This window comes from Aquimarina intermedia, from assembly GCF_008124785.1.
Classification (GTDB): domain Bacteria; phylum Bacteroidota; class Bacteroidia; order Flavobacteriales; family Flavobacteriaceae; genus Aquimarina; species Aquimarina intermedia.
In genome coordinates, this window is record NZ_VNHU01000002.1 from 461372 (window position 1) to 519042 (window position 57671).

Here is a 57671-nt window from a genome sequence, read left to right on the forward strand (position 1 = left end):
TACCCCAGAGATTTGCCTCTTCAAACATATCATAAAAAACTCTAATATTTCTCTTCTGTAATTCGGATGCAACTTTTTCTACGTACTTGCGATCTTCTCCCGCAAACGATAGTGCAATATCATATATATAATCATCCTTCCTCATCACTCCACACATTTAAAATTACGTCTGAGATTTTAAGAATTTTCCTACCTGGATTTGTAGTCCAATCTTACTAATACAAAAATACTTTGTTTATTTGGAAATATTCCATTTTTACTGGGAATTATTCCAACAAAAGTTTTACTTTTAAACCGTAATTATAGCAGTATGAAAGCACACGAAAGACTAAAGGGAAGGGGCGCTCAAGCCCCTATTGACAACCATTTTGAAAGTTTGAGTCATGAGTTGAGATCAGATTTTTTGAATTATTGTTTTGCTAACGACGAATCTGCTATATCCAACAAGACTAGCTGTATTGATACATTTCCTAAGACAATTATCAACAAAGTAAATAGTCCTGATCTAGGATTGACATTCTCTCTAAACCCTTACCAAGGCTGTGAACATGGGTGCGTATATTGTTATGCGCGTAATTCACATGAATATTGGGGATACAATGCAGGACTGGATTTTGAAAGTAAAATTCTGATCAAAAAAAATGCACCAGAATTATTGGAAGCGAAGCTAAAAAGTACCTCCTGGAAAGCAGCTCCCATTGTCCTATCGGGAAATACGGATTGCTACCAACCCATTGAAAAGGAATATCAAATCACTCGAAAGTTGCTAGAAATTTTTTGGAAATACCGTCACCCGGTAAGCATCATCACTAAAAATTCATTGATTCTAAGAGATTTAGATCTATTGAATGCTTTACATCAGTATCAGCTTATATCGGTTCATTTGTCTATCACTACGCTTGAAGAAGACACCAAAAATATTTTGGAACCACGTACGGCAAGTATTAAAAAGCGTTTACAAACATTATCTACGTTGACAGATAATAATATTCCCACACACATTATGATGGCACCTATTATACCATCAATAAATAGCCACGAAATACTTCCACTTTGTAAAAAGGTATCAGAACTGGGAGCAGACACTATTAATTACACAATCGTTCGATTGAACGGAGCGATTGGTCAGATATTCACAACTTGGCTAGAAAAAACGTTACCCGATCGGAAGGATAAGATTCTGAATCAAATTAAAGAATGTCATAATGGCGCGTTGAATGATAGTGTTTACGGGAGACGAATGAAGGGTGATGGCCAGGTGGCAGATCAAATAGCACAACTTTTTACTATCGCAAGAACACGATATTTCAAAAATAAGAAAAAATCGGCTTTGAACACCTCGATGCATCAGTCCTTCAAAAATGGACAACTTACGTTATTTTGAATTTAAACAACACCATTCCATTCATCATAGAATTGTTTTAGATATCCTTCCATATAAATGTGACGATTATGAGCTAAACGGCTTCCCGTTTCTGTGTTCATTCTATCCTTGAGCAGTAATAGTTTCTCGTAAAAATGGTTAATCGTCGGAGCCTTAGAATTTTTATATTCTTCCTTACTCATATTCAAATTAGGTGCGATTTTAGGGTCATATAAACCTCTGTTTTTGAATCCCCCGTAATTAAAACATCGCGCAATGCCGATAGCACCTATGGCATCTAATCGATCTGCATCCTGTACCACGTCCAATTCTGGTGACTTAAATTGCTGTTCTATGTTACCTCCTTTAAAAGAGATGTTATTAATGATCTTTACAACGTGATCAATTACTTCGGGAGCTACTTCTAAGGCAGTCAAAAATTCTTTTGCCTTTTGCGGGCCCACGGTTTCATCACCGTTATGGAATTTTGAATCTGCAATATCGTGCAACAATGCACCCAACGCCACGATAAAAGGATCTACATTTTCATCTTTAGCAATCAGTAGTGCATTTTTATAAACACGCTTAATATGAAACCAATCATGACCTCCCTCTGCTCCTTTCAATGTTTCTTTGACAAAAGCAACGGTCTGCTCGATTACCTCGGAATGTAACATAATCGAATTATTTCACCAGTGCCGGTTTGACCCATTTAAATTCAAATTCTTCTTCAGGAATAACCAAGCGTTCGCTTATTCTTTGCATTCTTGCAGGCAATCGCATTACATAATCTCTGGCTTTTTCAGCCTCATCTGTAAGACCCCCAAGCTTATCAATTTCCCACTTATCGATAAGACGTTGCATAATATCTATATAATCTTGTGAGGTATACACCCCAAGACGTTGCGCTGCATTTGAGAATTCTTCAAAGGCAGTACCAATTGCATTTCCGGATTCTCTTAGGAAAACAGCCGGCATCACAATTTTGTGCCTCATCATATCACTAAAAGCAACCATCATCTGACTTGGATCCACCTCAAAAATTTGTTTGACAAATTCGCTATACGCATTATAATGACGCATCTCATCTCCTGCAATAATTTTACACATTTTTGCCAACGACTTGTTAGAGTACTGTTTTGCCATTTTTGCCACACGGCTGTGTGAAATATTTGTGGCAAGTTCCTGAAAACTAGTATATACAAAGTTCTTGTATGGATCACGATCCGTACCAATATCAAAACCATCATTGATTAAATGTTGCGTAGTACGCTCTACTTCAATCATATTTACGCGCCCTGATAAGTAGAGATATTTGTTAAGTGTATCGCCATGACGATTTTCTTCACTTGTCCAATATCGAACCCATTTAGACCAGCCGTTTCCGGTTGAACCTTCATGCTGATTAACTCCTTCTACATCCATCAACCAAGACTCATAGGTTGGCAAAGCTTCTTCGGTGATGGTATCTCCTACAAGAACCACCCAGAAATCATAAGGCAATTCTTTAGCTAGCTCTCGTAACTCTCTGACTTCTTCAAAAAAAGTATCTTCATTCTGAGAGTTTGGTAAAAAATCTGTTGGTTGCCATACGGTATCAACAGGAATCAAGAACTTATCAATAAACGTTCCGATTTTCTTTTCAAGAAGTTGCATAACTTCTAATCTAATATTATCTATAGCCATAACGCAATTTTTTTAATAATGAACTGCAGCTTTTACCCTGCTTTCTGTTAGTTCAATCACATCTGTTACCGATGATGTTCCCACCTCAATAGGTTCTTGAACTTCTAATGTTAAATGGATCCCTATTCCCATTGGAAAATTTCCATATTCTAATAATTTCCAGCTGTTATTGATTGTAACAGGAACGACTAAGGCATCTGGGGCATTTTTTAAAAGAATTTTAAGGCCTGTATGGGCAAAATCTTTTGGCTTTCCAGTTCTACTCCGTGTTCCTTCAGGAAAAATAACGGCAGCAAAGTTGTTTTCTGATATAAACTTACCAAATTTTGACAAGGCAGGAAGTGATTGCTTCGGATTTTTGCGATCTATTAACACATTTCCCCCCTTCCTGAGATTATAGGAAATACTTGGAATCCCTTTTCCTAATTCAATTTTAGAAATAAATTTAGGCTTATATTTCCTCAAATACCAAGATAATAAAGGAATATCAAACATACTTTGATGGTTTGATACGATAATCAACGAACGGTTTTTTGGTAAAGTGTGCCCGTTTTTATAGGACACGCGCACCACTAACAAATGAAGACATCGCAACAAAAACAGGTTCATCAAATTCACTGAGCCTCGATGCATTTTTGGCCCACCAACTGTGTAACTAAACCATTGTATAGGATGAAATACAACCAGCGTTAATCCAAAAAACAAATAAAAAATTACAGAAAGCGGATATGAAATAATCCTCTTAACTACTCCCATAAGTAACTTTAAAAATAATGAAAATAATATAATCTAATTCCTTGCAAGGTCTTACATTATTTTTAGACGACCAATTCTTTTATAAAAATAAAAACCACTTGCTGACACAAGTGGTTTCTTAATACTTTTAGCACCTAAGCTTAACAATGCTCGTTATAAGCATCTTTTAAGTTTTCGGCGATCATCTCTGCAGGTCTGCCTTCAATATGATGACGTTCTAACATGTGAACCAATTCACCATCTTTAAAAAGTGCCATAGATGGAGACGATGGAGGAAACGGCACCATAAATCCACGTGCTTTATCAGTTGCTTCTTTATCAACACCTGCAAAAACAGTCACTAGGTTATCAGGTTTTTTAGCGTTTCCTAAAGAGGCTTTTGCTCCTGGTCTTGCATTGGCGGCAGCACATCCACAAACCGAATTCACCACTACTAAGGTAGTCCCCTCTTTTGCTATAGCTTGCTCTACAGCATCTGCTGTATGTAGTTCCTCAAAACCAATTTGGGTCAAATCTTCACGCATTGGTTTAACTAAATCTGCTGGATACATATCTTATTTTTTTCGATTAATTTTTTTTGTAAAGGTACAAATTATGTACCATAGTTTAATCACTGCCATGTAGTCGCAAAACTCTTTAAGATATTACATCGCAATCTAAAAACTATTAACCTCAATTTTAGATTCGAAGTACGTTAGTGAGTAATATTCTAATAATATCATTTATCTTTACCGCCTTAAAAATAAAAGCATGATCAAATGGTTTGCCGCCGTTGTTGGCTATATACTTTTTAGATTTCCGGGAGCTATTCTTGGATTTTTAGTTGGAAGTTTTATTGAAGCAGCAATGGGTAAGAATAAAATTAGTTTCACCAAAACATTCACTCAAGAACAACAGGTAAGCCCCGGGGATTTTGAACTGAATTTGCTTTCGCTGTCATCGATTGTCATTAAAGCAGATGGCTCTATTAATCAAACCGAGTTGGACTATGTTAGACAATACTTTGTTAGTGCTTATGGAAAAGATCGTGCTAATGCGACATTTAAAACTTTTAATGAGGTAATAAAGAACAGAGAAATTTCGGCACAGCGCATTTGCTCCTTTTTAATTCCCAGAACACGGTACGCTTCAAGATTGCAAATTCTTCACTTTTTGTTTGGTATTGCTAATGCAGATGGACGTGTAAGTGAAGCAGAGGCTAACGAAATTCAAAGTATTGCTGGTTTTTTACGTGTAGGTTTCAGTGATTTTGAAAGTATTAAAGCCATGTTTTTCAAAACTGCAGATCATGCATATACTATCCTTGAAATTGAAAAATCCGCAACCGATGCCGAGGTAAAAAAAGCTTTTAGAACCATGGCAAAGAAATATCATCCGGACAAAGTGCAGCATATGGACGAAGTGCACATCAAGGGAGCTGAAGCCAAATTTAGGGCGGTTCAAAAAGCATATGAAGATATCCAGAAAGAGCGAGGAATGTAAATTTCTAAAATAGCTGGTTGGCCCTTCTTATCATTGCTTTTATAAATAACAATGGCGGCATACTACCCATAATCTTCAATTCCTGAAATATGCTAGTTTTCTCATCAAGAAATTGAAGAATACGTGTTGCTTTATTTGCTTTAAACAGTTTGGTAAATAATAATGCGCCTTTGTCATTATGCCTTGCTAATACATCCAAGAGTAACAAGTCATACCACCAAAACCTGTTTTTTTTATCAAATTTAGTTAAGTCCTGCGTATGTTTTAAGAACGATACCAGCGCACTCACTTTTCTCGAGCTGTTTTTAAAAGTAAATCCAGTACTTGCCTTTGTCCACCCACCGGCCGTACCTACGTGAAGTACATTCTTAGTGTTTTTATCCGAAAACGGATAAGAAGTCATGGGGATGCTTCCTTGTTCTATCTCTATAATTTCATATGTTGTTATCCCTTTTTTACTTAAATATTTAGCTATTGCCTCTTCATAAGCGGCCTTAGAGAGCAACTTCTCTGAAAACAAAGTATATTCAAAAAGTGCCAGCGTGGTACTTATAGGTAATACATACATAAAACGCGTATTACCCTGTTGTGTGACCGAGAAATCCATAAACGTGGCAACTTGATCGTCAAAGCTAGGCTTGTCAACCTTTATATACCAACCTATAAAATGTTGTTGAAGAACCGGATATTTGTGCTGCTTTTTATATTTAAAATCAGGCAAAATACTTGTAAAAACTTTCTGTGCCTGATATATTACGTTGTTCGTTTTAACTACTACATTTTTTTCTTGGTCTTTAATTGCAAGAATTACTCCGTTTGTGATTTCAATATTCGAGGCAACTTTTAATTTTTCATAGATATAAGCGTAAAAACTTTTACTTCTAATAAATTTATAAGTATACGGTGCTATTGCCAAAGATTGTGTAAAATTTTTGCCCGCTACCAAAATTGTGTTCCATTCTTTGGTCACTACTTCATCCCACATACCCCTTCCTTGTTCCCAAAAACACCAGGTACGATCATTAGTCTGCTTTTTTTCCTTATCCAACAACAAGATTCGTTTATCTTTAAAAAAAGCATCAGTAGCCATAGCATAGGCAAGCATTAACCCTGATGCTCCCGTGCCGGCAATGATATAGTCGTAAGATTTCATAGAAATAGAAAAGTAAGAAAAAATATGGCCATTGCCACATAGGTATGAATAGCTATCGTATAGGAATATGAGCGAATTATTCTCTGAAAGAATATATGAGCTAACAATGCCACACCAAACCAGCCAATGTAATTTTGTAAAGGCACCACTCCATTTCTAAATTCCCAGAAATCAAATCGTGGAGCGGATTGTTCTATCACCAGATCCAACACTACCATAAGCGAAGCTCCTATAAGCGAAGCCGGAATTAGTTTTTGTGTCATTTTTCTGGCTATGGCAGCAGTGCAATACGTAAGCGTTGCCCAATTCACGCCAATAATCCATGGAACGCCATATAATTTGGCCCCCAAATTATTTCCATACGCATAATCCCCAAAAATTAATCCGAAATTCACGCCTAATAACTCAGAGATCATTCCCAACCCAAAAGGAATTAGCATCGTGAGAAGCAATAGCGACATTTCTTTATGATTAATAATTAGCAACAAAAGGTTAAGGGATAAAGTGAGAGGAGTTAATGTTAAAAACCAGGTTTCGTATCCTAAAACAATACCAAGAATCCCCGTAATATTGAAAAGCCATACAAAGAATATCGAAATTATAAGTTTGTACGAAATCAGAGGTTCTATTAGCATCAAGGGCGAAGGTTTATTAAGCAATCTTTATCTATAAATATATAGCTTACAATTTATAATCTTTTTTGATAATATCCGTAGCAATTTTGGCGGACAAGAGACATAAGGGTATACCGCCTCCCGGATGCACACTCCCCCCACAAAAATAAAGATGCTTTACTTTTTTTGAAAAATTTGGATGTCTTATAAATGCTGCGAATTTATCGTTGCTTGCAGCTCCATACAAGGATCCCTGATATGACTGTGTGGTGCTTTCGATAGTAGCAGGATTGAGAATTGCTTCGTGTTCTATGAGAGACTTCATATCAACTTTAAGAATTCTATTTAATTTTGAAATTATATTCTCTTTGGTTTCTGCTACAATTTCATCCCAATCCTGACCTGTATCTCCCGGTGCGTTCACCATGACAAACCAGTTTTCTGAACCCGGCGGAGCATCAGCAGTTTCATGTTTTGAGGTAATGTTAACGTAAACCGTTGGGTCGTTAGAAATTGCATTATTCTCAAAGATAGCTTCAAATTCTTTTTTATAATCTTTTGCAAAAAAGATATTGTGCAAATCCAACTCCGGAAACTGTTTCTTTATTCCCCAATAAAAAATTAAAGCAGAACTGGAACGTTCCTGTTGCAATATTTTTTCTGGAGCTTTGTGTTTTTGTAATAATTTTCTATACGTCGGGACAATATCCATATTAGAAATTATTATATCCGCATTCACAGCTTGATTGTCAACTATAATACCGTATGCTTTGTTTTTTTGTGTCAGAATTTCTTCAACGAAAGCTGAAAAATGAAATTTAACGCCCAAATCGACAGCTAAATCATATAGGGATTGGGTTATTGCATGCATACCACCTTTCGGAAAAAATGTTCCAAAATGTTGTTCCAAATGAGGAATCATAGACATAATGCCAGGAGTTTTATAAGGAGAGGAACCGTTGTAGGTGGCAAAACGATTAAATAATTGAATCAATTTAGGATCCTTAAAACTTCTTTCATTATAGTCATTTAACGTCGTATTTACATTAAGTTTTTGCAATTGAAGTATTGACTTTAATGTGTCCATCGATAAATAAGTGGACACTTTATGTAAGGATTTTTCCAAAAAAAGGGATGCTGTAAGGTTATATTTTAACTGACTCCGCTGAAAATAACGTATCACGCTGGCAGTTTCATCTTTAAAAACCAGAGATGCTTCTTTTGCAAATTTTTCCTTATCAGCAAAAGCGGTGAATTTAACCCCATCATTATAAAAGTAATTACAAACTACATCTTTCTTCAGGTATAAAAAGTGTTCTTCAGCCTTTTTCCCCGAAAGTTCAAATAGCTCTTCTACAAACTGAGGCATCGTAAATAAAGATGGTCCACAATCAAAACGATACCCACCCAAGCTCATTTGCGACAATTTACCTCCGGGATAGGTGTTTTGCTCATATACCTCAACGGCTATCCCTAAAGATCGTAATCTAATGGCGCTAGCGATACCTGCGATACCCGCTCCGATTATAATGGCTTTCTTTTTCTGCATACCTTATCCGAAAAAATCCTATAAGTTCTTTGATTATAAGAACTCACGAAGATTTCATATATTTAAGATCAAATCTAAAATATAATGAAACAGTGTCTTCTTTTTATAGCATTAATTATGTCTTTTTTAACTATCCAAGCGCAAGACTCGATCCCTATGACTTCTCCAAGGATAGTAACTAAGATAAAAACAGGTGAATCTGTGAAGCTTAATGACATTACGGTAACTTTTATAAAAGTTACCGAAGATTCCAGATGCCCGATCGGTGTACAGTGTATCACTTCCGGTAAAGCAACTGCTCTTATTCAGATTGAAACACCCAAAGGGAGTCAGGAAGAAAAACTTTATTTTGGGATCGACCATATTACTCCACAAACCACTAAACAAATTATCACATCACAGGACCGTCACATTATTGCTTACGATCTTGAACCTTATCCTGTTGCAGATTCTAGTTTGACTACTGTAAAATATTCCTTACTTGTATTAATCGAATAAGACAAGTGAAGACTCAGGTTTGGAAAAAGAAATGCGTTTCTTTGCTGCATGATATCAAATACTGCTAAAGCTCATATTGCACTATTGAGTGTGAATGTCATCTATGGAGCTAATTATCTTATCGCAAAAGGATTGATGCCTAATAAAATTGGACCTTCAGCTTTAGTATTTATACGAATTGCAGTTGCAGGGTTTTTATTTTTCATTCTGAAGTCATTCCAGAGAGAACGGGTTGATCGAAGGGATATCGGTAAATTAGCACTATGCGGACTGCTGGGCGTTGCAACCAATCAATTTTTCTCGATGAATGGTTTGAGTTTGACCTCACCAGTTGATGCCGCAATAATTGTGACAGCTATACCCATATTCACCGTGATTATTAGTTATTTTCTTTTGAAAGAAGCATTAACTGCACCGAGGATATTGGGTGTCTTATTGGGTGCCAGCGGGGCAATTCTTTTGATATATCTTGGAAATTCAGCTTTGGGATCGGGCTCCTTAATCGGAAACATTTTTGTAGGAATTAATGCACTCGCATTTGCCTTTTATCTAGTACTGGTCAAACCTTTAATGCTGAAATATAAACCTATAACCGTAATTGGATGGACCTTTTCATTTGGTTTTTTATACATGTTTCCCTTCTGCATACAAGATCTTTTGGCAACCGACTTTAATTCTTTTGAGATTTCAAACTGGATCTCACTGAGCTACGTGGTTATCGGGCCTACATTTTTAGCCTATTTACTTAATATGTTTGCTTTACAATTTGTAAAGCCGGCAGTTTCGGGCAGTTATATTTACGTACAACCGGCGATGGCAATGCTACTTGTTGCTGCCATGAGTTATTATCTCGTAGATAGTCAATACAAAGGTGATATCACCCTTGAAAAGCTATTGTGTTGTGGTTTGATTGTAATCGGAGTGTATCTCATCAGTAAAAACAAAAAGCTTCAACACCAAAAAAGTAAGTAGATTAATGACACCCACACTTATGCTTGGCGCATACGGACATTTCTTTTTTTGAACCAGCAGTAGAAGGTATTGGATTCCAAATGAATTTTTTAACTAAAAATCCTATCGCGGATAATACCACAAATACAACTAAGATGTTTTGAATTATTAGATTCATAAAAATGTCAATTTGATGTATTATAAAAGTACAAAATCTTATATCTATTTTAATAATTGATAAGCGAACAAAGCGATTATATACGCCATGCCCGTCATTACGAAAAACTGCAGTATTGGCCATTTCCAGCTATTCGTTTCTCTTTTAACTATAGCCAAAGTACTCATGCACTGCATTGCAAAAGCATAAAACAATAAAAGTGAAATACCACTTGCCAGATTAAAAAGAGGACCTCCCAAAATAGGGTTCACCTCTCCAGCCATTCTGTTCTTAATTGTTTCTTCCTCCTCACTACCTACACTATAAATAGTTGCTAAGGTGCCCACAAACACTTCGCGCGCTGCAAACGAGCTTATAATCCCAATTCCTATTTTCCAATCATATCCAAGTGGAGCAACAATGGGCTCAATGGCCTTACCTGCGTGCCCTATAAATGAATGCTCTAGTTTATACGAGGCAATCTTACGCTCCAGCTCCTCTTGAGAAGCATCTGTTAATTGTTCTCCAATTATTTGTTCAGCATTATTGAAGTTATCAGTCGGACCATAACTTGCCAACACCCATAACACAATGGAAATAGCTAAAATAATTTTACCCGCACCAAAAACAAAAGCTTTAGTCTTTTCGACCACATTGATAAAAACATTTTTAAACAACGGAATTTTGTATCCCGGCATCTCAACAACAAAATATGTTTTTCCTTTAATCTTTAAAATTTTATCCAATATCCATGCTGATCCTATGGCCGCTCCAAATCCAATAAAATATAGTAGCATCAACGCAATACTTTGATAACTAAAAAACCAAAGCACCTTTTCTTCGGGTATTACTAACGAAATAATTATAAGATACACGGGTAATCGCGCAGAACAGGTTGTAAAGGGGACGACTAAAATTGTTATTAATCGTTCTTTCCAATTTTCAATATTTCTGGTTGCCATTACAGCAGGAATTGCGCAAGCCGTTCCTGATATTAAGGGTACAACACTCTTGCCGCTCAATCCAAACCGACGCATTACACGATCCATCAAAAATACTACTCTACTCATATAGCCACTCTCTTCCAAAATTGAAATAAATAAGAATAAGAACGCTATCTGCGGAATAAAAATTACAATTCCTCCCAAGCCGGGAATTATACCATCCGTTATCAAATCGATAAAGGGTCCCGAGGGTAAGGATACCTTAATTGTCTCACTCAACCAGGCAAAACCTTCATCAATAAGATCCATAGGATAGGATGACCAATCATATATTGCCTGAAAGATAAGTAGTAAAATGGTGAAGAATATAAAATAACCCCAAAATTTGTGAGTAAGAATTCTATCTAATTTAGATCTTAGACCAGTTGCTGCTTTTTCATCAACCACCATCCCCTCTTTAAGCACAGTATTGATAAACTGATATCTTTTAATCGCCTCCTTTTGCTGATATCTTTTTAATTCGCTTTCCGTTTTAATCTGAAAATCAGGAGTAATCCCAACAGGTTTTTTATCAACTTTCCTAAAATTTACATCTTGTGTAATAACCAACCACAATTTATACAAAGATTGATTCGGGAAAACTTTCTGTAAACGCTCAAAATAATCATCATCAAATGACAAAGCGTTTACACAGGGGGTAGTAGGTAAAAGTGTATACGTGCTAATTAAGGATTTCAGTTCTTCGATCCCTTCTCGCTTACGCGCGCTCACCAAAACAATTTTAGTTTTTAGCTCTCGCTCCAGTAGCGGTATATTTAGTGAGATCCCTTTTCGTTTCATACGATCTGCCATATTAATTACTAATATGGTGGGTATCTCAAGATCTTTGATTTGTGTAAACAGCAGTAAATTACGCTTAAGGTTTTCTACATCGCTTACCACAACAGCAACATCCGGAAAATCCTTATCCTTTTTATTTAACAACAATTCAATAACTACATTCTCATCCAGAGAAGAAGCATTTAAACTGTAGGTGCCCGGTAAATCGAGTATATGCGCTTTGACTCCTCTGGCCAGCTTACAAATACCTTCTTTCTTTTCTACAGTGATTCCAGGATAATTCCCTACCTGTTGATTAAGACCTGTAAGTAAGTTAAAGACAGATGTTTTTCCGGTGTTCGGATTTCCGATAAGTGAGACTTTAATCTGCTTTGCCATTGAAGTTTGGGAAATTTAGATGATTTGTATCTCAATTTGAGATGCAATTTCTTTCCTGATTGCCAAATGACTTCCGTTTACGTTTAAATACATCGGACATTGGAAAGGAGCAGTCATTAATAACTGAACCTCATTACCGGGAAGACACCCCATTTCCAATAACTTTAAAGGAATAATATCTGAAGTAATTTCTTTGATCAAAGCACGCTGACCGCGTTTGAGATTCGCTATAGTAACTTTCAAATCTTATTTAGATTAAATTTAAACAAGGCAAAAATACGTGAAAAATGCTGAACCAAAAAGCCAAAATTAAAATAAAACTTTGTGTCTAGTTAAAATACTACTTTTCTTTTTTGAGAAGTGCTATATCTTCTAATAAAACCTCTATAGCGTCAGGATTGGTACCGTCATAATAACCTCTGATTCGATTTCTCTTATCCACCAACACAAAATTTTCGGTATGCACCATATCATATGGTCCGCCATCCCCTTCAGTTTTAGCAACCAAGTACGCTTTACGTGCTAAATTATAGATTTGCTTTTTATCCCCCGTTACGAGATTCCACTTCTTATCAATCACGCCTTTATCGGTTGCATACTGTCTCAATCTTGTCACATCGTCAATTTTAGGGGTTACACTGTGAGACAGCAATAAGACCTCATCATCATCTTTAACTTCATTCTGTATCTGCTTCATATGCCCTGTCATAATAGGACATATGGTTTGACAGGTGGTAAAAAAGAAATCGGCTACATAAATCTTATTGTCATAATTCTCCTGAGTTACAATTTCACCATTTTGATTTATTAAACTAAAGTCAGGAATCTTGTGGTATTTACGAACTTCTTGCATAGTACTATCCACTAATTCCTTATTCACCATATCAGGCTCGTAGACCGGTAGTACACGGTTTGGCTTTAAAATTGAGTAAATGATTGAAATAATAATAACAGAAAGGACAAAGAGTACGATTCCAAAAAATTTATACTTTGCGAAGAATTGTAACATAACTTTTTTTCAATAGTACAAAACTACGAGGTTTACTATATTGAAATCAAGTAATAGTGATAAAATTAAACTAAATCCTAGATCTGTCTGATTGATTTCTTTTATAAACCCCTCTAAAAGATTACTTTTGCCAGATCTTAAATTGAAACCAGACTATGAGTCCATTTTTTATAAAAGCTATTCAATTACTACTTAGCTTATCATTTTTAATAATACTACACGAGCTCGGACATTTTATTCCGGCCAAATTATTTAAAACCAGAGTGGAGAAGTTTTATCTTTTCTTTGACGTCAAATTTTCACTTTTTAAAAAGAAAATTGGTGAAACTGTCTATGGTATTGGATGGCTTCCGTTAGGCGGCTATGTCAAAATTGCAGGTATGATCGATGAGAGTATGGATAAGGATCAGATGGCTGGCCCACCGCAGCCTTGGGAATTCAGGTCCAAACCGGCCTGGCAGCGTTTAATAATCATGCTTGGTGGGGTGACAGTGAATTTTATTCTTGCCATTATTATATATGCAGGGTTATCCTATGCCTATGGTGATCAATACATCAAAAACAACAGCCTTAAAGATGGTATCTATGTTACACAACCAGAAATCGGTGAAAAACTAGGTATTCAAACAGGAGATAACATTGTATCTGTTGACGGTGCTCGCGTCGAGAATCTTGGAAAACTTCCGTTAGAAATAATCAACGGAAACACCATGACGATTGAACGAGATGGAAGAACGGTCACCCAAGAAATTCCGGTAGATTTCATCGAGAAACTATTGGATAGCGAGGAGAAAACTTCCTTTATTATGCCCAGACAGCTTTTTATTGTGCAAGAAGCTACAAAAGACATGCATAATGCTGATGCAGGTTTTGAAAAAGGAGATGAAGTAATAGCTATTAATGGTACGCCGATGCAATATTTTGACGAAGTTGCCTCCTATTTAGATAATAATAAAAACACCACTGCGTCCATTTTGGTGAAACGAGAAGATGGGTCTAAAGCTACCATAAACGCAAAAATCAACGCAGACGGTAAGTTAGGCGTAAGTCTAATGGGTCTTAAGCTTAAAGAAATGGAAGCCCGAGGACTTTTGGCAGTAGAAAAAATAGAATATACCTTTTTGGAGTCTATTCCGGCAGGTATTAATAAAGGTGTCACCATTTTAGGAAGCTACATCAAGCAAATGAAAAAAATCTTTAATCCGGACACCGGTGCTTATAAAGGTGTAGGTGGTTTTGGTGCGATTGGTGGATTATTCCCGGATGCGTGGGATTGGCCGACCTTTTGGGGCACTACAGCATTTATTTCGATCATATTGGCTTTTATGAACATTCTGCCGATTCCTGCATTAGATGGGGGGCACGTTATGTTTTTACTGTATGAAATTATTTCGGGTAGAAAACCTAACGACAAGTTTATGGAGTATGCTCAACTCATTGGTTTCATCATCCTAATAACTTTATTGCTTTTTGCAAATGGTAATGATGTCTACAAATTGATTTTTGATTAATTCGTGAGTCTTTCTTACTAGACAAAAGCTTAAAATATTCTATCCCACTGCTTTAAAAACAGTGGGATTTTTATAAACGGTACGTTCACTAATTACCTCATTAAAAAAAGCACTATTTAAACGTAAAAAAAATAAAAAAACTTTTTGAGGATATAAAAAATAGTATATATTTGCACTCGCAAACGGGAAATATCCTAAGTTTTGCAAACCTAAAGTCCTCCTTAGCTCAGTTGGTTAGAGCATTTGACTGTTAATCAAAGGGTCCTTGGTTCGAGCCCAAGAGGGGGAGCAAAAGTCCAACAGCAATGTTGGACTTTTTTGCGTTTAGTCCCTTCGTGTCAAGGCTTGTGTTGGATTTATGACACTTCTTGTAATTCTTACGTCAGTCTATAAAACTTCTTATTTTTTGTAAATGCAGGTATCCCTACAGGTATCCCAATAAAATTTTGAAAAGACTCACTTAACCCATTATTAATAAATTTGCTTGAGCCCCAAACATTTAACAATTAATTGTAAATAACGAATTAAACAATCTCATTCTTTTGTAGTAGATTTTAAAATAAATCTAGTCTGTGCAAATGAATCTAAAAGATGGGGTTAAAACTGCCACTAACAAGGTAGCCGCTGAAACTACCGAACTAAGTAAATTAGTAAAAGATCGAAGTAAATCCTTAGTGGATCGATTAGAGTCGTATGAAGATATCATCAACATCGAAGTAGGTGATACCGGTTTGCATCGTGCTAAAACGTTAGAGCGAGAATTTAATATTCGGCAGATCTATATCAAATACGAAGGAAACAACCCTACAGGTACCCAAAAAGATCGAATTGCTTTTGCTCAGGCATATGACGCATTGCGTCGTGGCTTTGATGTGGTCTCTTTAGCAACATGTGGTAATTATGGTGTTGCAATGGCACTGGCAGCAGATTTAGCCGGTATAGCTTGTAAGATTTATATCCCTGCATCATATCATACTGAACGTATCGAAGAAATGACATCCCTCGGTGCCGAAATTATTCGCTTGCCCGGCAATTATGAGGAAGTAGTTAAGGCAAGTAGTCTACTCGCGTCCCAAGAACAGTGGTATGACGCAAATCCGGGTGGAGATAACACTCCCCTTCAAATCATGGCGTATTCACAAATAGCTTTTGAGATTTTTGAAGAACTGGGTGATGCGCCTAAGTACTGTGCAGCTCCAGTTTCTAACGGCACCCTATTCGCAGGCATTTATCGCGGTTTTGTAAGTTTGTATAAACGCGGAAAAACATCTCGAATTCCTAAAATGATAGCCGCGTCGTCGACACATAAAAATCCCATTATACAATCCTTTAGACAAGGACTAGAACACTGTGTTGACCTGAATCCAGAGAGTATCAAAGAAACCAAATACAACGAACCTCTGATAAACTGGCACAGTTTTGACGGAAATGAAGCGCTGTATGCGATACGCGAATCCGACGGAGACGCATTTAATATAAGCGACAAAAAAATGAAAGAGATGAGTTCATATCTATTAAAAAAAGAATCCTTCAAAATATTACCGGCATCAACAGCCGGACTGATCGGACTTTTAGAAATGCATGAGCGTTTAAATTTTGAGCCGGATCGTTTTGTTGCTGTTTTGACCGCAAAATATTAGACCACCACACCTTTGAAATAAAGTAAAATTTAATCCAATACACACCCAAAACTTCTTTCGAAGTAAAAAAATATATAAAATGAAAAAATCAATCGACGGTAAAGCATTGGTATATTGCCAAGGCGCATTTAATACCCCAAATGGTAAAACAGCACATGGACTAGTTCGGTTTACCGAACGGTATGATGTTGTTGGCGTCATAGATAGTAACTACGCCGACAAGGATGCAGGAGAAATTCTTGATGGAAAACCTAACGGAATCCCTATTTTTAAAACAATCGATAGCGCTATAAAAAAGCTTGCGAATATTAATAATACTCCAAGTTCTCTAGTTATTGGATTGGCACCTGATGGTGGAAGATTACCAAAAGAAGCTAAAATCACAATCAAAAAGGCGCTGGAAATGGGATGGAACGTAGATAGCGGACTTCATGATTTTTTAAGCAATGATAAGGATGTAATGAAGGTTGCTCAAGCTAATAATTGTAGGGTTAGAGATGTAAGAAAAACGCCTGACAGAGATACACTTCACTTTTTTTCTGGCGAAATTGAGCAGGTTGAAAGCCTAAAACTTGCAGTTCTGGGTACTGACTCCGCTATCGGTAAACGCACCACCTCCTGGTTACTGGTTCATGGATTTAGAAATTCAGGATTAACCGCTCAAATGATAGGAACCGGTCAAACGGCATGGATGCAAGGGGCAAAATACAGCATGATTATGGATAGTTGCATAAACGATTTTGTGTCTGGCGAAATTGAACATGCTGTTGTAAGTGCTTGGAAAGAAGAACGGCCTGATATAATTGTAATTGAGGGACAAGGAAGCTTAATGAATCCTGCATACCCTGGAGGTTTCGAGATCCTAGCTGCAGGCCGACCGGATTATGTCATTTTGCAACATGCTCCCAAGCGCTTAGAATATGATGGGTTTCCCGGATATAAATTGCATAGTTTAAAAGAACAGATTAATGCTATCGAAGTCATCTCCGGTCGCAAGGTTATCGCCATAACTGTAAATCATGAAGACATGTCCTCTCATGAGATTGAACCTGCATGCAACGCTATTACCAAAGAAACAGGATTACCTGCCTTCGATGTCTTGGCTAATGGTGCTGATGATCTTATCAAGATTCTAAAAAAACTATCTTAAAAAAGAAATGATCGCTTTTTTCAAATATATCCACTTTATAAATCATAATTTCAAGATTACATCTTACACAATTAATGAAAATTACAAAAGTTACATACGAGCGTTTAGATATTAACCTCGCCACGCCCTATATCATCGCTTACGAAACTGTTGCAAAAGCAACCAATTTTATTTTAAAAATAGAGACCAACACCTCCACTATCGGGTATGGATGTGCTGCTCCGGATGACACAGTTACAGGAGAAACTCCTGATCAGGTTGAAAATGCAATCAAAGACATAATTATTCCTTACTTAATCGGAAAAAATCCGTTTTTAACTGTAAAGATCCTGGAAGATTTAAAATTGGTACTGAAAGGAAGCGCTTCTGCCCTAGCGATGGTGGATATTGGACTTCACGATTTAATTTCGCGAAAATTAAACATCCCCCTATATCAATTTCTAGGTGGCTATAGAGAAAGTATTCCTACTAGCATTACGATTGGTATTTTATCGGTTTCCGATACCTTGAGAGAAGCAACGGAATTTATAAAGCAAGGCTTTAATATCTTGAAGATAAAAGGAGGCTTAGATGTTGAGGATGATATCGAAAAAATGATCAAAATACGCGAGCGATACCCACATGTTTCTTTACGATTTGATGGCAATCAAGGGTACACCGTTGAGGATTCTGTAGCTTTTGTAAAAAGAACAAAGCATGTAGATATTGAAATATTTGAACAACCACTCCCCATCCTTAAGGAAGAAAAACTAGGTCAGGTTACGCAGCAGGTAACCATACCCGTTATGGCAGATGAGAGTATTAAAACACTGAAAGATGCATTTCGATTAGCACAAAACCAACGTATCGATATGGTAAATATTAAACTCATGAAAGTTGGAGGTATCCTGGAAGCAAAGCACATTAGTTCTGTTGCCAAATCGGCCAATCTTGATGTTATGGTCGGTTGCATTGATGAATGTCGCCTTGGGATTTCGGCAGGATTACATTTTGCCCTTTCTCGTCCAAACATACATTTTGCAGATCTTGACGGTCATCTCGACATGAAAAATGATCCGTTCGGAGAGCTCTTTACACTTAAAAAAGGCATCCTATATCCTTCGACATATCCTGGTTTAGGTAAGATCTAATAATCAGAATTTTAACTTATTTTATAATAAAATGCGAATATTTAAGTTATTTCCTTCATAACTTAAATACAAACTCATGAAATTCAAGAATTCAGCACTTATGCTATCGGTCGCCTTGGCGACCTTTGCATGTTCAAAAGATGACAGCGTCGTTGAACAAGAAACACTGCAAACAGAAAAAGAAACTTTTCAAGGAGCAGAGCGCGCTTACTTTGATCAGTCGGGTCCCATACAAAAAGGGAGCTATCTAGGATTACCTATTTCTTACGAAAATGTAAATGGAGAATATATCTTTGAAGGAGATATTATCATTCCACAGGATATGATGCATTCTAAAGACACCAAGCTCGTACTAGAAAATGGTGACGATCCAGAACTGGTAAAAAGTGTAGGCCGTACAGGTGGAAGGTGGCCTAATAACACGGTATATTATCAAATCGCAAGTAACTTACCTAATCAGTCGCGAGTAACTAATGCCATTGCAAGTTGGGAAAGTAACACTAATCTAAGATTTGTAGCACGTACAAATCAATCAAATTATATTTACTTTCAGCCAGGTGGGGGTTGTTCGTCAAGTGTAGGTATGGTTGGCGGTCGTCAAAATATAAACCTTGCAAGTGGCTGTAGTACCGGTAATACAATTCATGAAATTGGACATGCGGTAGGACTATGGCATGAACAAAGTCGCGTGGATCGGGATCAGTACGTAACAATTAACTTTAATAACATCCAGGCAGGGAAAGAACATAACTTTCAAACTTATGTACAACGAGGTCGTGACGGAGATGAATATACCAGCACATTGGATTTTGGATCTATTATGATGTATGGTCCTAACTCCTTTTCAAAAAATGGACAACCTACGATAACTAAAAAAGACGGTAGTTCTTATTCGGTACAGCGCACCGCATTATCGTCAGACGATTTGCAAGGTATTGCTCAGATGTATCCAAACGGCGGTGATGAACCTACCTATGTGAATGGACAATATTATACAGTGAATGGTTTGCGAGTCTATCGCTATAATGATAAATGGTACTATTACACCTCCAGCAACGGATGGAGAGAAGTAGTGTACCGTAACGGAGCTTGGTATTATGCGTAATATCTAGTAATTAATTAAAGGGTAAAGGCTTGGTATGCGTAGGTATCACCAAGCTTTTTTTTATTATCCCTTTTTATACTGTATTTTTGAAGCGATTCAAATTTTCTACATGAAAAATCTTTTAATAATTGTTAGCGTACTTCTAAGCATTTGTGCATGTACAGAGCATAGTTCGTCTAATAATGATCAGGCTCCAGTCAAAGCCACCGTTCTTGACAGTCTCTCGGATAACAAAATAACTCTGGACCTACTACCTCTCTCAGTTCAAGCAGAAGAGGATTTAAAAAGTTTTGATGATTTACAAGCGTTACGCAATCTCATTCTTACCATGCAAAACTCCAACGCTTTTTATATTCAAAAATATGCCGACAGCACCGATTTGGCAGTAGGCACATTAAGAGAAAATATTCCAAACGATTTGAATACAAATGCCATCTCCTCACGATTAACTGTTTTAGCTACCGAAACCGCATTGCTAAGACACTGGTCAGAAAAAAAAATGGTAACCGAAGATAAACTGTTTGAAGCGAATACACGGCTTATCAAAGCGTATAATAGTTTAGTGATACAACTTAATGAACTCTCTTTGGCGATTCCAGAAAATATAGAAAAAGAGCTTTTAGGCGAAGATTAAATGTTTAATACCAATACTTATGAAATATCTCCAGCAGACTATCAAATTCTTACTTCTGTTTATAGCTTCGTCTACTATGCTAGCACAAAATACACAGTCAGAAGAAACTATCAAAACTATAAATGTATCGCTTGATCAATGGCACCAATCAGCAGCTCAAGCAGATTTTGACAGTTACTTTGGTTTAATGACAGAGGATGCTGTTTTTATAGGTACTGACCCTACAGAGAATTGGCAGTTAGATGCTTTTAAAGCGTTTGCTAAGCCCTATTTTGATAAAGGAAAAGCATGGAGTTTTAGTAAACTTGAACGTACAATTTACTTAGGAAAGAATACGCACTATGCTTGGTTTGATGAATTGCTAACTACACAGATGGGTATATGTCGTGGAAGCGGTGTTGTTGAAGCTACTAAGACCGGTTGGAAAATTAAGCATTATGTTTTGTCAATTACGGTGCCTAATGAAAATGTTTCTGAAGTAACCAAGATGAAACAAAAATTTGAGGACAAATTTATTCAGCAACTCAAATCTAACTAAAATTATATCAGAGATTTAGTGAATGTAGTGATATTCGGATAATATTTAATAGTTGATATATTTTTGAAATGAGAAGCATGCTTCTCTCCTATTCCTACAAAATCAATTTTGAGATTTTGAGCTGTAATCATATCCCACAATCCATCTCCAATGGAAACGATATGTTCAAAATGATCTTTCTTATAATAACGCTTAGCCCGATCTATTGCATCCATAACAAATCCTTCTCTAGACTCATGGGTTTTTGAAGTCGCCAACAAAGCTTCATCATACCAGATACCACAGTCTTCCAACTTCATTATTGCAGGCTTCGGCAAAGCACCGGTGGCAAAGCTAAAAGGAACATTTGATTTTCTTAATAGTTCAATTAAAACCTTGGCTCCTAAAATTTCCTTAGAAGAATTAAACAACTCCATCTGAGAAACAATTTCCTGCTCGAATTGCTCTAATAAATCAGCTGGATGTTGCTCGAGAAAGTTACGTTCATAATTGTAGCGTAACGCATAACTATCAGTATGGTGTTTGTAATTATTATAATCTGTGTCAATATTCTGAATACCTAGTTTTAGCATGGCTTGGGTGACAGCCATTAAGTACATAGGAACGCTATCAGTCAAGGTTCCGTCAATATCAAAAATAAATAAGGTAGAATGTAAATCTTTCATGTTTAGAAAGCGTAGCTAAGAGATGAGATAAAATTTCGACCTGCAGCAGCAATTCCAGATGAATATGTTCTATATCGTTGATCTGTGATATTCTCAATAGCAAAAGTAGCGCGTAGTCCTTGCAAGATTTCGTAGTTTGCCCGTATATTGAGCGTATACCAGGATGGCGCATACGGATTTCCGTTAGCATCAGCCGCATAAAAATAATCTTTACTTTGTTCTGATGGAGAAAGCTGATCATAGGATAAAGAGCCATTATAATTTGCGAACAAGTCTAAACGAAGCTTGTCTTTATCAAAAGTTAGTTGGGTCATACCAAACTGTGGCGCGACGTGGCGTGAGGGTGCGGTCTCTCCGTTATCCAGTTCTTCTTCTCCTCCCGTAAAGGTATACTGTGATGTAAATGTAAAATTTGTAGCAAAACTATAGTTAATTCCGGCTTCGAATCCATATACTTTTGCGTTAGCGGCATTTTGAATGGCCTGAATTGTACTTAGCTCCTCTTTGTACATAATCTGGGTTACTCCATTTAAAGCATAGTCTCTGCGGACTAAAGCATCATCCAAATAAGTGTAAAAAGTAGCTATATCCAGTGTTAGCTTTTTGGAAGGTGTCAACGTTACAGCAATCTCTCCATTGTAGGCGTATTCTGGTTTCAGATCTGGATTTGGAACCACAACAGCTCCCGGTTCTGAATCAAATATTTTACCCACATCGTCAATATTAGGTGCTCTAAATGCTGTCGAGAAGTTAACTTTCCATTGCAAAATCTCATTAGGCAACCAACTGATTCCCGCTGTACCGGTTAAAGCTCCAGTATTTATGTTTGCCTCCTCAAAAGGAAGATCATAAAATTGATCAGAAAATGTTGATTTTAAATGAATGTAGTTGTAACGCAACCCTGTTTGCAGCCTTACTCTTTCATTAAATTTATGCTTTAAACTCAAATAGGCTGCTGCAGACTGCCAACTACTGCCATCTGGATATCTGGAGGGTGCAGCTTCTTTTGTATTTGCAGTGATATCTATAGCATATCCTCTGGAGTTTACTGTGTTTAAAATATATTCTGCTCCGTAATGTAAAAAAGTGTCCGTAGATAACTTTTTTTCAAAATCTATATTTGTGGAGTATGCATCGACATGCTCTTCTGTTTTTGAAAGCATCGATGACTCAAAATCTCGATCATTTCTACTCTCTTCAAAAATTTGATACGCAGCTGTAAACTGTACGTTGTCATAGTATTTTGATCCATTTTTATGGGTGACCTGTAAATTCCCCATAAACCACCGTTGGGGTCCATAGTACCACTCAGCTGATCGTAAATTTCCGTTTCTTCGACGAATTAAGCGGTCATATCGGGGGTAGTCTGACGTTGTAGTGTAAATAAGTCCCAATTCAAAATTCCACCGCTCGTTAGGCATAAAACGGGCTTTTTGCATAAAATTGATCTGATCATAGCCAGTAAAAATTTGTTTCTCCGGATCAGAATTTTCTTTAATGGTATCAATCCCGCCCGAATTGTCAACATAATCAGGTCGCAAATATTCATCAGGACCGTGTGATCCCATTTTTAAATCATCAAAATCTGAATAACTGATACTACTTAGAAACGCCCATTCTTTGAAACCAAAATTCAAATCGACATGACCTGTTCTTTCATTATTTGCAGCAGCATACCGTGCTGTAGCATTACCAGAAACTACATTCTCATCTGCAAAGGCAAATTTTGGTTTAAGGGTGTAAAAATTCATGACACCACCCACGGCATCGCTTCCATAAACTACGGATCCAGGACCTAGTATCACTTCTGTTCTGCGAATGCTAAAGGGATCAATAGATATAATATTCTGTACATTACCACCTCTAAAAATAGCCGTATTCATTCGTACTCCGTCAACAGCTATTAACAAACGATTTGTAGAAAATCCTCTTATAATAGGGCTTCCACCTCCTAACTGACTTTTTTGAACATATACCTGACCACTACTTTGTAGTAAGTCAGCAGAGGTTTGCGCTGCACTAAGGGCGATATCCTCTTCAGTTAAACTCACTATTTTCTGTACTATATCTTTTTTATCTTGCTCCCATTTGGAAACCGAAATAACAACCTCTGAAAGTTGATTTTCATCGACTTCCAAAGCAACTATTCCTTGATTTTTCAGAATACTCTCTTTGGTAAACGAAATAGGTAAATGAGATACATGTGCAAAAAATAAAACCTCCTTTGTTTCAAAAACAGAAACATCAGCAACTCCATCAAAATTTGTGAGGGTACTTTTTGTTTTTGCCTCATTATAAATAGCTACGTTAGGCACTGGTAGCTTATCTAAAACACTAACCACCGTAATTTGTTGGGCACTGACACTATGAGAAAGAAAGACACTGAATAGAAGGAAAATAAATAATCGCATACTTATTTAAAAATTTCGTTTAGTACGGTTAGTGATTTAGGCTTTTTAAAGCCGTGCAAATGTAATTCAAAATAAAGTAATACCATATTAAGAAGCTCTGCCCGCATTGTTTTGCTCAAATCAATTTTCATAGACGCCTCAAATGTCATGCCTAAGAATAACTTGAATTTTTCAATTAATGTCCCATCAAAACAATACGGTCCAATGTCCATGCTTGTAAAATCTCCGGATAATAAATCAAAATAGGGCTTTTCTTGCCAGGAAGTATCCGGATAAAACCCAAGATATTGAGTCAATCGAATCATAAACGAGAGGTGAAAATTTTTAATATCTTCGTGATTATCCAACCAAAGCAAGGTTGTTTCAAGGTACTGATATAACTCTTTATTAGTTTCTTGTTCTTGAATAGACATATAGAGCACCTCAGAGATAAAAAATACCAACGCATTCTTGACTAGATCGTTATGGAGCGTTTGATACGGGGTGAGAATCTTTGCTTCACGAATACGTTCCAAGGTCCCTTTATCCTTATGAACGGCTTCAATTTCTAATAAGCTCAGGGGTTGAAAAAGAGAGTGTCTCAGTTTTCCTTTTTTTGATTTAAGAATCCCTCTTAGCATATAGGATCTCACTCCGTTAGACTGTGTGAATAATGTAGCAATGACATCATTTTCACTATAGCGAATGGTGCGTAAAACGATTGCAGAGGATTTAATTATCATAACATCATCAAAAAACAGAAACTTCTCACTATTGCATTAATACAAAAAAACCACTCTGAATACGATAGAGTGGTTTTTAAAATATTTATACTTTTTATTTAGACGACACCTTGTTCTAACATGGCATCGGCAACTTTTACAAAGCCAGCAATGTTGGCTCCTTTTACATAATTGATAAACCCATCCTCTTCGGTTCCATAAATAACACATTGTTCGTGTATGCTATTCATAATTCCGTGAAGTTTTTCATCTACTTCTTGAGCGGTCCAGTTGAAACGTAATGAGTTTTGCGACATTTCCAGTCCAGAAGTTGCTACTCCACCAGCATTAGATGCTTTACCAGGAGAAAACAGAATTTTTGCTTCCAAAAACACTTCAATTGCATCCGCAGTACAAGGCATGTTTGCTCCTTCACCCACACAGATACAACCGTTTTTCACCAATTCTTCAGCATCTTCGACATGCAGTTCATTTTGCGTAGCACAAGGCAAAGCAATATCACAAGGCACAGACCAAGGTGTCTTACCTTCTACATAGGTTGCGCTTGTATAAGTATCAACATACTCCTTAATACGTCCTCGTTTCACATTCTTTAATTCTTTGACAAACTCAAGTTTTTCTGTATCGATCCCATGATTATCCACAATATATCCTGATGAATCAGAAAATGTGATCACTTTACCCCCTAAGCTCATCGCTTTTTCGGCAGCAAATTGGGCTACATTACCAGAGCCTGAAATTACCACAGTTTTACCAACTAATGACTCTCCTCTGGTTTTAAGCATGTTTTCTGCAAAGTATACGTTACCGTATCCTGTTGCTTCCGGTCTCATTAAAGAGCCTCCATAAGATAAACCTTTACCGGTAAGCACACCTGTGAACTCATCACGTAATCGTTTGTACTGACCAAACATATACCCAATCTCACGTCCACCAACACCTATATCCCCTGCAGGAACGTCAGTATTAGGACCTATATATTTGGATAGCTCAGTCATAAAGCTTTGACAGAAACGCATTACTTCATTATCTGATTTACCTTTTGGATTAAAATCAGCTCCACCTTTACCACCACCCATAGGCAATGTGGTTAAACTATTTTTAAAAGTTTGCTCAAAAGCCAAGAATTTGAGGATACTTAGGTTTACCGAAGGGTGAAAACGTAATCCACCTTTATACGGTCCTATAGCCGAATTCATTTGAACTCTATAACCTCTGTTTATTTGGATATTTCCTTTATCATCCATCCATGGTATTCTGAACATAAAAACACGTTCTGGTTCTGCCATACGTTCCAAAAGCATCGCGTTTTGATACTTTTCATTCTTTTCTATGAATGGAATTACAGTCTCTGCTACTTCAGTTACTGCCTGAATAAATTCTGGTTCGTTAGGATTTCTACCTTCTACGGATTTGATAAAGTTATCGATACTTTCTTTCATAGCATCTATTTAGTTGTTTGGTATAAATTCGTTAAAACATAACTTTTCAGTAATTCAAAGGTTGCAATGCTTCCTTTGATTTCAGAAAAATTAAAAATTGTCGCAAATATATACATATTAAAAGTTTAAAGCTTTAAATTTTGTGAATTTCGCATTTCGAAAACGTTATAGGCTTTCATATTAAAAAAGGTTTACTAAAACATGCTCTGGCACCTTTTAACTTAATGCTTTTTTAAGATCATCAATCAGATCGTGAATATCCTCAATACCCACACTCAACCGAATTAACGAATCTTTTATTCCAATTTTCTCACGTGCTGCTTTTGGTATCGAAGCATGTGTCATACTTGCGGGATGTCCTGCTAAGCTCTCAACACCACCCAAAGATTCGGCAAGCGTGAAAATCTTAAACTTTTCTACCACCCGCACCGCTCCATCCAAAGAATCCTCTTTTGTGGTAAAAGAGAGCATCCCTCCAAAATCATCCATTTGCTCTTTTGCTATGTGATGATAAGGGTGTTCTTCAAACCCCGGCCAATATACCTTGTCTACAGCAGGGTGTGTTCTTAGAAATTTTGCAATAGCTGCTGCATTTTCACAATGACGCTGCATTCGTACATGTAGGGTTTTGATACCTCTTAATGCCAAAAAGCTATCCTGAGGCCCACAAATAGCACCACTTGCATTTTGAATAAAATACAATCGATCTGCCAAGTCTTTATCATTCACCACTAAAGATCCCATAACAAGATCACTATGTCCTCCTATATATTTGGTAGCACTATGCATTACAATATCCGCACCCAAATCTAATGGACGTTGAAGATAGGGTGTTGCAAAAGTATTATCAACGGCTAAAAGCACCTTGTGCTTTTTAGAAACCTGAGCCACTGCTTTGATATCGATAATATTCATCATCGGATTAGTCGGTGTCTCGATCCAAATCAATTTTGTTTTACCAGTTATATACGCTTCTATACCATCAGCGTTCCCCATCCCGATAAAATTAAATTTAATCCCAAAATCTTCAAAAATTTTAGTAAACAAACGATAGGTACCACCATACAAATCGTTGGTGGAGATCACCTCATCCCCAGGCTTAAGCAATTTAATTACTGCATCAATTGCTGCTAATCCTGATCCAAAAGCTAGCCCAAATATTCCATTCTCAATACTAGCCAACGAATTTTCAAGCGCATTTCTTGTAGGATTGTGGGTACGACTATATTCATATCCTTTGTGTCCACCAGGAGTAGACTGCGCATACGTTGATGTTTGATAAATCGGGGGCATTACAGCTCCGTATGCGGGATCATGCTGCTGACCACCATGTATAGTTTTTGTATTAAACTTCATCAAAAAAAAATTTTGGATGACATTAACAAACACGTACTTTATAGCAGTTAAAAAAAGCTCTTTTTTAACTCTGCTGATTGTTAAAACTAAGCAAATGTATAATTAAATTCTTTTTAATCACATTGATATAATACCTTTAGTAGATGATTAACAAATTTCCTTACTTCCCATTTAAAATCACCACCTTGTGGGCTTTAATTTTTATGTTTGCATCTTGCTCAAAACGCGAAGAATTTGTTTTTGAAAAACAAATTTTTGAAACAGCAACCTATTTGGATTGCAACCCTGTCGACTGCGCAATTATAGAAATACGATTAGTTCAACTACTAAATGATACCAAAGTTGGAAATCAAATCAATAGAACCTTAGAAACAAAAGCATGCGAATTCTTAACTATAGAAGAAAATTCGACAACTACTTCTATCGAGACGGCTATGATAAGTTTCAACAAACTTTATACAGATATTGTAGAAGCATTTCCTGAAGAAACCCCGCCTTACGAGGCGTTGCTTGATAGTGAAGTTCAATTTCAAAATGCGCAATTAGCTTCGGTGCTTTTAAATACTTATTCGTTTACCGGAGGTGCTCATGGTAACACAACCACCATGCTACTCAATTTTGACTTGTCTACCGGCAGGCTCATTTCCATTGACAACTTAGTAAAAGATACAAAGGCTTTTTCACAGTATGTCGAAAAGAAGTTTAGATCCACCTATACTATTCCGAGTCAAAAAGGAATTAACAGTACCGGATTTTCATTTGATAATGATCAATTTTCTTTACCCGAACATATTGGTTTCACAAATAATGAAATCATTCTTCATTACAATCATTATGAAATCAGCTCCTATGCTGACGGCCCTGTGGTGCTGAAAATTGATAAAGCCGAAGCGGCAGATTATTTTGATTTCAACATCTTAGAGTGACTTTTTCATCGCAAGTATATATCCTAAATGAATCCCTTCATGAAATGTATTGAACGCTATGGCGTCTTTAACTGAGTTCAAAGTGAACCCGGCACTGGTAGGATAGGTTTCAAAAGTAGCATTCAGCAACATATCCATATCTTTTTCAGTTGTATCGATCGTGCTTGTTAACAGCTCTTTGATCAAGGTTACTTCCTCCTGATCAACAGGACCTTCGACCTTTGTCCCTTTGCGATACCGATCCACAAGATTTTGTGACACCATAAGATCATTACCGCTCAATTTATACACTAACAATTGTTGTGTTACAATTACGTGAGCGATATTCCAGATAATATTATTTGAAAATCCTGTGGGAACAGTGTTCAACTGTTCAAGCGTAAATTGATCCAAAAATTTCAATAATATAGTTCGGTTTGCGCGAGTAATGTCTAGTTGAGTCTTCATTGAATTATTTTTTGGTCAAAAATATCAATTTTACAGACAAATGAATTTCCTTTGCATAAGTATTTTGAATCACTTCTTATTATATTAAACAGTGAATCACAATAAAACTGACCAGAGCTGACTATGAAAAAAATTTACCATCTCTCCACGTGTGACACGTGCAAGCGTATCCTAAAAGAATTAGAACCTAGTAAAAGTTATACACTCCAGGATTTAAAAAGTGAGCCGGTAACCCCTGATCAACTAAATGAACTTTATACCTTATCCGGTAGTTATGAAGCGCTTTTTAACAAGAGAGCACGCTTATACAAGGAACGCGATCTTAAAACTAAAAATTTGAGCGAGAACGATTATAAAGCTTTATTGTTAGAGCATTACACTTTTTTAAAACGACCGGTGATACGCATTGACGATGAAGTTTTTATTGGCAATTCAAAAAAGACTATTCAGGAAGCTAAATCGCGAATGCTAGATGAGTAGGAGAACCTTAGCATTAATAGCAGCAAGTTTTGTAGCTATATTTTACGGCGCCAATTTTAGCATCGCAAAGGATGTAATGCCACATTATGTCCAGCCCTATGGCTTTATATTATTGCGTGTACTTGGCACCGCTATTCTATTCTGGTTAATAGGCTTCTTAGGACCTAAAGAAAAAATTCAAAAGAAGGATTTTATACGAATAGCCGGAGCTGCATTTTTTGGCGTGGCCTTCAATATGCTTACTTTTTTTGTGGGACTTAATCTTACAACTCCGATAAGTGCCTCTGTTTTGATGGTAACGGCTCCAATTATTGTCATGATATTGTCTGCCATTTTCCTAAAAGAAAAATTGCGTTTTCTTAAAATAGTGGGAATTCTTGTTGGCTTGGCAGGCACCTTATTAATCATTTTATATGGCAAAGGAAATCACCTAACTGCAACGAATCCAACCCTTGGAAATTTTCTGGTATTTGTAAATGCCGCATCCTATGCTTGTTATATAATTGTTGTCAAAAAGATTACCCAAAAATATCACCCTTTCACTTTTATGAAATGGATGTACACTATTGGTTTAGTGTTGGTTCTACCATTTGGCCTTCATGAAGTTCTCGAAATGACTCCGGAAGCCATCCCAATAAGTGGTCTGCTAAAAATAGGTTATGTAGTGCTTTTTGCGACATTTGGCACCTACGTACTCAATATTTTTGCGATTAGAGAGCTAAAACCAACAACGGTTGCCGTATTCATTTATTTGCAACCGTTGTTAGCCTCAGTTTTTGCAATAGCCTTAGGCAGCGATTCGCTCGATACTGTCAAAATTTTTGCTGCCCTTTTAATTTTTGTAGGCGTTTATTTAGTTACAAAACCTACTGAAAAAGTTAAATTTCAGGATTAAGATATTTCTAAATCTTTAGGGAATTTGTTGTGTTTTCTTGTATCCACTTTTGTCAGGACTCGGAAATCATCTGATTTTGGAAAATTATTAATTAAAACAATTAAAGCTTCGGGTAGCGGCATAATTTTCCGCTCTTTTAAGTTCATCCAAGCTCCTAACATTTCACAATGTGCCAGATTTTTTCCTTTGGTATCGTAAAAATTATGTCTGAATTCAAAAAAGGAACTATCCTCGCTCATTCCGGTCACCTCTAAACCAACAGTTACCGGAGCTCCCTGAAAAACCTCTCTAAAATAATAGATGTGCTCATAAAAGATAACAGGCCCTACATTAAGTACAGCCATTTCTTTTTGACCAAAACCATTTTCGATCAAAAAAGCCATACGAGTGTGGCTCATAAAATTTTGATATGCACTATTTGCTAAATGACGATTGGCGTCGAGATCACTCCATCGCACCTCAAATTTCTTTGTATACATGCTCTTTATTCTTTAAATCTAAAGATTAAAAATACAATTTAAAACTATGCGTGCATAGTTTATAGTGTAGAACTTGGTAACTTTTACTGGAAACGAATGATAAAATTCTGTTATCCAAAAATTTGTGGGTTTTCATAGCCGTTCCTATTTTTACCGTTTCTAGTTCGCTATATATTATGCCCATATTAACTGCCACCTATCAACCTCCCATAGTAATGAGAAATGCACATGTGGCTACTATATACCCAAACCTCTTTCGTCACGTAAACCATTTGACTCAGCAACGCGAACGCTTAGAATTGAACGACGGAGATTTTATTGATTTAGATTGGAGTTACGCTTCATCATATGCAACAAATCATCTTGTTATTATACTTCATGGCTTAGAAGGCAACGCACAACGTCCTTATATAAAAGGTTTGGCAAAACACTTGACATCAAAAGATCTAGACGTAGTGGCCGTAAATTTGCGTAACTGTAGTGAACAACCCAATCGCATATATGCATCATATCATGCGGGAGCAAGTGAAGATTTGGGTCATGTGATACAACATCTTTCTACAAAATATGCTTATGATAAGATTTCAATTTGCGGATTTAGTCTTGGAGGCAATATCGTATTGAAATATCTGGGGGAAACTCAAGATATCCCTGCAGCAATTGTATCAGCGGTAGCTGTGTCTGTTCCATGTGATTTATATGATTCTTTACGACAGATTGAAAAACCAGCTAATTTTATTTACAGAAACAGGTTTGTCAGACATTTGAAATCCAAGTTGTTTCAACGTGCCGGAGATTTCCCTGATGATATTTCTAACGAAGCAATAAAAGCCTGTCAATCGCTACTTGACATCGATGACCTGTACACCAGTAAAGCACATGGCTATAAAAATGCTAAAGAGTATTATTTAAAGTGTAGTAGTAAGAACTTTCTCTCACAAATTAGAATTCCTACCTTACTATTAAATGCTAAAAACGATTCATTTTTAGGCGCCGCTTGCTATCCGATAGCAGCAGCTGAAACTAATACAAGCTTATTCCTAGAAATGCCGGAATACGGGGGTCATGTCGGTTTTTATGATAAAAAAAATCTGTATTATCATGAGCGAAGAGCTTACGAATTTATTTCGCAATTTTCGTAAAACATTTTCTTTCCATAATCTAAAATGATTGTGCCGTTAATCGATAAAATCATTCATGTTACGGTTAACCCTTTTTCTTATTACATCACCTCCACCACACCGTTTGTATTTGAACGATTTTAGTTGAAAAAGCTTTATTAATTAACTTTTTTTATCAACTTTTAGCAACAACTAAAGAATGTTATTGAAGTTTTCTTAATTAAAACACAAACTCCATTATGAAAAAAAATTACAAAAAAGTCTTGGTCGCTTCTGCCATCGGACTCTCCTTTTTTTGTGCTGAAGCACAGGAAAAAAAACAAGGTGACAGCTTTGTACAGCCACCAAAATTTATGAAAATTGATGGTGAAGCTACTCAAAACAAAAGTGCTCAGAGTATTTTGAGTGAATATATTGGGTTGAACCATGCAAACAGCTACACTAAAATGGCCGAGCAAGTTGATCAACTTGGTATCACACACAAACGTTTTCAACAACGATATAAAGGTGTAAAAGTGGAGTATGGTATTGCCGTGCTGGACGCAAAAGGAAATAAAACTACTTCGCTGCATGGAGAATATTATAATGTAGACCGTGTAAATACGACGCCATCTATAAGTAAATCCCAGGCTTTACAGCGAGCGATCAGCCATACAGGTGCGCAAAAATATTTATGGCAAGATGCACAAGCATCTGAAGCTATGAATAATTATAACACTGGTGGAGAGCTAGTTATTCTACCTGATTTTCAATCAGAAAATGAAAAGGGTCTGTTAACTAATTACAATCTTGCCTATAAATTTGATATATACGCTACACAGCCTTTGAGTAGAGGATATCTTTATATCGATGCTCATTCGGGAGAGGCATTATATTACGATGCTATAATTAAGCATCTTGGTGAACATAGTAATTCAAGTACAGCATTAAAAACGGTGCATTTACCAAGTCGAGCTGAATTTGAAGCTGCTACATTAGCTACAGGAAGTGCCGCAACACGTTATAGTGGTACACAACCCATTACTACCAGAATAATAGGTAGTAGCTATGCATTAAGAGATAATACACGAGGAAATGGTGTAAATACTTACAATAGTGGACAAACTCAGTCCTATCCAACTACAGATTTTACTGATGCAGATAATAATTGGACTGCAGCAGAATTTAACAATACTGCCAAAGACAATGCTGCGCTTGACGCCCATTGGGGAGCAGAAAGAACTTATGATTATTGGCAAGCAATCCACGCCAGAAACAGTTTTGACGGTGCCGGTGCAGAAATCAAGAGTTGGGTTCATTATGGATCAGCTTATGATAATGCTTTCTGGAACGGATCGGTGATGACCTACGGTGATGGATCTTCTAATGGATCTGAAGGAAACGGAAGTTTTGACGCATTGACAAGTTTAGATGTCGCAGCACACGAAATTGGACATGCAGTTACTACGAATACAGCAAATTTAGCATATCAAAGGGAGTCTGGTGGTCTTAATGAAGGGTTCTCTGACATCTGGGGTGCTGCAGTTGAGCATTTTGCAAAAGGTAATGGGAACGATCTGGCTCCGGATGCTTCTATTTGGTTGATCGGTGACGAGATTGATCGCCGTACCGGATCTGCTGCTCTACGTTCTATGAGCAATCCAAACTCAGCCGGTGATCCGGACACATATGGTGGTACGTACTGGAAAAATCCTAATTGTGGATTTCCAACACAGAGTAATGATTATTGCGGTGTACATACCAACTCTGGTGTATTAAATTATTGGTTCTATCTAAGTACTGTAGGTGGATCAGGTACGAATGATATAGGGAGTTCTTTTAATGTTTCGGGAATAGGGATCTTAAAGGCTGCTAAAGTTGCTTATAGAACTCTTAGCGTGTATTTATCTGCTAATTCAACATTTGCCGATGCTAGAGCCGGAGCAATACAATCTGCTAAAGATTTGTACGGAGTCGATAGTGCCGAAGAAATTGCAATTACTAATGCATGGTATGCTGTTGGTGTAGGATCTGAATATGGTACCGGTGGAGGCATATCGTACTGTTCTTCAAAAGGAAACAGCGTTGTAGATGAATATATTAGTCGTGTACAAGTAGGTACTATAAACAAAACTTCTGGTGCTTCAAGTGCTGGATATGCTGATTATACATCAACCGCAACAGATTTAAACCTTAGTACTGCATATTCTATAACCATTACACCTACCTGGACAGGAAGAACATATAGAGAAGGGTATGCTGTTTGGATTGATTACAACCAGGATGGAGACTTTACAGATGCGGGAGAACTCGTATGGAGTAAATCAGCCTCTACAACGACTCCCGTAAGTGGTTCTTTCACAGTTCCTTCTTCAGGTGCATCTGGAGCAACAAGAATGCGTGTGTCGATGAAATATAACGGCATTCCAAGTTCATGTGAAACCTTCAGTTATGGTGAGGTTGAGGATTACACAGTTACCTTAGGTTCTGCTGCTGTAGCGTCTGCCGTGACGGGAATAGCAGAAGCTAGCGACATTGCATTATCTATATATCCTAACCCTGTCAACGGAAATGAATTCTCTATCAGCATGAAGAATCCTGCAGATGCAACATTTGAAATCCTGAATATATTAGGAAAGCGTGTTACTGCCGGTGTTGTTAAAGGTGCTATAGACGTTCAAAATTTATCTGCAGGTATGTATATTTTGAGAGTTAGCACTGCAACAGAAACCTTCACAAAACGTTTCGTTAAAAAATAGTTTATTAGTATACTATTCTTTAGTCATGAAATCCCTTGGAGTATTAACTCCAGGGGATTTTTTTTATCAGAAAACCAATGCGGATCCGTCTTTACGATCTGTAAAATAAATTTGTTATGGCTAAATCGTAGTGATCTCTGAAGGCAGTAAAAGAGCTTCCTGCCTTAATTTAAGTATGATCTGGGCCACAGCTATTGTATCCTTTTCGCAATAGGTGACTATTCTATCCAAGTTTTTTTCTTTATAATATACTTCGCCTACCTGACTTCCATCAATATCGTCTTTGGGAGAAGGAATACCCAATATATTAGTGAGTAATTTGAGAGATGTATAATGCTTATAATCTCCGAATTTCCATAATTCTAAGGTGTCCAAATGAGGTACTTCCCAAGGTTTTTTACCGAAGAGGTCTAACTTAGCGGGTAATGAAATTCCGTTGATTAATATTCGTCTTGCGATATAAGGAAAATCAAACTCTTTACCGTTATGCGCGCATAAAAGATGTTGCGGACGGTTAAAATGTGATTCTAACAGCTTTTTAAATTCAACCAAAAGCTCTTCTTCCTTTTCATTGTGAAAAGAGGTAACTCTAAAGCTCCTGTTATCGCCAACATCTGAAAAATATCCGACTGAAATACAGACAATTTTACCAAATTCAGCCCAGATCCCAGCTCTTTCATAAAACTCCTCAGGTGTAAAATCTTCTTTACGTTGATATTTTGTTTTCTCACTCCATAAATATTGCATTTCCGGACTTAATGCATCAAAAACTTCATGCAGGGGAACTGTTTCAATATCAAGAAAAAGAATATGCTCTAAATTTAATTTATGTAACATCAATCAACATATTTAAAGCTTCTTCCAAATAAATGTAAAAATCTCTAGTAAACGATTTACCATCCTTAAATTCTGATCGTTGATGTCCTAAGCGTACAATCGTGATATTTTCTTCAGGTATAGATATTACATACTGTCCTAAAATACCACGCATAACAAAAATTTTCTTGTCAAGATGGTTGGACAACCAAAATCCGTAGCCATACATAGCGCTATCAGCAAATCTGGGCTGAATCGCTTTGTCGGTAAAAGCTTCAGGCAACAGTTGTTGCCCCCCGTAATTACCTCCATTTTGAAATAACAAGCCAAATTTTGCAAAATCTCTAGCTGTACTGGCAATGCAGCAGTATGCTTTTTCCATACCGCTATCTTCACTATCCAACTGCCACAACCCGTCTTGACTCATACCCATAGGTTTCCAAAAACTTTCACTTAAATAGGAGGATAGATTTTTTCCGGTTGCTTTTTCTATCACCATTCCCAATAATTGCGTGTTTCCACTTAAATACTCAAAAGCCTCTCCGGGTGTTTTTATTACGTCCAGATCTAACATAACTTCTCGTATGTCAGTATCATAATATGCCTTTGCAGTAATAGAAAACGGACTTGTATAATGTTCTGTCCAATCCAAACCTGACGCCATTGAGGATAAATCTCCTACGGTCATCTGTGCTGCTGTCCCTTCAGAAAACTCGGTAAAAAAATCACCTACAGGCTGTTCAAGGCTTTTAATATGTCCATCCATAATTGCTTTCCCCAATAAGGCAGTCACAATACTTTTTGCCATCGAAAAAGAATTTGTTCGAGACAAACTATCATATCCCGGAGCATAATATTCATGCCAAACACTATCATTCTTTAAGATCAAAAAAGAGGTAGTTCCCAAAGCAGCGTGTGTACTATCCAAACGTTCTGAAGGCAAAATAGAATTGTAATACTGATGTTGAGGTATCTCATTAATTGTTTCAGCTGTTTTGATAGTGCGGTTATCAAAGTGTGGATAATCATCAATAAAAGCAGTCGTATGTCCGGTCATATACACAACACGAACTCCTTTTATGATATAGTCATAGTCGAGAACATATAGCAGTACTAAAAGGATTGCTACAGTAATCAAAAAACCTTTAATGATACGCTTAAATACTTTCATGAAATTTTATAATTGAGCCCTTCAGGGTGTTTGCTCCACTAATGTATGAAAATATTTTTGTACTCCTCAACAATTAGAACAATCGTTGTTGTGTATAGGGACTTTCATGCTCTAGCAACCATTTCTTTCTCCATAAGCCTCCGGCATATCCGGTCAACGAACCATCTGATCCGATTACCCGATGACAGGGAACTATGATCCATAGAGGGTTTTTTCCATTTGCTGATGCCGCAGCGCGAATTACTTTGGGATCACCGAGCTGTTTTGCGACATCCAAATAACTGACCGTTTGTCCATATGGAATTTTAGATAATGCTGCCCACACCTTTTTTTGAAACGAAGTACCCGAAGGATGTAATGGCAAATCAAAGGTTTTTCGTCGTCCATCGAAGTATTCTTTCACTTGTTTTATAGCCTCATCAAAATAAGGAGGTAATTCCTTATTACAAAGAGCAGAAGACACAATTTCTCCTACGGTAAATGCAGTAAGCCCTATAGCATCACCCACTAAATAGGCTTTACCTAGCGGAGTTTCAACTGTTGTAAAATATCTTTTACTTTTTGGATTCATTTTCATCAATGATCCCCATTTTCTTCGCTCTTTTTTGCCAGTTTTGTCGTGCTAATTCCTGCATATTATGCTCAACATCACTCTCATCAACAATTTCCAATCCTAACAGTGTTTCTATAACATCTTCCATAGTAACAATTCCACTTACTGAACCGTATTCATCTACGACTAAAGCAATGTGATTCTTACTCTCTATCAAACGATTAAACAACTCTGGTATCGGTAAATTACGCTCAGTATATAAAATATTCCTTCTAATCTCACCTAAGGTCTTGGTTCCGTTACCATTGGCCATTTCTTTAAACACCTCATCTTTTAACACCATCCCGGTTATGTTGTCGCTCTTACCTTGATATACCGGAACTCTTGAAAACCTTAGATTTTGATTTTCATTAAAAAATGATTCGATGGTGGTATCCTCACTGGCCAATTTCATCACTGTTCGTGGTGTCATGACATCCTTAGTGAAAACTTCTTTGAATGTGAGCAAATTTTTGATGACTTTTGACTCTGATTCTTCAAATACACCTTCTTCGTGTGCTATATCAGCCATTGCTGTAAAATCTTCTCGGTTCAACACAGATCCGTGATGTGCACTACCTCCCACAATTTTTGTAGTCAGCTGAAGCAACCAAAGAATACCAGTGTATCGCAGAGGAATAATCATAAGAGTTAACGCTTTTGAGGTAAAGTTTGCTAACAACTTCCATTTGCTGGCTCCTATTGTTTTTGGTATAATTTCTGAAACGACCAATATCAAAAAAGTCATAATTGCTGAGACCACTCCAACTACATTGACCCCCAATATTTCAAATTTATAAGGTAATTTTTCTGCCTGAACCCCCACCAAAATAGCACCTACGGTATGTGCTATGGTATTTATGGTTAAAATTGCAATTAGCGGTTGATCTACGTCTTTTTTGAGACGCTCCAGTGTTTCTGCATATGATTTTCCCTCTTTCTTTTTAATACTAATAAATGTCGGGGTTATGCTTAATAGCACGGCTTCTAAAACCGAGCATAAAAAGGAGAACATAATAGATACTACTGCGTAAATTATAAGTAAAGTCATAAAAGTCGGCTATACGAAATAAATGTATTTTAAAATACTTCAGAAAAGTATGGTTTTAGATCTACAAAGATCCATTTTAAATTATAATTTGTCCTTAAAATTAAGATAATTCCTACGGTTACTTGAGCTATGGTGTACTTTTTTTTGCTGAAACTTGTTTCATATAGGTCTCAAGATTGGATAATTCCTCCTCGGAAAAATGCTTTATAATCGCAAAATTTGTTTTCATAACAGCATAATTTTCCGGTTCAACTATGGGTTCGGCGTCTTGTTTTAAAAAAGCAATCAAATTTCCATTTTGCTCATTATAGACCTGCATAATTTTATCTAAGCTGGGACCGATTGATTTTTTGTCCGTTAAGTGACAGGTAAAACATCTCCCTTTGCCCATAAAAATCTCTTTTCCCTTATCAAATGCAGTGCGGGAAGTACTTTTTTTACCAATTGTAATGGTTTCCCTTTCTTTTTTGGCAGGTTGACACGCTACAAACAGAGATAAACTAAGTAACATCAACAATAATGGTTTTATGCTCATAGGTACGATTAGCTTTTTAAGATTGAAAATTATCTTTGATACTTTCTGCATCTTTAGTAAAACGATTTAATAAATCAGTGCTAAAGTTTGTTGCTATAGAATCATTGCTAGCGTTGACGTGATTACTGACTAAAGCCAATTTTGTCAGAGCATAATGCATGAATTCATATTCTTCATCGGGACCATGATCAGAAAATACCTCGATTACCTTGCGATACAACGTATTAATATCAGAATGATGTTCATTTTCATAATCAAATGACCATTTAATTTCTTTCCCTTTAGGATGCTCCATTAAAATTTCTTCTAAGGTCAAAATCTCACGCTCATTGATTACTCCATCCTCCATCGCAGCTACATACAGTAATTCTCCAAAGGATTGATACAATCTATCTTTATTTTCCATATGTCTACATAATTTATAAATTACCCCAGTAAGGTAGCAATATCTTTTGAAAAGTAACTCGCTATCATAGTCGCTCCTGCACGCTTTATTGCAGTAACTTGTTCCATCATCACCGCGTTATGATCTAACCACCCCTTTTCTGCAGCAGCTTTGAGCATCGCATACTCACCGCTTACCTGATAAACCGCTATCGGTACATCTACTGCTTCTTTGATATCCCGTACAATATCTAAATAACACAATCCGGGTTTCACCATAACAATATCTGCTCCTTCTTGAATATCCATTAAAGTTTCTTTGATGGCTTCATCGCGATTAGCATAATCCATTTGATAGGTTTTCTTATCTCCGAAGCCTGGTGCAGAATCTAATGCATCTCTAAAGGGTCCATAAAAGGAAGAAGCATACTTAGCACTATAGCTCATAATACCCGCATTAACAAATTTCTTTTGTTCCAGAAGTTCTCGGATTGCACGAATTCTACCATCCATCATATCACTTGGTGCCACAAAATCTGCTCCGGACTGTACGTGAGAGAGTGCCATTTTTGCCAACACATCGCAGGTAGGATCATTGGTAATATAGCCGTCTTCAACAATTCCATCATGTCCATAAGAAGAATATGGATCTAGTGCTACATCGGTCATTACTAACATCTCGGGAGCTAAGTCTTTAATTGTTTTAATAGCACGTTGCATTAACCCATTACTGTTCAATGCTTCAGTTCCTTTATTGTCTTTCAAATTATCCGCCACTTTAACAAAAAGCAACACTGCTTTGAGTCCTAGACTTTGTAAGGTTTTAACTTCGGATGCAATACCATCCAAACTATATCTGTAATAGCCTGGCATAGAAGCTATCTCTTCTTTTACACCTTTACCTTCGACAATAAAAAGAGGGGTTATAAAATCATTGGGAGTTATCGCATTTTCTCGTACCAAAGAACGAATAGCATCATTGGTTCTCAATCTTCTGTTTCTGCGTAGTTGCTGCATACCTTTGCTCTAATTTTATAGTGTAAAGATACTGATATATCTTAAGATTTCGGACGTAAATTTATACTGCGCTTTGGGAATCAAACCTACACATCTAAAAACTTTGGGAGCTAAAACTTTGAGTTATAACGCTTGCAAAATATAGGTTGTAACAAAATGCACATTACGACTACTTATAAAAAGACAATAATAATCTCAACTATGCTTACAATAACCAATTTGAACAAAACGTACCCTAATGGCACGCAAGCACTGAACAATGTAAATTTACACTTGGAAAAAGGAATGTTCGGTCTTTTAGGTCCCAATGGAGCGGGTAAATCTTCCTTGATGAGAACCATCGCTACCTTGCAGCAAGCTGATTCGGGTACTATACACTTTGATGGTATTGATGTTTTTAAAAATCCGGAAGCTCTTCGAAAGGTATTAGGGTATTTACCACAGGATTTTGGAGTATATCCTAAAGTATCGGCAGAATTGATGCTTAATCATATTGCCAAAGTGAAAGGTATTACGGATAGTAAAGTAAGAAAAGAATACGTGGGTGATTTACTCAATAAAGTCAATTTATACAATTTTAGAAATCGAAATTTAGGAGATTTTTCCGGCGGAATGCGTCAGCGTTTTGGTATTGCACAAGCCTTATTAGGTAATCCTAAGTTGATAATTGTTGATGAACCAACTGCTGGTTTAGATCCATTAGAACGTAATCGCTTTCATAATCTGTTGAGCGAATTGGGAGAAAATGCAGTCGTTATTCTATCCACTCATATTGTCGACGATGTCATTAATCTTTGTCAGAACATGGCGGTGTTTAATGAAGGGAAGATTTTGGTTCAGGGCAATCCTCAGGATTTGTCTGACAGGCTAAACGGAAAAGTGTATAAGAAACATATCGCCAAAGAGGAATTATCCCACTATGAATCCAACTACAATGTGTTGACAAACTATTTACGTGGTGGACAGCTTAATATTAATATTTATAGTGAATCACATCCCGAAGATGGTTTTGAGCGTATTCCCAATGATTTAGAAGATTTTTACTTCTATAGCATTAATCAGAAACTTTTAAAAACAGTTTAAAATGAAAGAAATATTAAATTTTGAACTGCAATATCGACTGGGCAGGCCCGCAACCTGGATTTATTTCTCATTAGGCGCATTGATTGCGGCATTACTGGCTGCATTTGAGCAATCTGCAACGGCAGAGTTTGTTAATAGTCCAAACAATATTACCGGTGTACTGGTTCCTGTTTCGGTTATTGCCATTTTCTTTTATGCTGCAATTATGGGGGTTCCCGTTTATAGAGATGCAGAACATAAAACTGCAGAAACTTATTTCACCTTTCCTATCAAACCCACATCGTATATTTGGGGTCGTTTTTTAGGGAGTTATCTTATAGCATCCTTGGTAAATGTCGGGATTGTATTTGGCGCTGTCATTGGCTTCGGGATCGGAGCATTTTTGGAACGCCCTGATTTTGGATCGTATACAGCATTCCACTTCTCTTCTTATGTTTTACCATTTATTTTTATTTTGCAAATTAATGCCTTATTGATTGGATCATTATTCTTTAGTTTGATGGCCTTCTTTAAAAAGATGCCGATTATCTATTTGGGAGGTATCGTTCTTTTTCTTTTATACAGCATCTCTGGAGAATTACTATCGAATCTTGACAATCAATGGCTGAGTATCTATCTGGATCCCTTTGGCGGAAGGGCTTTTAGTCTAGTGAAAAAATATTGGTCAATCAATGAACTTAACACAAATTCACTTCCGATATACGGTAAGTTTTTAATTAATAGAATGCTCTGGCTAAGTGCCGGAATAGTTCTCTTTTTAATAACTTTATTTCGATTTAATTATCAAACCTTTTTAAAATCTGCAAAACAAAAGAAACAAAAATTGTCGTCCGCAATAGTTCCTAAAGCGGTTACTAATATTTCACAGTATTTCAACAAAAAAAGTGAACGTCAAAACCTCCTTTCTTTAAGTAAAATTGAGACACTTTCCATTCTAAAAGACCCTGTGTTTCTTATACTGCTGATTATTGGGATTATCGTTGCATTATTTACTGTATATAAGGGAAATGAAACCTATGGTACTCCAAACTTACCATTAACACGTTATGTAGTAATGTATATCTCTGGAGGCCTATCATTACTCTCCATCATCATCCTTGTAATTTACTCTGGGGAAGCTGTTCATAGAACCCGCAAAAATAAAACGTTTGTATTTTACGATGCACTCCCGATAAGTGACGGGAGTCTCTATTTTTCAAAAATCATTGCTTTATTAAGCACGGCGGTACTATTAACCACCATAAACATAGTTATTGCGGTTTTATATCAAACGATTAATGGATATTTTACCTATGAGCTTGGTATGCAATTCGTGTATAATTTTGTATTGATCTTTCCCGGATTCGTCATGACCGTCTTACTTGCATTTTTTATTCATGTATTGGTCAACAATAAATTCTTAGGTCATTTTGTCGTCATTGCTTTGTATATCGGTTTGCCTTTATTGGTAACACTCGCGTTCAAAAGCACCAATCCGATGCTAATTTTTACCGGAGCCACTCCATTTTTTATTAGTGATCTCAATGGCTTTGGTCACTACTTAGTGGGTGTAAGCTGGCTTAATTTGTATTGGGTATTGGCTACCACGATACTAATGATTGTTGGAAAACTTTTCTGGACACGCGGATTTCATGCATCGTTCAAAGAAAGAATGGTTCTTGCTAAAAAACGTTTTACCGCACCAACGATTATGATGTTCTCTGTTACCCTCCTTTTATTTGTCGCAGTAGCTGGTTATTCTTATTACAATTTGAAAGTACTTAACACCATTAATTCTAGTACATACGGCGACAAAACGGGTGCCGATGCCGAAAAAAAATATACCAAATATATAGGCCAGGCGCATCCAATCGTGACTGATCTCAAAGCCTATATCGATATTTATCCGGAAGAAAGAGGTGTCATGGCACGAGGTGAATATACAATTACCAATACAGATCAAACTAAAGTTATTGACACGTTGTTGCTTGAGATGCAGTATCCAAATATGCACACAAAACTAAAAAAAGTACTATATAACGGTAAAGAATTACTACCAGTCTACAGCGACTCGGTGTATCGCTTATTCCTGTACAAACTTCCTGAAGCTTTGTTGCCTTCTGCTACTGCCAAATTGATTCTGGAAGTCAGTGCAGAGACTAAAGGTTTTGCTAACGAAATGGAAACACAGGTGCTCCACAACGGTTCCTTTTTAAACAATCAAATTTTTCCTAGATTTCATTATGATCGTAGCTTAGTGGATAACGGGGTACGTAGAAAACATGGTTTAGAAAAACTCGATTATCTCCTTCCTCCCAGAAGCGATTCTGCCGCTATTAAAAAGAATTTATTTAATGAGGATGCAGACTATATCAATTTTGAAGCTATCGTAAGTACAGCCGCTGATCAGATTGCTATTGCTCCGGGCAAATTGCATCGTCAATGGACCGAGAAAGATCGTGCATACTATCACTATAAGCTGGAGTCAGAAACGGATTTGTTTTTTAACGTAGTGTCCGCTAGCTACGATATTGAGCGTGCAGAGTGGATCGCTCCCAGTGGGAAAAAAGTCGCTATAGAAATTTATCATTCTCCCAAGCATAAAAAAAATCTAAAACATTTTATCGAAGGAGCTAAAGTAGCACTACAGTATTGTTCAGAAAACTTTATGGAATACCCTAACTCGGTCTTGCGAATTGTAGAGTTCCCTGCGCATTCAGTTTTTGCACAGTCATTTGCTACAACGATTCCATATTCTGAAGATTTCGGTTTTGCGGCAGATTTCGATAGAGCCGAAGATTTTAATTACGCCTTTAGAGTAACCACTCACGAAGTTGCACATCAATGGTGGGGACATCTCGTTACACCAAGTAAAACATCGGGAGCCAATATTATTTCTGAAACCCTGGCTGAGTATACCTCGCTTATGACGATGAAACAGAAATATGGGGAAAATGGTATCAAAAATTTCCTTAAATACTCACTTGATGATTATTTGCGCAGCAGATCTTTCAGTTTTAAACCTGAACGCACATTGCTAAATGTAGAAACCGGTCAACATATTTGGTATCGCAAAGGATCTATGATTATGTATCATTTACAAGACGTCATCGGTGAAAAAAGAATGAACGATGCCTTGAAAAAATTCACAGATGAATTTAAATATTATAGAAAAGGAGTGTATCCAACTTCGCAGGACTTATACACCGCCATTCGTACTATTACTCCGGATTCTTTAAAATATTTGGTAGACGATGGTTTTAACGAAATTGTTTTATATGAAAACAGAGTTACTTCAGCGAAGACTGAAAAGCTACCGAATGCTTTCTATGAAACAACCTTCACCGTAGATTCTAAAAAGATTTATTACAATGATTCAGGTAAAGAAAAATATGTAGACTCCACAGCCAATTATATCGAGATAGGTTTATTCGGAGAGGATATTAAGGACACGCTGGATGTTACTTTGAAAAATCCGTACTATCTGGAACGTAAATGGCTACAACCGGGAGAAAACACCTTCGTTGTGAAAACAAAGGAAAAACCATTACGGGCAGGTATTGATCCCTATAATAAATTGATCGATCGCGACTCAGAGGACAATTTACAGAGTATAGAGGAGTGATTACTAAAGTAGTATGACTAAAAGAAACCAAAAAAATTCAATTATTTAGGAGATAAAACCGTGATAAGAATGCGCTGTTCTTATTGCGGTTTTATTAATTAGTACGATCCTTCATGTAATAATTCAAAATCTGAAGCGTCTTAATTAAAGTACCCTTTAAGGCATCTAAGTAAATCAACCATAATTATGCGATTATCAACATTTGTATTCCTAAGTTTGATTCAGGTAGTTTCAAGTTTCTCTCAAAGTACCGTTTACACTGTAATTGATGAGATCACCAAGCAACCTGTCCCGTACGCTACGATTCAAACCTCAGAAAATCAAGGTGTGTATACCAATGAAGAAGGACGTTTCAGTTTCGCTACAGAAGAGTATGGAACCAAGACAGACTCCATATATGTCTCGTCTATGGGGTATGAAAGACGAGGTATTGCTTTAGCTGCACTGACCGATAGCACTATTTATATTCGGCCCCAAGCCATAGCATTAGATGGTGCATTTATATCTAATAAAAAGTTGACCGTTGATGAAATTATAGAGCAAGTCAAAGAAAATTTGGAGCAAAACTACAGCCATGATCTCAGTCAAAAACGTTTTTTCTTAAGAAAATCTGACTTTGGTAAAGTGCGACACATGAATATTGATTTCAAAAAATCAACTATAGAGGAGTTCGATAAAAAATTTCTCGATAGCGTAGTTGCATTATTACCGAAGAAATCAGAGTTTTATAGCGAGGTTCTTGGAGATTTTTATAAGAGTAAGGATGATGAAAAACTGACGATCATCAAAGCAGCAAAGCTGTACGACAAAAACAATGAAGGCTCTTTTGAAGCACTGGGAAAAAAAGTAGAGCAAATCTTTAAAGAAAACGTAAAACCAACTTCCTATTTAAAAATCAAATCCGGTTTCTTTTTTGGCACCAAAGTGCAAGTAGACTCAATCCTAAAGGCAAGTGAAGAAGCGAAGCAAGTAAAAACAGAATTGGAAAAACAAGACGACAACAAAGAATATGTCTCCAATCAAAAAAGCAACCTCAAATCTATCTTTGAAAACACACTCTATAACGAAGATTCAAAATTGGATATACTCCACAAGTTCGGACGTTATGATTTTGAATTGACAGACTACTCTATCATCGATGGGCACAGTGTATATGTAATTCAATTTATCCCCGGTAGAAGAGCTGATTTCAAAGGAACACTTTATGTAAACACCGAGGATTTTGCTGTTGTACGCATTGATTATGAAAACACCAAAACATTGAAAAATTTTGGCTTATTAGGTTTAAGCTATAAGGAAAATGTTTATAAAGGAAGAACGATTTTCTCCAAAGAAACGGATCATAAATACCACTTAAAATTTCTAGAAAAGTATCAGGGAAATATTTTTGGCGTTGATCGACCTCTCAAAATAATCGAAAAAAATAAGCATGTTAAAGGAAAACGAAAACAAAATGAGTTGTCTCTGGGCATTGATGTAGGGATGTCGCAACTGGTAAAGACCGAGCTTGTAATTTTTAGCAATACATCCATCAATGATACGCAGTATCAAGAAGTGAAAGAAGACTATACTATTGAACCTGAATATCTATCTAAATACGACCCCGATTTTTGGAACGGCCATACGATCATGGAACCTAACACCGCCATTCGTAGTTTTGAGGCTACCGAGGGTTTGTAGAGTTTGGACACCCACTAGTTTCTATTCAAAATGACCCCAAGTATTTCGTAAGACATATATTTTGATCTGATATTTTCCAGATTATCAATCTAAAGTATTGCTGAAAAAAAAGAAGACCGCCTTTTCAGGCGGTCTTCTTAATAAATTTAAAAGTTAAATCTATTCTATTATAAATCGTTGCGTTTCTCCCTGAATGTTAAGTAAATACATTCCAGTTTTAAGGTTGCCAACATTAATAGTGCTATTACTATTTAATGTACCTCTAGCAACTATTCGTCCAAACAAATTCATTATTGAATATGAGTTTTTAGCAGTTTTAGGATTTTCCATTGTAATCTGCAACATACTTCCGCCTTTCAGTGGGTTCGGAGCAATAGTGAAACCAGTCATATCGTTTTCATCCTCGTCTCCGTATATCGGAGCTTTTAGTCCGAAATCTGCTACAACAGCAGCCGATCCGCCGCACGACCCTTCATATATCTTAACATTAGTAAAGGTTGAATTATTTCCTGATCCTGCGTCATTATCATTAATAAACACTAAACGATCCATATTTCCTGTATAGAAACTACCTACTGGAATTATATATGTCGTAGTTCCGCCAGAATAATTGTCATAATTAGTTATTCCGTAATTCTGAGTACCATGAACTTTGATTACCCTTGTAGAAGTCAGGGTATTATCATTTTCAAAAGCAATTCCATGTATTTCACCTTGAGAAGTACTACTAAAATCAAACTCTATCACAGTATTTGCAGTGACGGTATAATTGAAAGAAATATACTTCCAAGTGTTGTTAGATAATGATAATCCATTACCAGAATTTACAATTGAGAAATTACCCGCCGCATCCTGAGTAGCAAACGAAGTGATACTAAAATTATTAAAATTAACCGACTCACACGTTGGATCCGGGACAATACTTCCATTAGAAATACTTAAATCATCGATACTTACATCCCCTTGCCAGCTAGTTCCGGTAACGGTATTAAGACGCAATTGCACACTAGCATTTCCTGCATAAGCAGAAAGATCAATATTAGCAGTATTCCAGTTAGTTCCTTGTGCTCCTGTTCTAGTAAATACACTGGTCCAATCTCCTGTATTATCTGTTCTGGCTTCTACAGCTAACGTACCTACCGCATTACCCACCATATGGTATTGGAAGCTTAATACCGGGGTAGATAATCCGCTGAAATTTAAACACGGTGAGTTCAAAATAGCTCTTTTATTAGGAAATCCATTTCCGTTTCCAGAAGCTTCTACATAAATGTAAGAAGTACCATCAGCAGCACTACTAGGTCCTGTTCCTGTTGATGGAGTACTATTAGAATTTATAGTCCAATCTAAATCATCTCCAGATGCTTGAGACCAGACACCAATATTTCCTTCAAAGCTCTCGCTGTATGGAAATGAAGCTACATCTCCAGAACACTCATCTCCACCTGGTCCAGGTCCACCACCATCACAAGGATTAATAAATGACACTGTTTGGTCGGTTTGTTGGTTACTACCGCCATTATTATTTTCATCGGCATCTTGACCCACACCACGCTCAGAAAATGCTTTCCAGATAATACATGAATACTGACCACCGTATAAATCTTGATCCGCCTGAAGGATCCCATCTCTACCAGATACAAACCCAGGATTGTTTGCTGTATTTTTTAATCCTTCTATAACTAGAGCCAAAGCAATGTTGTTACCACCTGTTCCATTATAAAAATCAGGATCAAACCCTTCGGCATCAATTAAACCCCAAGTCATATCCCACAATATAGTAGCGAACGCATATCCAACACCATGTGGTCTTGCTAATCCTCCTATATCTGCATAGTCCGTATTATTGATAGATCTGTCAATAGAATATGGCGTGGGTCGAATCCCGTCTCCATTTGTTGGTTGATTGAGCGCATAGGTACCTATTCCTCTAGGATCTGTTCCCGAATCTCCAGCTTTCATCGTAAGCATTAAACCAAACCAATCAGACCATCCTTCACCCATTTGTTCAGATCCTCCTAAAGTGTTAGAAGATGGACCCCCAACTAATCTGATAGAAATACCGTGACCATATTCGTGGGCGATAATTCCATTATCCAAATCACCATCTCTATCAGGATTTGGGCTCGTCCAAAGAAACATTTGCATTCTTGGATTACCACCATCACCTGGTGTTGCAAAATTTGCATTGTTGCTTCCACTTCCATCTTGCGCATCTGCATTTACAGAGTCACCTCCTACACCACCTTTTCCGTAGTTGTTTTCTTGAAAGTTTCCACTCGCTTCATTAAATCCATATTGATAAAAAACATCGTGCATGATATTATTCCAATAAAAAAGATTTGTTATTGCAGCATCATCATATGTTGCAGGTGCTTGGGTAAGATTTATTGGAAAATTAAAGTCTAAGTTACTTCCTCCGTCCGGAGAAAATCCTGTACCATTATTTCCATTTCTATCTTCTTGCGCCCAAACATTGTTACCTCTAGTAATGGTATATTCTGCCCCTGCACTCCCATTAGTATCATGCCATCCAAATGGAGATGCACTGGAGTTTGCCGGATCAGTTACTACAGAACGGTTACCATGACTGGGACTTTCTATTGGCATTGCGTATACATTATAAGAATCGGGAGCAAGTGCTGCGGTTGCTTCTGCTTCGGTCAGAACTGTTGGAAAGTTATTATCCAATAGTACAGACTCATCATGATTATGTGTTTCATGATCTGGCGTATCAAAATTACAGGTTATCACCCAATCTTCAGTATATAAAATTTCACCTGAAGCTGCATCTACATTGGCATTCCACCAATGCTGACCATCCTTCTCGTATATGCTAACATGCCATGTTAATATTAGTTGATCATCATGTTTAAGATAAACCTGCCTGGCCTTTATAGGTTCTAGAGAAATTCCAGAATCTTCATAAACAAAAGCGTCATTTGATCTGCTCATTGACCTTGATAACTTGGGCGAGCCTAAATTATGAGCTTTTGCTACATTCATAATAGCCCCTTCAGCCGAAAAAGAGCTCCTTGATGTAGTAACTTTCGATTTTAAGCCTTTTACAAATTGATCAATCTCCCATGTGACTTGATTATTGTTCTTAACAGTAAGCTTATAGGTTGCATACTGGATAGGGATTCCTTGGTAATACTGCTGTACATATACATGCTGTATGTCAGGGTTTAAAGAAGGGACTACATTGGTAACTTTCCATTCTGATACATCTTCGGCCGTCATAGCCGATTTAGCTGTTACGTTGTTGAAATGGTTTTGAACGACACCATCCATGATACTTTGTGCAAGTATCGACTGCCCTATAAATAGATTTAATAAGACAAAGAAGTACATTTTTTTCATAAGTGTATGAGTTTAAATTTGTGTTAACTAAAATTAACGAAATTATCAACATATCACATAAAAAACATTTTTAGTAAATAATATTTAACAATTTGGCATTTTTGTTGAATTTTTAATAAAATAAAAATGTACGATTATTTGAGAGTACTGTATCGGGTGTCAACCTTTGAGAATACTAGGGTTCTTAAAACATTCAGAAAGATTTTCTTGTATGCCTTGATAATCAAAAGAATAACTATCCCTTTTTACAATTACGGGATACCTGTAGCTTTTTTTTTAAACTTTTAAGGTAAAAATGTGTTTTGATCATTACACTAGATCATTTTGACTAACCAGATTACCAAAAAATTAAACAGTTTATTCTAACACGCATTTAATTTTGTTTAGGCATCTTTAATTTTAGGACAAAACAAATTCTGAGTATTCCATAAGTTTTTGTATCCCTATACTACTGACACCATGGATGGTACAGATCTGATACTTTCGCACTCCCTTTGACCATTTTTTTGACTGAAATAGTAGCGATAATTATAGCGTATAGTGCTGGTAACTTGGAAAATGAAAATAATACTGTAGAAAACTTTGTAAAATTGGGTGTCAGAGCATATAAAAGATAATTACACCATAGAATCTGAATATTTATCTATGCATGACCCCAATCTTTGGAACCTCCATACAATTCATGGAACCTGACACCGCCATTTGTAGTTTTGGGGTTACAGAAGATTGGTGAAAGTTTATTAAGCGTTATATATCATTTTAAGTTTGAAGTTATTCTAAAAACCTCCAAGTGATATAGATGCAGTCGACTATATCCTGTGAAGCAAAGGTTTAGGGATTTTTCCTTTATATTTGAGTAAGCATAAACTTGCTTTTTTTTAAAAATACACTGGCATTTCGGATATCCGGAAGTAATGAAATGGACTTAAATCAATCATAAATGAAAAAACAAACTGAAGACGCTGTTAGACTGAATAAGGTATTGGAAAAACTTGGGATTACCGGAAACGAACTGAGTAGAGAATTAGATTATAAGTCTCCTTCATCTGTATACCAAATATTAGAAGGTCATCAGAATAAAAAGCTCAGTAATAAAATGATAAATAAAATAATAGCTAGATTTCCCCAAATAAGCTACAAATACCTAAAAAAAGGTGAAGGAGATGTTTTAGTAGAAGATTCTACAAATGCTATATTAAAAGCTGAAATTTTTGGATCAACATATAAAGTCCCTCAAAATATAAATTTAAAAAATGAAGATCTGAGCCTCATTACTCTAAAAAGAATTCTAGAAGAGAATCAAAAAACCAACGAATTGTTACAGCACTTACTGGAAAAATTATGAAATAATTGACTACACCACAGCTCCGCAAAATCTTCTGACTTCGCTGCATAAACAAAACTAGATGCTAATATCTGATTAAAAGTCTAAGATAGAATATATTAAAGAAACCTAGAACAAAAAATAATACTCAAAGTATAGAGACATCGCGCAGCAAGTTTAATGAGAGACACTTATACCCAATCCAGAGGATTTTTTAGGACCTCAACCAATCGGGCTTCTTGACTCCCCGGTTCCGGATGGTGATTATAATGCCATTGCACCCGTGGTGGTAAACTCATCAAAATGCTTTCAATGCGTCCGTTTGTTTTAAGACCAAACAAAGTTCCTTTATCGTGAACCAAATTAAATTCTACATAACGGCCTCTACGTACCTCTTGCCAATCCCGTTGCTCTTTTGTATAGGGTTGTTCTTTACGTCGCTCAACAATTGGAATATAAGCTCTCAGAAAGCTATCCCCAACCGTGGTCACAAAATCATACCATTGCTCCATTGATATGCTATCTGTCGCCTTGCAATAGTCAAAAAATAACCCACCTACGCCTCTGCCCTCACTTCGATGAGGATTATAAAAATAGGTATCGCACTTCTGCTTATATTCTGCATAAAAATCAGGGTCATGCGCATCACAAGCAGTCTTACAAATAGTATGAAAATGCGTTGCATCTTCGTCAAACAAATAATAAGGCGTTAAATCCTGTCCACCACCAAACCAACTATCCACAATAGTTCCTGACTTATCATACATTTCAAAATATCTCCAGTTCGCATGTACCGTGGGAACCATCGGGTTTTTTGGATGCAGCACCAACGATAAACCACAAGCAAAAAAATCAAGATCTCCTACCTTAAAATACGATTGCATAGCCGGTGGTAAGGCTCCATGTACACCAGAAATATTAACCCCACCCTTTTCAAAAACAGCACCATTTTCAATAACACGTGTTCGTCCGCCACCTCCTTCCGGTCGTTCCCATAGATCTTCTTTAAATTTGGCTACACCATCGAGTTGCTCAAGTTGTGAGGTAATAGTGTCTTGTAAATCTTGAATGTATTGATAAAATCGTTCTTTCATCCTACTTTTTAATTGCTTTTCTATTTATTTTGTAGTGTATCCACCGTAGTATTTGTGGCTATGTTAATCAGGTTTTCTTTTTGTAACAGTTTGACCATCTCGGTAGTAGCTGCAACTACGGCTATCGGTAAGGTAATGATAAATCCCAGCACCGGTATAAACAACATCACTATAAAAACAGCGCCATTACCCATGGCTGTTCCTCGATTTTTTTTCACAAAATGTAGGCTTTCCTTGTAGCCAAAATGCCGTTCCATTGTATAATCCATGTTACCAAAACCAACATAATACGCTTGCATAATAAAAATCAAGAACGTTCCTATTATACCAATGATCGGTATAAAACTCAGTATGAGTAAAGGGATCATAAACAATAATTCCTTCAGTAAGTTTCTCATATTGATTCGTAAGCCACGAATAAGTTGTGCTGCAAACGATGTTTTACGGTGATTATGATGAGCAGTCCCTGTCATGTAGGCTTCTATCTTTTCAGAAACCGGACTCATAAACGGTGCAGATAAAGCCATCACCACATGTTTATAGAGAATAAGTCCCACTGCAAAAACCAACAATCCGCCGATAAAAATACTGACCGATAAAAATCCTTCTGCACCCCACTCCCAAATCCATGCTTTGGCAATAAATCTTCCTATCGGAGCTGATGCGAAATATGCAGCTGTAAAAAACAACGCTCCTGTAAAAAAACTTATTAGAATAGGAACAAAGAAGTATTTCCATAACTTGAGCTTTGACAACAGGTTTAACGCATTTCCGTAAGCCGATATTCCGCTAAAAAATTGTTTAATCATACTGTTTGGTTTAAGATGCTATATACACTAGTTCACCTTCAAAGTTAGTAATATTTTTGGCATCTGATACAGGTTTAGCCTCTTGCGTCATGCGTTGTAAAGATTCAATTGCATCTGTCATAGTTTGTATAGGATGCCCCGTAAACAACATCCGTCCAACCTTATTATTATGCAAGTCCATGGCGGTGTCTAATTTTTCGTTGGGAGCTAAGCGTTCGTGTAAATCGGTCACACGTTCTGCCCAACCTTCAGCTTTTTCTGTATTTTTGGACTTCTGATAGACGTATCTACAAAGTAACAAGTTCCACAATGCATGTCTAAACGCATTGGCCTTGCCATTTTTGTGGTGCAAATCACCGTAGCGCTTATTGCAAATTCTTAAGGTTTCTTGCGTTGCTTTCAACGTTGGAAAAACATATAGTGGATGTCGCATCATCAACCAGGCTAAACGCACCAATTGATTCAAGTTAAACCGTCGTATGAGCTCCCAGGCGGTCATTACGCACCATAGGCTTTTACAGCATCTACAAAGGCACGTGCATTTGCTACCGGAATATTAGGTAAAATTCCATGGCCCAGGTTAGCGATATACCGATCTTTACCAAACTCATTGATCATTTGTGTCACCATTTTTTTGATTTCGCTCGGGGGCGAAAGTAAACGTGAAGGATCAAAATTACCTTGTAAGGTGATATTGCCACCGGTTAAATACCTTGCATTTTTAGGCGAACAGGTCCAATCCACACCCAAAGCTGCAGCGCCTGATTTTGCCATCTCCTGTAAAGCAAACCAGCATCCTTTTCCAAAAACAATTACCTGCGTCTCGTCTTTTAAGGCATCAATAATCTGCTGAATGTATTGCCACGAAAACTCTTTATAATCGGTGGGACTTAACATCCCTCCCCAGCTGTCAAAAACCTGAACGGCATCCACACCATTGGCAACTTTTGCTTTTAAATAAGCGATGGTGGTATCTGTAATTTTTTGTAATAAAGCATGTGCAGCTACAGGTTGTGTAAAACAGAATTCTTTGGCTTTATCAAAATTTTTGGACCCTTGCCCTTGGACTGCATAGCACATGATGGTCCAGGGGGAACCAGCGAAACCAATAAGCGGAACACGATTCGCTAAACGCTCCTTCGTCATTTTGATAGCCTCCATAACATAACCCAATTCTTCATGTACATCAGGCACTATTACCTGATCGACATCTTTTACGGATCGAATGGGATTAGGTAACCATGGCCCAACACCTTCTTTCATCTCCACCTCAATATTCATTGCTTGCGGAATCACCAAAATATCACTAAAAAGTATGGCGGCATCCGGACCAATAATATCGATCGGCTGTACCGTAATTTCTGACGCCAACTCAGGGGTACGACATCGGGTGAAAAAGTCATACTTTTCTTTGATCGCCATAAATTCTGGCAAGTAACGCCCTGCCTGACGCATCATCCATACAGGGGGTCGTGATACTGTTTCTCCTTTTAAGGCTTTTAGAAATAAATCATTTTCTATCATAACGTACTATTTCCGAAGGTGTCGGTGTTTATATTAATTATTTTTTACTTTTAACTGCTTGATTGCAGTGACTATTACATTTTCGACCGTAGTTTTGTTAGCAACTATGGTAGTTTGAAAAAATTGTTCAGCTGCTGTGGCAGTCGTTTTTCCGATGCAACAAGCAATAGCATTTCCTGCATTATTTGTATTCATATAGCCCTGTACTCCTGAAGGACTAAAAAATAAAATACAATCAAAAGTACGTGAAAAAGTTTTGAATTGTGATTCAGTTCTATACACGGTTACTTCATTAAAGGCTACTGATTGTAACCTAAGATGCTTTGGCAATTCATCTCTTCTTAGATCTCCGCAAAAAAAAGTAAATGCTTCTTTTGCATAACTATTTGAAATTTTTTGTGCCAACAGTAATGCATTGTCTTCAGCTTCAACTACCTTAAAACCATGCAAACTTAAAAGCTCTTTGGTTGTATTTCCAACACAAAAACAGTTTTCGATAGTAAGATTTGCGTTTAAAATCGCTTTTACCGCATTTTTACTTGTAAATATAGCGTTTTTCAAAGAGGTTTGTTGTAGCTCAACAGCCAAAGGTTGTATCGCTATGGCATCATAATGCACTAATCCATGTCCCGAACCAAGCAATAATTCTTTTTGAGCAGGGGTTAATATTTTAGTTGATAGAATGGTCACAGCAAAGAATCAATACTATTTATTTAGAGGTTGCTAACGTTTTTTTAATCGAACGCATTAAATCTGCTCCTCCACTAGTCAAAATCTCATCTGCACATCGCGCTCCAAAACCTTTACTATCAGAAATAGCAATGGTTTTATCGACGACAAACTTCTGCGTTCCTTCCAAACTAAATAAGGCACCTTTGAATACTAAGGTTTCTCCGTGTAACTGCGCAAGTGCACCGATGGGCGCAGTACAACCACCTTCAAGACGTCTTAAAAATTCGCGCTCCACTTGGACGCATTGCTGTGTGTTCTCATCATTCAAATTTGCCAACGCCTCGCGACAATATGCATCCTCTTGCTTAGCCACGACCAACATAGCACCTTGTGCAGGCGCCGGAATCATCCAATCTAAATTGATAAAATTATCAGGTTTCAAATCAATGCGTTCTAAGCCCGCAGCGGCAAAAATAGCACCGTTCCAAGTATTTGATTTCAACTTTTGCATTCTGGAATTTACATTCCCTCTCAAATCAACAACCTTATGTTTTGGATATTTATGCAGCCATTGTGCTCTTCTGCGTAGGCTACCCGTTGCGATAAGACCCTCATCTGCTAGAAAATCAAGCCCTTTATGTACCAAAATATCATATACATTTGCTCTTGGCAATACTGCTGCTTCTACAATTCCCTGAGGCAATTGCGTAGGCACATCTTTCATGGAGTGTACTGCGATATCCACGGTATCATTGAGCATGGCAACATCTAATGTTTTAGTAAAAATTCCTGTAATACCTAACTCGTATAAGGGTTTGTCCAACACCAAATCTCCTGTAGATTTTACAGGAATAAGCTCGGTTTTATATCCTAATGCTTCTAACTGGGATTGCACTGTAGTAGCTTGCCATAGTGCTAATTCACTATCTCGTGTACCGATGCGTATCGTTTTGGTCAAAATCATCTGTTTTGTAAGTGAAATACCCTCTGAATCAATTCAATACTGTCATCTGCAGAGATGCTGTCATCTTTGAGATGATTCGCAAAATGATTCGTGATTTTTTGAATAATTCGATCGCTTATCAAATCAGCTTGTTCTTGATTAAAGTTTGCCAATTTTTTACGTTGTTGATCAATTTCAACTTCTTTTAAGGTCGTCAGCTTATGTTTTAGAGCTTTTATTGTAGGCGCAAATTTTCTGGTTTCTAACCAACTATCAAACTCAACCTTTACCTCATCGATGATTTTTTCTGCATGAGGGATATGTTTTTTTCGTCGTTCCAATGTATCATCTGTAATTTTTGAGAGATGATCTAAATGTATTAGGGTTACGTTAGATAACTCGCGAACATCTTCAGATACATTTTTAGGAATTGATAAGTCTAAAATCAATAATGGCTTGGTTGCATGTATGAGGTGCTTAGAAATCGTGGGGTGCTGCGCACCGGTCGCTACAATCATAATGTCAGAACTTTTAATTTCTGCCTGAATGTTAGCATAATCTTTTACTACCAAATTGAATTTTCCTGCAATTTTTTCAGCCTTTCCTTTAGTTCTATTGATCAATGTTATATGATCATTTTTGGTATGTTTGATAAGATTTTCGCAGGTGTTCCTACCTATCTTACCAGTACCAAATAAAAGTATATTCTTATTTGATATATCTGTTACATTTTTAAGAATGTACTGAACTGAAGCAAAAGATACAGAAGTAGCTCCCGAAGAAATTTCGGTTTCATTTTTAATTCGCTTACTTGCTTGAATAACAGCGTTAATCAAACGTTCCATAAAAGGGTTCGCCAATTGCATCTTCTTAGAAGTTTTGAAACTAAGTTTTAACTGACTTATAATCTCAAAATCTCCAAGTATTTGACTATCCAGACCCGTTCCCACTTTAAACAAATGAGAAATTGCTTTAGCGTTTTTATGTACGTAAGCAACTTTCTCAAACTCTTCGACCGTACCATGCGTATGCTCGCAGAGTAATTTAATTAATTGAAAGGGATGCTGTGCAAAACCATATAATTCAGTTCTGTTACATGTAGAGGTTACAAGCAAGGCTTCTACACCTTCTTCTTTTGCTTGTTTTAAAATAGCTATCTTTGCTTCTTCATTGATACTAAAATGACCACGTATCTCTTCGTCAGCTTTTTTATAGCTTAAACCAATAGTATAAAAATTT

Annotated in this window: 53 protein-coding genes and 1 tRNA gene (2 of these 54 running past the window's edge); 21 read left to right on the forward strand and 33 right to left on the reverse strand. The window is 36.9% G+C overall.

The genetic code is table 11. The features are described 5' to 3' along the window. Window positions 1-145, reverse strand: the 5' end (the start) of a protein-coding gene (locus BD809_RS04700; RefSeq protein WP_148781785.1) for a toll/interleukin-1 receptor domain-containing protein. Its footprint begins 830 nt before the window's first position; only the first 145 of its 975 coding nucleotides appear in the window; the start codon lies at window positions 143-145; the stop codon falls past the left edge of the window. Between the two features lie 165 nt (window positions 146-310). Here BD809_RS04700 and BD809_RS04705 point away from each other — a divergent pair, with 165 nt between their 5' ends. After that, the gene (locus BD809_RS04705) at window positions 311-1384 is read left to right on the forward strand and encodes a PA0069 family radical SAM protein (RefSeq protein ID WP_148781786.1); all 1074 of its coding nucleotides are present in this window, start codon (window positions 311-313) and stop codon (window positions 1382-1384) included. A 2-nt stretch (window positions 1385-1386) separates the two neighbouring features. Here BD809_RS04705 and BD809_RS04710 read toward each other — a convergent pair whose 3' ends face one another. From BD809_RS04710 to BD809_RS04725, 4 genes are all read right to left on the reverse strand, one after another. After that, window positions 1387-2040 carry an HD domain-containing protein gene (locus BD809_RS04710; protein WP_148781787.1) on the reverse strand — a complete coding sequence of 218 codons (654 nt, stop codon included), beginning with the start codon at window positions 2038-2040 and terminating at the stop codon, window positions 1387-1389. Between the two features lie 7 nt (window positions 2041-2047). Next, a complete protein-coding gene (locus tag BD809_RS04715; RefSeq protein ID WP_148781788.1) occupies window positions 2048-3049 on the reverse strand; it encodes an acyl-ACP desaturase in 1002 nt (333 codons plus the stop codon). Between the two features lie 12 nt (window positions 3050-3061). Next, a complete protein-coding gene (locus BD809_RS04720; RefSeq protein WP_148781789.1) occupies window positions 3062-3805 on the reverse strand; it encodes a lysophospholipid acyltransferase family protein in 744 nt (247 codons plus the stop codon). Window positions 3806-3945: 140 nt separating this feature from the next. Beyond that, on the reverse strand, window positions 3946-4356 hold the full coding sequence (locus BD809_RS04725) for a BrxA/BrxB family bacilliredoxin (protein WP_148781790.1): 411 nt from the start codon (window positions 4354-4356) through the stop codon (window positions 3946-3948). A gap of 199 nt (window positions 4357-4555) precedes the next feature. Between BD809_RS04725 and BD809_RS04730 the strand changes: the two genes are divergently transcribed. Next, the gene (locus tag BD809_RS04730; RefSeq protein ID WP_148781791.1) at window positions 4556-5287 is read left to right on the forward strand and encodes a TerB family tellurite resistance protein; all 732 of its coding nucleotides are present in this window, start codon (window positions 4556-4558) and stop codon (window positions 5285-5287) included. 4 nt (window positions 5288-5291) lie between these two features. Here the strand turns inward: BD809_RS04730 and BD809_RS04735 are convergent, their stop codons facing one another. From BD809_RS04735 to crtD, 3 genes are all read right to left on the reverse strand, one after another. After that, window positions 5292-6440 (reverse strand): lycopene cyclase family protein, encoded by a 1149-nt coding sequence (locus BD809_RS04735; RefSeq protein ID WP_148781792.1) that lies wholly within the window; start codon window positions 6438-6440, stop codon window positions 5292-5294. Next, entirely contained in the window at window positions 6437-6901 is a 465-nt protein-coding gene (locus BD809_RS04740) for a carotenoid biosynthesis protein (RefSeq protein WP_170251747.1), read from the reverse strand. Before BD809_RS04740 ends, BD809_RS04735 begins: the two co-directional genes overlap by 4 nt. A gap of 220 nt (window positions 6902-7121) precedes the next feature. Then, window positions 7122-8603 carry a 1-hydroxycarotenoid 3,4-desaturase CrtD gene (crtD, locus tag BD809_RS04745; RefSeq protein WP_148781794.1) on the reverse strand — a complete coding sequence of 494 codons (1482 nt, stop codon included), beginning with the start codon at window positions 8601-8603 and terminating at the stop codon, window positions 7122-7124. A gap of 84 nt (window positions 8604-8687) precedes the next feature. On the opposite strand from crtD, the gene BD809_RS04750 reads away from it, so the two are divergent. Both BD809_RS04750 and BD809_RS04755 read left to right on the forward strand, forming a co-directional pair. Then, complete coding sequence (locus tag BD809_RS04750; RefSeq protein ID WP_148781795.1) at window positions 8688-9101, forward strand: hypothetical protein; 414 nt, start codon at window positions 8688-8690, stop codon at window positions 9099-9101. Between the two features lie 48 nt (window positions 9102-9149). Then, complete coding sequence (locus BD809_RS04755; protein WP_148781796.1) at window positions 9150-10073, forward strand: DMT family transporter; 924 nt, start codon at window positions 9150-9152, stop codon at window positions 10071-10073. A gap of 201 nt (window positions 10074-10274) precedes the next feature. On the opposite strand, the gene feoB is transcribed toward BD809_RS04755, so the two are convergent. From feoB to BD809_RS04775, 3 genes are all read right to left on the reverse strand, one after another. Next, on the reverse strand, window positions 10275-12371 hold the full coding sequence (gene feoB / locus BD809_RS04765) for a ferrous iron transport protein B (protein ID WP_148781797.1): 2097 nt from the start codon (window positions 12369-12371) through the stop codon (window positions 10275-10277). A gap of 15 nt (window positions 12372-12386) precedes the next feature. Next, on the reverse strand, window positions 12387-12614 hold the full coding sequence (locus BD809_RS04770; RefSeq protein ID WP_148781798.1) for a FeoA family protein: 228 nt from the start codon (window positions 12612-12614) through the stop codon (window positions 12387-12389). A gap of 97 nt (window positions 12615-12711) precedes the next feature. Beyond that, the gene (locus BD809_RS04775; RefSeq protein WP_148781799.1) at window positions 12712-13380 is read right to left on the reverse strand and encodes an SCO family protein; all 669 of its coding nucleotides are present in this window, start codon (window positions 13378-13380) and stop codon (window positions 12712-12714) included. Window positions 13381-13535: 155 nt separating this feature from the next. On the opposite strand from BD809_RS04775, the gene rseP reads away from it, so the two are divergent. The 8 genes from rseP to BD809_RS04815 all read left to right on the forward strand — a co-directional run bounded on the left by rseP (window position 13536) and on the right by BD809_RS04815 (window position 21088). After that, window positions 13536-14891 carry an RIP metalloprotease RseP gene (rseP, locus tag BD809_RS04780; protein WP_148781800.1) on the forward strand — a complete coding sequence of 452 codons (1356 nt, stop codon included), beginning with the start codon at window positions 13536-13538 and terminating at the stop codon, window positions 14889-14891. A 215-nt stretch (window positions 14892-15106) separates the two neighbouring features. Continuing rightward, window positions 15107-15180: transfer RNA gene (locus BD809_RS04785), tRNA-Asn, on the forward strand. Between the two features lie 289 nt (window positions 15181-15469). After that, the gene (locus tag BD809_RS04790) at window positions 15470-16531 is read left to right on the forward strand and encodes a pyridoxal-phosphate dependent enzyme (protein ID WP_148781801.1); all 1062 of its coding nucleotides are present in this window, start codon (window positions 15470-15472) and stop codon (window positions 16529-16531) included. 79 nt (window positions 16532-16610) lie between these two features. Continuing rightward, window positions 16611-17681, forward strand: coding sequence for a DUF1611 domain-containing protein (locus BD809_RS04795; RefSeq protein WP_148781802.1), 1071 nt, complete (start codon window positions 16611-16613; stop codon window positions 17679-17681). Window positions 17682-17755: 74 nt separating this feature from the next. Beyond that, on the forward strand, window positions 17756-18811 hold the full coding sequence (locus BD809_RS04800) for a mandelate racemase/muconate lactonizing enzyme family protein (RefSeq protein WP_148781803.1): 1056 nt from the start codon (window positions 17756-17758) through the stop codon (window positions 18809-18811). Window positions 18812-18887: 76 nt separating this feature from the next. Next, window positions 18888-19916 carry a M12 family metallopeptidase gene (locus BD809_RS04805; RefSeq protein ID WP_148781804.1) on the forward strand — a complete coding sequence of 343 codons (1029 nt, stop codon included), beginning with the start codon at window positions 18888-18890 and terminating at the stop codon, window positions 19914-19916. Between the two features lie 109 nt (window positions 19917-20025). Next, complete coding sequence (locus BD809_RS04810; protein ID WP_148781805.1) at window positions 20026-20550, forward strand: hypothetical protein; 525 nt, start codon at window positions 20026-20028, stop codon at window positions 20548-20550. Between the two features lie 19 nt (window positions 20551-20569). Continuing rightward, a complete protein-coding gene (locus BD809_RS04815) occupies window positions 20570-21088 on the forward strand; it encodes a nuclear transport factor 2 family protein (protein ID WP_148781806.1) in 519 nt (172 codons plus the stop codon). A 2-nt stretch (window positions 21089-21090) separates the two neighbouring features. Here BD809_RS04815 and BD809_RS04820 read toward each other — a convergent pair whose 3' ends face one another. The 5 genes from BD809_RS04820 to BD809_RS04840 form a co-directional block, all read right to left on the reverse strand. Continuing rightward, entirely contained in the window at window positions 21091-21753 is a 663-nt protein-coding gene (locus BD809_RS04820) for an HAD family hydrolase (protein ID WP_148781807.1), read from the reverse strand. A 2-nt stretch (window positions 21754-21755) separates the two neighbouring features. Continuing rightward, a complete protein-coding gene (locus tag BD809_RS04825) occupies window positions 21756-24164 on the reverse strand; it encodes a TonB-dependent receptor plug domain-containing protein (protein WP_148781808.1) in 2409 nt (802 codons plus the stop codon). 2 nt (window positions 24165-24166) lie between these two features. Continuing rightward, window positions 24167-24886: a DNA repair protein RecO gene (gene recO / locus BD809_RS04830; protein ID WP_148781809.1), complete on the reverse strand. Its 720-nt coding sequence runs from the start codon at window positions 24884-24886 to the stop codon at window positions 24167-24169. A 98-nt stretch (window positions 24887-24984) separates the two neighbouring features. Then, window positions 24985-26328 carry an NADP-specific glutamate dehydrogenase gene (gene gdhA, locus BD809_RS04835; RefSeq protein ID WP_148781810.1) on the reverse strand — a complete coding sequence of 448 codons (1344 nt, stop codon included), beginning with the start codon at window positions 26326-26328 and terminating at the stop codon, window positions 24985-24987. Window positions 26329-26544: 216 nt separating this feature from the next. Continuing rightward, complete coding sequence (locus BD809_RS04840) at window positions 26545-27684, reverse strand: cystathionine gamma-synthase (RefSeq protein ID WP_148781811.1); 1140 nt, start codon at window positions 27682-27684, stop codon at window positions 26545-26547. A 143-nt stretch (window positions 27685-27827) separates the two neighbouring features. Here BD809_RS04840 and BD809_RS04845 point away from each other — a divergent pair, with 143 nt between their 5' ends. After that, entirely contained in the window at window positions 27828-28610 is a 783-nt protein-coding gene (locus BD809_RS04845) for a DUF3298 and DUF4163 domain-containing protein (protein ID WP_148781812.1), read from the forward strand. On the opposite strand, the gene BD809_RS04850 is transcribed toward BD809_RS04845, so the two are convergent. Next, window positions 28602-29057: a DinB family protein gene (locus BD809_RS04850; RefSeq protein ID WP_148781813.1), complete on the reverse strand. Its 456-nt coding sequence runs from the start codon at window positions 29055-29057 to the stop codon at window positions 28602-28604. The two genes, BD809_RS04845 and BD809_RS04850, sit on opposite strands and share 9 nt — an antisense overlap. 123 nt (window positions 29058-29180) lie before the next feature. Here BD809_RS04850 and BD809_RS04855 point away from each other — a divergent pair, with 123 nt between their 5' ends. Further along, window positions 29181-29537, forward strand: a complete 357-nt coding sequence (locus tag BD809_RS04855) for an arsenate reductase family protein (RefSeq protein WP_148781814.1) — start codon at window positions 29181-29183, stop codon at window positions 29535-29537. After that, a complete protein-coding gene (locus BD809_RS04860) occupies window positions 29530-30432 on the forward strand; it encodes a DMT family transporter (protein WP_148781815.1) in 903 nt (300 codons plus the stop codon). The genes BD809_RS04855 and BD809_RS04860 overlap by 8 nt, the downstream gene beginning before the upstream one ends. Here BD809_RS04860 and BD809_RS04865 read toward each other — a convergent pair. Next, window positions 30429-30911: an acyl-CoA thioesterase gene (locus BD809_RS04865; RefSeq protein ID WP_148781816.1), complete on the reverse strand. Its 483-nt coding sequence runs from the start codon at window positions 30909-30911 to the stop codon at window positions 30429-30431. The genes BD809_RS04860 and BD809_RS04865 overlap by 4 nt on opposite strands. Window positions 30912-31087: 176 nt before the next feature. On the opposite strand from BD809_RS04865, the gene BD809_RS04870 reads away from it, so the two are divergent. Both BD809_RS04870 and BD809_RS04875 read left to right on the forward strand, forming a co-directional pair. Continuing rightward, entirely contained in the window at window positions 31088-32053 is a 966-nt protein-coding gene (locus BD809_RS04870; protein WP_148781817.1) for a YheT family hydrolase, read from the forward strand. Window positions 32054-32271: 218 nt separating this feature from the next. Beyond that, window positions 32272-34770 carry a M4 family metallopeptidase gene (locus BD809_RS04875; protein ID WP_148781818.1) on the forward strand — a complete coding sequence of 833 codons (2499 nt, stop codon included), beginning with the start codon at window positions 32272-32274 and terminating at the stop codon, window positions 34768-34770. Window positions 34771-34890: 120 nt separating this feature from the next. Here BD809_RS04875 and BD809_RS04880 read toward each other — a convergent pair whose 3' ends face one another. From BD809_RS04880 to hemB, 7 genes are all read right to left on the reverse strand, one after another. Continuing rightward, window positions 34891-35607 (reverse strand): 3'-5' exonuclease, encoded by a 717-nt coding sequence (locus BD809_RS04880; RefSeq protein ID WP_148781819.1) that lies wholly within the window; start codon window positions 35605-35607, stop codon window positions 34891-34893. Continuing rightward, a complete protein-coding gene (locus BD809_RS04885) occupies window positions 35597-36757 on the reverse strand; it encodes a serine hydrolase domain-containing protein (RefSeq protein ID WP_148781820.1) in 1161 nt (386 codons plus the stop codon). Before BD809_RS04885 ends, BD809_RS04880 begins: the two co-directional genes overlap by 11 nt. Before the next feature lie 73 nt (window positions 36758-36830). After that, a complete protein-coding gene (locus BD809_RS04890) occupies window positions 36831-37334 on the reverse strand; it encodes a methylated-DNA--[protein]-cysteine S-methyltransferase (RefSeq protein ID WP_170251749.1) in 504 nt (167 codons plus the stop codon). Beyond that, window positions 37312-38400, reverse strand: coding sequence for a CNNM domain-containing protein (locus BD809_RS04895; protein WP_148781821.1), 1089 nt, complete (start codon window positions 38398-38400; stop codon window positions 37312-37314). The genes BD809_RS04890 and BD809_RS04895 overlap by 23 nt, the downstream gene beginning before the upstream one ends. 127 nt (window positions 38401-38527) lie before the next feature. Then, window positions 38528-38935 (reverse strand): c-type cytochrome, encoded by a 408-nt coding sequence (locus BD809_RS04900; protein WP_170251751.1) that lies wholly within the window; start codon window positions 38933-38935, stop codon window positions 38528-38530. Between the two features lie 16 nt (window positions 38936-38951). Further along, entirely contained in the window at window positions 38952-39341 is a 390-nt protein-coding gene (locus tag BD809_RS04905) for a TerB family tellurite resistance protein (RefSeq protein ID WP_148781823.1), read from the reverse strand. 20 nt (window positions 39342-39361) lie between these two features. Further along, window positions 39362-40336: a porphobilinogen synthase gene (gene hemB / locus BD809_RS04910; RefSeq protein ID WP_148781824.1), complete on the reverse strand. Its 975-nt coding sequence runs from the start codon at window positions 40334-40336 to the stop codon at window positions 39362-39364. 201 nt (window positions 40337-40537) lie between these two features. Here hemB and BD809_RS04915 point away from each other — a divergent pair, with 201 nt between their 5' ends. The 3 genes from BD809_RS04915 (at window position 40538) to BD809_RS04925 (ending at window position 46703) form a co-directional block, all read left to right on the forward strand. Then, a complete protein-coding gene (locus BD809_RS04915; protein ID WP_148781825.1) occupies window positions 40538-41419 on the forward strand; it encodes an ABC transporter ATP-binding protein in 882 nt (293 codons plus the stop codon). A gap of 1 nt (window position 41420) precedes the next feature. After that, window positions 41421-45023: an ABC transporter permease/M1 family aminopeptidase gene (locus BD809_RS04920; protein ID WP_148781826.1), complete on the forward strand. Its 3603-nt coding sequence runs from the start codon at window positions 41421-41423 to the stop codon at window positions 45021-45023. A 186-nt stretch (window positions 45024-45209) separates the two neighbouring features. Then, entirely contained in the window at window positions 45210-46703 is a 1494-nt protein-coding gene (locus BD809_RS04925) for a carboxypeptidase-like regulatory domain-containing protein (protein ID WP_148781827.1), read from the forward strand. A gap of 159 nt (window positions 46704-46862) precedes the next feature. On the opposite strand, the gene BD809_RS04930 is transcribed toward BD809_RS04925, so the two are convergent. Beyond that, complete coding sequence (locus tag BD809_RS04930) at window positions 46863-50066, reverse strand: M36 family metallopeptidase (RefSeq protein WP_148781828.1); 3204 nt, start codon at window positions 50064-50066, stop codon at window positions 46863-46865. A 940-nt stretch (window positions 50067-51006) separates the two neighbouring features. On the opposite strand from BD809_RS04930, the gene BD809_RS04935 reads away from it, so the two are divergent. Then, window positions 51007-51411, forward strand: a complete 405-nt coding sequence (locus tag BD809_RS04935) for a hypothetical protein (RefSeq protein WP_148781829.1) — start codon at window positions 51007-51009, stop codon at window positions 51409-51411. 170 nt (window positions 51412-51581) lie between these two features. On the opposite strand, the gene hemF is transcribed toward BD809_RS04935, so the two are convergent. The 7 genes in view from hemF to hemA are tightly spaced (at most 33 nt apart) and all read right to left on the reverse strand, a layout consistent with a single transcriptional unit that may run on beyond the window. Further along, the gene (hemF, locus tag BD809_RS04940; protein ID WP_148781830.1) at window positions 51582-52484 is read right to left on the reverse strand and encodes an oxygen-dependent coproporphyrinogen oxidase; all 903 of its coding nucleotides are present in this window, start codon (window positions 52482-52484) and stop codon (window positions 51582-51584) included. Window positions 52485-52504: 20 nt separating this feature from the next. Continuing rightward, the gene (locus BD809_RS04945; protein WP_148781831.1) at window positions 52505-53293 is read right to left on the reverse strand and encodes an EI24 domain-containing protein; all 789 of its coding nucleotides are present in this window, start codon (window positions 53291-53293) and stop codon (window positions 52505-52507) included. A 10-nt stretch (window positions 53294-53303) separates the two neighbouring features. Next, complete coding sequence (locus BD809_RS04950; RefSeq protein ID WP_148781832.1) at window positions 53304-53792, reverse strand: DUF6973 domain-containing protein; 489 nt, start codon at window positions 53790-53792, stop codon at window positions 53304-53306. Beyond that, window positions 53792-54817: a uroporphyrinogen decarboxylase gene (gene hemE, locus BD809_RS04955; protein ID WP_148781833.1), complete on the reverse strand. Its 1026-nt coding sequence runs from the start codon at window positions 54815-54817 to the stop codon at window positions 53792-53794. Before hemE ends, BD809_RS04950 begins: the two co-directional genes overlap by 1 nt. A gap of 33 nt (window positions 54818-54850) precedes the next feature. Next, complete coding sequence (locus BD809_RS04960; protein WP_148781834.1) at window positions 54851-55507, reverse strand: uroporphyrinogen-III synthase; 657 nt, start codon at window positions 55505-55507, stop codon at window positions 54851-54853. Between the two features lie 19 nt (window positions 55508-55526). Next, on the reverse strand, window positions 55527-56447 hold the full coding sequence (gene hemC / locus BD809_RS04965) for a hydroxymethylbilane synthase (protein WP_211356694.1): 921 nt from the start codon (window positions 56445-56447) through the stop codon (window positions 55527-55529). A gap of 2 nt (window positions 56448-56449) precedes the next feature. Beyond that, window positions 56450-57671, reverse strand: partial view of a glutamyl-tRNA reductase gene (hemA, locus tag BD809_RS04970; protein WP_148781942.1) — the 3' portion only. 29 nt of this gene lie beyond the right edge of the window; 1222 of the gene's 1251 nt are visible here — the last part of the coding sequence; its start codon lies off the right edge, out of view; the stop codon is at window positions 56450-56452.

Bases quoted from the DNA above. Each gene is read 5' to 3' on its own strand.
- BD809_RS04705 (WP_148781786.1), top strand. From the start codon at position 311: ATGAAAGCACACGAAAGACTAAAGGGAAGGGGCGCTCAAGCCCCTATT.
- BD809_RS04925 (WP_148781827.1), top strand. From the start codon at position 45,210: ATGCGATTATCAACATTTGTATTCCTAAGTTTGATTCAGGTAGTTTCA.
- feoB (WP_148781797.1), bottom strand. From the start codon at position 12,371: ATGGCAAAGCAGATTAAAGTCTCACTTATCGGAAATCCGAACACCGGA.
- BD809_RS04905 (WP_148781823.1), bottom strand. From the start codon at position 39,341: ATGGAAAATAAAGATAGATTGTATCAATCCTTTGGAGAATTACTGTAT.
- BD809_RS04825 (WP_148781808.1), bottom strand. From the start codon at position 24,164: ATGCGATTATTTATTTTCCTTCTATTCAGTGTCTTTCTTTCTCATAGT.
- BD809_RS04855 (WP_148781814.1), top strand. From the start codon at position 29,181: ATGAAAAAAATTTACCATCTCTCCACGTGTGACACGTGCAAGCGTATC.
- BD809_RS04950 (WP_148781832.1), bottom strand. From the start codon at position 53,792: ATGACCGCCTGGGAGCTCATACGACGGTTTAACTTGAATCAATTGGTG.
- BD809_RS04860 (WP_148781815.1), top strand. From the start codon at position 29,530: ATGAGTAGGAGAACCTTAGCATTAATAGCAGCAAGTTTTGTAGCTATA.
- BD809_RS04865 (WP_148781816.1), bottom strand. From the start codon at position 30,911: ATGTATACAAAGAAATTTGAGGTGCGATGGAGTGATCTCGACGCCAAT.
- hemE (WP_148781833.1), bottom strand. From the start codon at position 54,817: ATGATAGAAAATGATTTATTTCTAAAAGCCTTAAAAGGAGAAACAGTA.
- BD809_RS04870 (WP_148781817.1), top strand. From the start codon at position 31,088: ATGCCCATATTAACTGCCACCTATCAACCTCCCATAGTAATGAGAAAT.
- BD809_RS04775 (WP_148781799.1), bottom strand. From the start codon at position 13,380: ATGTTACAATTCTTCGCAAAGTATAAATTTTTTGGAATCGTACTCTTT.
- BD809_RS04720 (WP_148781789.1), bottom strand. From the start codon at position 3,805: ATGGGAGTAGTTAAGAGGATTATTTCATATCCGCTTTCTGTAATTTTT.
- BD809_RS04845 (WP_148781812.1), top strand. From the start codon at position 27,828: ATGATTAACAAATTTCCTTACTTCCCATTTAAAATCACCACCTTGTGG.
- gdhA (WP_148781810.1), bottom strand. From the start codon at position 26,328: ATGAAAGAAAGTATCGATAACTTTATCAAATCCGTAGAAGGTAGAAAT.
- BD809_RS04715 (WP_148781788.1), bottom strand. From the start codon at position 3,049: ATGGCTATAGATAATATTAGATTAGAAGTTATGCAACTTCTTGAAAAG.
- BD809_RS04810 (WP_148781805.1), top strand. From the start codon at position 20,026: ATGAAAAATCTTTTAATAATTGTTAGCGTACTTCTAAGCATTTGTGCA.
- BD809_RS04725 (WP_148781790.1), bottom strand. From the start codon at position 4,356: ATGTATCCAGCAGATTTAGTTAAACCAATGCGTGAAGATTTGACCCAA.
- BD809_RS04795 (WP_148781802.1), top strand. From the start codon at position 16,611: ATGAAAAAATCAATCGACGGTAAAGCATTGGTATATTGCCAAGGCGCA.
- BD809_RS04750 (WP_148781795.1), top strand. From the start codon at position 8,688: ATGAAACAGTGTCTTCTTTTTATAGCATTAATTATGTCTTTTTTAACT.
- crtD (WP_148781794.1), bottom strand. From the start codon at position 8,603: ATGCAGAAAAAGAAAGCCATTATAATCGGAGCGGGTATCGCAGGTATC.
- BD809_RS04740 (WP_170251747.1), bottom strand. From the start codon at position 6,901: ATGTCGCTATTGCTTCTCACGATGCTAATTCCTTTTGGGTTGGGAATG.
- rseP (WP_148781800.1), top strand. From the start codon at position 13,536: ATGAGTCCATTTTTTATAAAAGCTATTCAATTACTACTTAGCTTATCA.
- BD809_RS04895 (WP_148781821.1), bottom strand. From the start codon at position 38,400: ATGACTTTACTTATAATTTACGCAGTAGTATCTATTATGTTCTCCTTT.
- BD809_RS04820 (WP_148781807.1), bottom strand. From the start codon at position 21,753: ATGAAAGATTTACATTCTACCTTATTTATTTTTGATATTGACGGAACC.
- BD809_RS04850 (WP_148781813.1), bottom strand. From the start codon at position 29,057: ATGAAGACTCAACTAGACATTACTCGCGCAAACCGAACTATATTATTG.
- BD809_RS04920 (WP_148781826.1), top strand. From the start codon at position 41,421: ATGAAAGAAATATTAAATTTTGAACTGCAATATCGACTGGGCAGGCCC.
- BD809_RS04890 (WP_170251749.1), bottom strand. From the start codon at position 37,334: ATGAAAATGAATCCAAAAAGTAAAAGATATTTTACAACAGTTGAAACT.
- BD809_RS04930 (WP_148781828.1), bottom strand. From the start codon at position 50,066: ATGAAAAAAATGTACTTCTTTGTCTTATTAAATCTATTTATAGGGCAG.
- BD809_RS04880 (WP_148781819.1), bottom strand. From the start codon at position 35,607: ATGTTACATAAATTAAATTTAGAGCATATTCTTTTTCTTGATATTGAA.
- BD809_RS04840 (WP_148781811.1), bottom strand. From the start codon at position 27,684: ATGAAGTTTAATACAAAAACTATACATGGTGGTCAGCAGCATGATCCC.
- BD809_RS04730 (WP_148781791.1), top strand. From the start codon at position 4,556: ATGATCAAATGGTTTGCCGCCGTTGTTGGCTATATACTTTTTAGATTT.
- BD809_RS04755 (WP_148781796.1), top strand. From the start codon at position 9,150: ATGATATCAAATACTGCTAAAGCTCATATTGCACTATTGAGTGTGAAT.
- hemB (WP_148781824.1), bottom strand. From the start codon at position 40,336: ATGCAGCAACTACGCAGAAACAGAAGATTGAGAACCAATGATGCTATT.
- hemF (WP_148781830.1), bottom strand. From the start codon at position 52,484: ATGAAAGAACGATTTTATCAATACATTCAAGATTTACAAGACACTATT.
- BD809_RS04915 (WP_148781825.1), top strand. From the start codon at position 40,538: ATGCTTACAATAACCAATTTGAACAAAACGTACCCTAATGGCACGCAA.
- BD809_RS04945 (WP_148781831.1), bottom strand. From the start codon at position 53,293: ATGATTAAACAATTTTTTAGCGGAATATCGGCTTACGGAAATGCGTTA.
- BD809_RS04875 (WP_148781818.1), top strand. From the start codon at position 32,272: ATGAAAAAAAATTACAAAAAAGTCTTGGTCGCTTCTGCCATCGGACTC.
- BD809_RS04790 (WP_148781801.1), top strand. From the start codon at position 15,470: ATGAATCTAAAAGATGGGGTTAAAACTGCCACTAACAAGGTAGCCGCT.
- BD809_RS04805 (WP_148781804.1), top strand. From the start codon at position 18,888: ATGAAATTCAAGAATTCAGCACTTATGCTATCGGTCGCCTTGGCGACC.
- BD809_RS04935 (WP_148781829.1), top strand. From the start codon at position 51,007: ATGAAAAAACAAACTGAAGACGCTGTTAGACTGAATAAGGTATTGGAA.
- BD809_RS04735 (WP_148781792.1), bottom strand. From the start codon at position 6,440: ATGAAATCTTACGACTATATCATTGCCGGCACGGGAGCATCAGGGTTA.
- BD809_RS04900 (WP_170251751.1), bottom strand. From the start codon at position 38,935: ATGAGCATAAAACCATTATTGTTGATGTTACTTAGTTTATCTCTGTTT.
- recO (WP_148781809.1), bottom strand. From the start codon at position 24,886: ATGATAATTAAATCCTCTGCAATCGTTTTACGCACCATTCGCTATAGT.
- BD809_RS04800 (WP_148781803.1), top strand. From the start codon at position 17,756: ATGAAAATTACAAAAGTTACATACGAGCGTTTAGATATTAACCTCGCC.
- BD809_RS04885 (WP_148781820.1), bottom strand. From the start codon at position 36,757: ATGAAAGTATTTAAGCGTATCATTAAAGGTTTTTTGATTACTGTAGCA.
- BD809_RS04710 (WP_148781787.1), bottom strand. From the start codon at position 2,040: ATGTTACATTCCGAGGTAATCGAGCAGACCGTTGCTTTTGTCAAAGAA.
- BD809_RS04815 (WP_148781806.1), top strand. From the start codon at position 20,570: ATGAAATATCTCCAGCAGACTATCAAATTCTTACTTCTGTTTATAGCT.